The following is a 56727-nucleotide window of genomic DNA, read 5'->3' on the forward strand; positions in this document are numbered from 1 at the left end:
TGCCGTCGGGCTGGGGCAGGAAGGCGTCTGGGCCGGCGCGCTCTACTACCTGCTCGGATCCACGCTGGCGGCCAGCGCCCTCTTCCTGCTGATCGACATGATCGAGCGCTGGCGCAACGCCGGCCACAGCATCGCGCCCCACGAATCGGCCGCGACCACGCCCTTCCTGACCGAGGACCTGCAGGCCCTGGACGACGTCAACCTGGACGACGAGGCGCAGGCGCTGTATGGCCGCGCCATCCCGGCCGGCGTCGCCTTCCTGGGCCTGGCCTTCGTGTGCTGCGTGCTGCTGCTGGCCGGGCTGCCGCCGCTGCCCGGCTTCATCGGCAAGTTCGCCATGCTGTCGGGCCTGCTGGACGCCCAGCAGGTCAGCCGCTGGGGCTGGGCCTTCATGGGCCTGCTGCTGGTCTCGGGCTTCATGACGCTGGTCGCGTTCTCGCGCAGCGGCATCCGGCATTTCTGGACCCACACACAGGGCTCGCTGCCGGCGCTGCGTGCACTGGAGGTGCTGCCGGTGGCGGGCCTGCTGGCCGCGTGCATCGCCCTGGCGGTCGGTGCCGGCCCGGTGCTCCTGCACGCCCAGGCCACCGCCGCCAACCTGGCCGACACCCGCGACTACCGTGCCGCCGTGTTCGCGGCCACCCAGAAGGCCGGTCCGACGACCACCGGGCGGGCGGAGGTCCGGCCATGATGCGACGCCTGATTCCCTCGCCCCCGCTCACCATGGCACTGTGGGTGGTATGGCTGCTGCTGAACCAGTCGCTGCATCCGGCCACCATGCTGCTGGGTGCGGTGCTCGCGGTGGCGGTGCCGCTGCTCACCAAGGGCCTGCGGCCGGCGACAGTGCGCATGCGCCGCCCGCTGGCGGCGCTGCGGCTCCTGCGCCTGGTGATGGCCGACCTGCTGGTGTCGGCGCTGGGCGTGGCGCGCGCCCTGCTCACCCGCCGGACGCCGCAGATCCATTCGGCCTTCGTGCGCGTGCCGCTGGACCTGCGCGACCCCAACGGCCTGGCCGTGCTGGCGATGATCCTGTGCCTGACGCCCGGCACGGCCTGGGCCGAGCTGGCGGTCGACCGCAGCCAGCTGCTGCTGCACGTCTTCGACGTGGACGACGAAAGCGACCTGATCGAGCGCATCAAGCTGCGCTACGAGACCGTGCTGATGGAGATCTTCGAGTCATGACGCCACTCTTGTTCTGGGCGCTCAAGGGCGCGTTGTTCCTCCTGGCCGTCGCCATGCTGTGCGCGCTGGCGCGGCTGCTGATGGGCCCGACGGCGCAGGACCGGGTGATGGCGCTCGACTGCCTCTACATCAACGGCATGCTGATGATGCTGACGCTGGGCATCGTCTACTCCAGCGCCGTCTACTTCGAAGCGGCGATGCTGATCGCGCTGTTCGGCTTCGTGGGCACGACGGCGCTGGCCAAGTTCCTGTTGCGCGGCGAGGTGATCGAATGAGCGGACCGCTGCCTTTGTGGGCCGAGGCACTCACGGCCCTCCTGGTGGTGGTGGGCGCCGGCTTTGCCGCCATCGGCTCCTTCGGTCTGGTGCGCATGCCCAGCTTCTTCCGCCGCATCCACACGCCCACGCTGGGCGCGACCGCCGGGGTGTGGTCGATCTCCCTGGCCACGGCGGTGTACTTCTCGGCGCAGGGCTCGCACCTGTTCCTGCACGCGGCGCTGATCGCGATGTTCGTGGCGCTGACGGCGCCGATCACCACCATCTTCCTGACGCGGGCTGCGCTGTTCCGCGAACGCCAGAAGGGCGGCGACGTGCCGCCACCAGCCGCCACGCGCAGCGAAGACGGCGCCCCGGTCACGGTCCAGCTCGACAAGACGCCGGATTGACCCCGTCAGCGGGCGCGCGGCACTGCGCGTTGTGCAGACGCCTCGCCACCCGCAGCACGTCGATACCAGCCCGGCAAGCCCGCCTTGCGCGGCGGCAGCGAGTCCGTTAACGTCTTGTAACTTTAGTCAATCTCGGACACGTTCATGGTCGACAAGCGCCGCCTGCTCCATTCCTGTGCCGCCCTGGCGGCCAGCGCTTGCCTGCCGGCCTGGGCGCAATCCGGCACCAAGTCGCCCCGACCCGCCATAGCGCCGGATGGCGGCGCCAGCTGGCCCACCCGGCCCGTGAAGCTGCTGGTGGGATTTCCGCCCAATTCCTCGCCCGACATCGCGGCACGCATCGTGGCCGATCCGCTGGCGCGGCTGCTCGGCCAGACCGTGGGTGTCGAGAACAAGCCCGGTGCCAGCGGCAACATCGCCGCCAACGCGGTGGCCAAGGCCCGCGACGACCACACCCTCGGCGCGCTGATCAACGGCAACCTCACCATCGCCCGGCTGCTGGACGCTGCCGTGCCCTTCGACCCCGAGACCGACTTCGCCCCGGTCGGCCTGATCGGCACCGCACCGCTGGTGCTGGCGGTCACGGCGCAGGCCCAGGGCACCCGGCCGGACGAGCTGCTGCTGTGGGCCCGCAACCTGGGCACCGATGCCCGCTACGGCACGCCCGGCAACGGCACCGTCGGCCACCTGGGTATGGAGCTGCTGAAGATGCGCACCAGCATCCGCGCGCAGTACCAGGGCTTTGCCGGCAATCCGCAGGTGATCGAGGCCATGCTGGCCAACCAGATCCAGCTGGCCCTGCTGCCGCCGGGGCTGGCGCTGCCGCACATCCGCCAGGGGCGGCTCAAGGCCATCGGCATCACCGCGCCCGAGCGCAGCCCCCTGACGGGCGAGATGCCCACGCTGCGCGAGGCCGACGTGCGCGGCGCGGACCTGGAGATCTGGACGGCCCTGGCCGCGCCGGCCGGGCAGTCGCCAACGGCCATCGCACGGCTCAATGGCGCGCTGCAGACGGTGCTGCGCACCCCCGAGGTGAGCGAGGCCCTGCTCAAGGCCGGCTGGCAGGCCCGCGGCGGCACGCCCGAGGCGCTCGCGCGACGCATCCGCAGCGACACCACCACGCTCGGCGGCGTCATCCTGATGCGCGGGATCAAGGCCGCCTGACGGCGGTGGACGTGTCCGGTGGCGGACTGCCCGCTGGCGGGCGCCTTTCTATGATCGCCGCCCATGTACGCTCCCCGCCGCCTGCCGCAGTCCGACTTCGTTCCCGTGCGCAACCTGCGCTACCACGTGCTCACCTGGGGCACGCCCTCGCTGACGCGTCCGCCCCTGGTGCTGCTGCACGGCTGGATGGATGTGGCGGCCTCCTGGCAGTTCGTCATCGATGCCCTGGCGCAGGAGCGCTTCGTCATCGCGCCCGACTGGCGCGGCTTCGGCCAGACCGGCGGCGGCGACGTCGACAACTACTGGATGCCCGACTACCTGGCCGACCTCGACTGGCTGCTCGACCACTACGCCGCCGACCGCGCCGTCGACCTGGTCGGCCACAGCATGGGCGGCAACGTCGCGATGCACTATGCGGGCGTGCGACCGGGCCGCATCCGGCGGCTGGTCAATCTCGAGGGATTCGGCATGCCCGCCTATGCGCCCGACGAGGCGCCCAGGCGCTACGCGCGCTGGATCGACGAGAACAGGCAGTTGCATGAAGGCGGCATGCGCCTGTCGGGCTACAGCACGCCCGATGGCGTAGCGCGCCGCCTGATGAAGACCAACCCCCGGCTGTCGCAGGACAAGGCCGACTGGCTGGCCCGGCAGTGGGCCCGGCCGGTGCGCCAGGAGGATGGCAGCGAGCGCTGGGAGATCCAGGGCGATGCCGCGCACAAGGTGATCAACGCCAACATCTTCCGCGTGGACGAGACGCTGGCCCTCTATGCCGCCATCACCGCGCCGGTGCTGGCCGTGGTGGCCAGCGACGACAGCCTGCACGGCTGGTGGAACGGCCGCTACACCCTCGACGAATTCCACCGGCGCCTGGAGGTGCTGCGCGAACTGCGCACCGCCCGGGTGGAGGACGCGGGCCACATGCTGCATCACGACCAGCCGGACCAGGTGGCGGCGCTGATCGAAGACTTCTTCCAGCCGTCATGAACGCGGGCGGCGCCAAGGTGGTCGGCCAGCGCCCGCCGGTCTTGGCATAAGCGGCGTTTTCCGACACCCCCCGGGCACGTCCTCGGGCAGACTCGGTCGGTTTTGCTCCGACCAAGCCCCACCCATGGACCGACGCCCTGCCATCGCCAACGATGAGTTCCGCCGCCTGCTCAGCCGCAACGTCAAGCTGCCCCTGCTGCTGGGTGCCCTGGGGGCGGTCGTCTTCGTGGCGCTCATCGGCTACCTGTTGTCGGTCATCAGCTGGGTGGAGCACACGGACCGGGTCACCCGCACCGCCACCGAGACCCAGCTGCTGCAGGCCGACATGCAGGCCGCCGTGCGCGGCTACCTGCTGACGGGCAACGGCGCCTTCCTCCAGCCCACCGACGCGGCGCGCACCCGCGCCCACGCCCTGCTGGGCGAGCTGCGCGTGCTGGTGGCCGACAACCCTCAGCAGGTCGGCCGTGCCACCAAGCTCGACGAGCTGCAGCGGGCGTGGGAGAGCTATGCCGACGACGTGGTGGAGTCCAAACAGCGCGGCGAGGACATCGGCGAGCGCCTGCAGTCCGGCCGCGGCAAGCGCATCGCCGACGAATCGCGCTCCACGTTGGATGCCTTCCTCGCCACCGAACAGGCCCTTCGCGCCGAGCGCAACCGCAGCGCCAACCGCGCCGCCGTGGGCGTGGTGGCCGGCTACCTGCTGCTGAGCGTCCTGATCAGCGTGGTGCTGTCCATCCTCGGCCGCCGGCAGATGCTGCATCTGTCCGACCGCTATGGCCAGGCACTGGCCGAGCAGGCCGATCATTCCGAACGCATGGAGGCGCAGGCCTGGTTGCGCGGCGCCCAGAACGAACTGGCCAGCCGCACCGTGGGCCAGTTGACGGCGCAGAACCTGGGCCGCCAGGTGCTGGAGTTCTGCGCCCAGCACCTGCGCAGCGCCGTGGGCGCCGTCTACGTACACGACACCGACGGCAGCCTTCGCCGTGTGGCCAGCTATGGCTTCTCACGCGAGTCCGAGGCCGCCTCGCAGAGCTTCCTGCCCGGCGAAGGCCTGGTGGGCCAGGCCGCCGCGCGCGGCGAGTTGATGGACATCACGCCAGTGCCGCCCGGCTACCTGCGCGTGAGCTCGGGCCTGGGCGAAGCCCCGCCGCACACCGTGCTGCTGCTGCCGATCTCGCACGAGGGCCAGGTCAACGGGGTCGTCGAACTGGGCCTGCTCGCCTCGCCCTCCCCGCGCGAGCTGGAACTGCTGCGCGGCGTGGCCGACGACGCCGGCAGTTCCATGGCGGCCGCGCGCTACCGCGAGCGCCTGCAGCAGGTGCTGGCCGAGACGCAGCAGCTCAACGAGGAACTGCAGGTGCAGCAGGAAGAGCTGCGCACCGCCAACGAGGAGCTGGAGGAGCAGTCCCGCGCGCTCACCGAAAGCCAGGTCAACCTCGAGAACCAGCAGGCCGAGCTGGAGCAGATCAACAGCCAGTTGGCCGAGCGCACCGAGCAGCTCGACCAGCGCAATGCCGCGCTGCGCCGCGCCCAGTCCGACCTGGAGGAACGTGCCGACGCCCTCGCCCGCGCCAGCCGCTACAAGTCCGAGTTCCTGGCCAACATGTCGCACGAGCTGCGCACCCCGCTCAACAGTGCGCTGATCCTGTCGAAGCTGCTGGCCGACAACAGCCTGGGCAATCTGAGCGAGGAGCAGGTGCGCTTCGCACGGTCGATCCATGACTCGGGCAACGACCTGCTCACGCTGATCAACGACGTGCTGGACATCGCCAAGGTCGAGGCCGGCCGGCTTGACATCCATGCCGAATACCTGCCGGTGGCGCGCCTGGTGGAATCGCTGCAGTCCACCTTCACGCCGCTGGCGCAGAACAAGTCGCTCGCGCTGCGCATCGAGCTCTCGCCCGACGCGCCGACGCACCTCATCTCGGACCGTCAGCGCGTGGAGCAGATCCTCAAGAACCTGCTGTCCAACGCCATCAAGTTCACCGACCGGGGCGAGGTGCTGCTGAGCGTGCAGCCAGGCCCGCAGGGCGGCGTGCGCTTCGACGTGCGCGACTCGGGCATCGGCATCGCCCCGGACCAGCAGGCGCTGATCTTCGAGGCCTTCCACCAGGCCGACGGCACCACCAGCCGCAAATACGGCGGCACGGGGCTGGGGCTCTCGATCTCGCGCGACCTGACGCGCCTGATGGGCGGCACCCTCACCGTGAGCAGCGAACTGGGCCAGGGCAGCACCTTCACGCTGAGCCTGCCCGCCGACATCGCGCAGCGCCTGGAGGGCGACGACGCCGCGCCGCTGCCGCGCAGCAGCACGGCCGCAGCGCCCGTCGCGCTGGCCCCGCTGGCCGCCCCGGCGCAGGCCGCGCCGCCGGCACCCCAGCCAGCGCCCGCCCCCACCTTCGCGGACGACCGCGACCAGCTGGCGGAGGACGTCCGGCGCGTGCTGGTGATCGAGGACGAGCCGCAGTTCGCCCGCATCCTGTACGACCTGGCGCACGAATACGGCTGGCGCTGCCTGGTGGCCCACGGGGCCGCCGACGGGTTCGCGCTGGCGCAGGAGCTGCAGCCGCACGCCATCCTGCTGGACATGCGCCTGCCCGACAGCTCCGGCCTGGCCGTGCTGCAGCAGCTCAAGGACGATGCGGGCACCCGCCACATCCCGGTGCACGTGGTCTCGGCGCAGGACCAGGCCGAGGCGGCGCTGCACATGGGCGCCGTAGGCTATGCACTCAAGCCCACCACGCGCGAGCAGCTGCAGGCCGTGTTCTCGCGGCTGGAGGCGCGCCTGGCCCAGAAGGTCAAGCAGGTGCTGCTGGTGGAGGACGACGATGTGCAGCGCGAGAGCGTGGTGCACCTGATCGGCGACGACGACGTGGCCATCACCGCCGTCGGCACCGGCGAGGAAGCCCTCGCGCTGCTGCGCGAGCGCGTCTTCGACTGCATGATCACCGACCTGCGCCTGCCCGACATGCAGGGCGGCGAACTGCTGCAGCGCATGTCGTCGGAAGAGATCTGCTCCTTCCCGCCCGTCATCGTCTACACCGGCCGCAACCTTACGCGCGACGAGGAGGCCGAGCTGCTGCGCTATTCGCGCTCGATCATCATCAAGGGCGCGCGCTCGCCCGAGCGGCTGCTGGACGAAGTGACGCTGTTCCTGCACAAGGTGGAGTCGCAGCTGTCGGCCGAGCGGCAGAGCATGCTGCGCACGGCCCGCGAGCGCGACCGCGTGTTCGAAGGCCGGCGCATCCTGCTGGTGGACGACGACGTGCGCAACATCTTCGCCCTCACCAGCGCGCTGGAGCAGCGCGGCGCCAAGATCGAGGTGGCCCGCAACGGCCGCGAGGCGCTGCACAAGCTCGACGCGGTGCCCGACATCGACCTGGTGCTGATGGATGTCATGATGCCGGAGATGGATGGCCTGGAGGCCACGCGCCGCCTGCGCAGCGACCCGCGCTTTCGCAAGCTGCCGGTCATCACCGTCACCGCCAAGGCCATGAAGGACGACCAGGAACAGTGCCTGGCCGCCGGCGCCAGCGACTACCTGGCCAAGCCCATCGACCTGGACCGGCTGTTCTCGCTGCTGCGGGTGTGGATGCCGCACATGGAGCGCCTGTGAGCGCCCGCCCCGCCAGCCCGGACGCCGAGGAAGCCGGGGGCCGCCTCGAGACGCCGCGCCCGCCGGGCCTTGCCCCGTCGGGCACGGACGCCGACCGCCCCGCGCCACCGCCGCCCAGCGCCTCCGACATCGAGCTGCGCCTGCTGATGGAGGCCATCTATCTGCGCTACAGCCACGACTTCCGCGACTACACCGGCGCCTCGCAGAAGCGCCGGGTGAACTATGCGCTGGAGCAGATGGGCTACCGCAGCATCTCCGCACTGCAGGAGCAGGTGCTGCGCGACGACCAGGTCTTCGGCCGGCTGCTGCAGTACCTCACCGTGCCGGTCAGCGAGATGTTCCGCGACCCGGACTACTTCCTCGCGCTGCGCCAGCAGGTGGTGCCGGTGCTGCACACCTATCCGTCGATCAAGGTCTGGGTGGCGGGCTGCAGCACGGGCGAAGAGGTCTATTCCCTGGCCATCCTGCTGCGCGAGGAGGGACTGCTGGAGCGGGCGCTGATCTACGCCACCGACATCAATCCGCAATCGCTGGAGAAGGCACGGCAGGGCATCTTCCCGGCCGACGCGGTGCGCGAGTACACGGCCAACTACCAGCGCGCCGGCGGTCGCAAGTCCTTTTCCGACTACTACACCGCGGCCTACGGCGGTGCGCGCTTCGACCCCGCGCTGCGGACCAACGTGATCTTTGCCGACCACAGCCTGGCCACCGACAGCGTGTTCGCCGAGACGCACCTCGTCTCCTGCCGCAACGTGCTGATCTACTTCAACCGCCGGCTGCAGGACCGGGCGCTGGGCCTGTTCCACGACTCGCTGTGCCACCGCGGCTTCCTGGGGCTGGGCGCGAAGGAGAGCGTGGATTTCTCGGCCTATGCCGAGCGGTTCGAGCCGGTGGCGCGGGCGGAACGCATCTTCCGCAAGGCGGCCTGATGTCGGCGATCCGCTCCCCCTACACCGCCGGTCACGCCGCGCCGCCGTCGGCGCCGGACGATGGCGACTTCGACCCCGGCCCGCTGCCGCAGGTGGATGCAGTGGTGGTCGGCGCCTCCGCCGGTGGCGTCGACGCCCTGCTGCGCCTGACGGCGGCCCTGCCCACGCCGTGGCACCTGCCGCTGATCGCGGTGCTCCACCTGCCGCAGGACCGGGAGAGCCGCCTGGCGGACATCTTCTCGCACCGGTTGCCGATCCCGGCCTGCGAGGCGCGCGACAAGGCCGCCGTCGAGGCGGCCACGCTGCACTTTGCACCGCCGGGCTACCACCTCTTCATCGAGGCGGACCGCCACTTCTCGCTGAGCTGCGAGCCGCCGGTGCACTTTTCGCGGCCCTCCATCGACCTGCTGATGAGTTCCGCCGCCGACGCCTACGGGCCCCGCCTGGCCGGCCTGCTGCTGACCGGCGCCAACGAGGACGGTGCGCAGGGGCTGGCCGATATCGCCGCCGCGGGCGGCCTCACTGCCGTACAGTCGCCGGGCGAAGCCATGGCGCCCCAGATGCCCCAGTCCGCCCTGGCCCTGCGCCAGCCCGATTACGTCCTGCCCCTGGCCCAACTGCGCCGGCTGCTGATCCTGCTCGACGCCCAGCACCATGCCCATTGACCCGTCCGAGATCGAAACCAAGCTCCTGATCGTCGACGACCTGGAAGAGAACCTGATCGCGCTCGAAGCGCTGATCCGCGACCCGGGTCGGCGCGTGTTCCAGGCGCGCTCGGGCGACGAGGCGCTGGCGCTGATGCTGGAGCACGAGTTCGCGCTGGCCGTGCTGGATGTGCAGATGCCCGGCATGAACGGCTTCGAGCTGGCCGAGCTGATGCGCGGCACCGAGCGCACGCGCACCATCCCGATCATCTTCGTCAGCGCCGCGGGCCGCGAGCTCAACTACGCTTTCCAGGGCTACGAAAGCGGCGCGGTCGACTTCCTGCACAAGCCGCTGGACGCGCACATGGTGCGCAGCAAGGTCAGCGTCTTCGTCGAGCTTTACCACAGCCGCATGGCGCTCCAGCGCGAGATGGACGCCCTGGCCACCCTCCACCGCGAGCAGCAGGCGCTGGTGGCCGAACTGCGCGAGGCGCGTGCCGACCTGGAGCGCGCCGTTCGCATGCGCGACGACTTCATGTCCATGGTCTCGCACGAGCTGCGCACGCCGCTCAACACGCTCTACCTGGAGACCCAGGTGCGCAAGATGCACCTGGCGCGGGGCCACATGTTCTTCTTCACGCCCGAGCGGCTGAAGGAAACGGCCGAGCGCGACCAGCGCCAGATCCAGGCCATGGTGCGGCTCATCGACGACCTGCTGGACGTCACCCGCATGCGCAATGGCCGGCTGTCGATGAGCCCGCAGGCCTTCGACCTGAGCGCCATGGCGGCGCGCGTGGTCGCCGCGCTGGCGCAGCAGGCAGAGGCCGCCGGGGCCGCCATCCATCTGGAGGCGCCCGAGCCACTCACCGGCGTCTGGGACGAGTTCCGACTGGAGCAGGTGCTGACCAACTTGCTGACCAACGCCCTGCGCTATGGCGGCGGCAAGCCGGTGGACGTACACGTCGGCTTGCGCGGCGAGGAGGCCGTGATGAGCGTGCGCGACCGCGGCATCGGCATCGCGCCGGAGGACCAGGCCCGCATCTTCCAGCAGTTCGAGCGCGCCGAATCGGGCCGCCGCGAGGTGGCCAGCGGCCTGGGGCTGGGCCTGTTCATCACCCAGCAGATCGTCCAGGGCCACGGCGGGCGCATCGAACTGGAGAGCACGCCGGGCGAAGGGTCCACTTTCCGCGTGGTGCTGCCCTTCGAGCCGCCCTCGGCCGAAGACGCCGCGTGAGAAAATCTCGCGTTTCCCCGAACACCCGCAAGAACAGGATCGCACCATGGACGCAGAACAGATCAACCTCATTGGCACCACCCTGGCCGACCTGAGCACCCGGACGGCCGACTTGCGGAGGTATCTTTGACTTCGATGCCAAAGCCGAACGCCTGAGGACGGTCAACGCCTCGCTGGAAGACCCGACGGTCTGGAACGACCCCAAGAAGGCCCAGGAACTGGGCAAGGAAAAGAAGGCGCTGGACGGCGTGGTGCTGGCCATCCAGCGCCTGGAGCGTGACCTGGCCGACAACACCGAGCTCTACGAGATGAGCAAGGAAGAAGGCGACGAGGCGGGCCTGAAGGCCATCGCCGACGACGCCGAGGAACTGCGCAAGGAGATCGAGCAGCTCGAGTTCCGCCGGATGTTCAACAACCCGGCCGACCCCAACAACTGCTTCGTCGACATCCAGGCCGGCGCAGGCGGTACCGAGGCGCAGGACTGGGCCAGCATGCTGCTGCGCCAGTACCTCAAGTACGCCGAACGCAAGGGCTTCAAGACCACGGTCGAGGACGAATCCCCCGGTGAAACCGCGGGCATCAAGAGCGCCACGATCAAGGTCGAGGGCGAATACGCCTTCGGCCTGCTGCGCACCGAGACCGGCGTCCACCGCCTGGTGCGCAAGTCGCCCTTCGACTCCTCGGGCGGCCGCCACACCAGCTTCGCCTCGCTCTTCGTCTATCCGGAGATCGACGACTCCATCGAGATCGAGATCAACCCCTCGGACGTGCGCGTGGACACCTACCGCGCCAGCGGCGCCGGTGGCCAGCACATCAACAAGACGGACTCGGCGGTGCGACTGACGCACATCCCGACCGGCATCGTGGTGCAGTGTCAGGACGGCCGCAGCCAGCACAGCAACCGCGACGTGGCCTGGAAGCGCCTGCGCTCGCGCCTGTACGACTTCGAGATGCGCAAGCGCATGGAAGAACAGCAGAAGCTGGAGGACAGCAAGACCGACGTCGGCTGGGGCCACCAGATCCGCAGCTACGTGCTGGACAACAGCCGCATCAAGGACCTGCGCACCGGCGTCGAGATCTCGGCCACGCAGAAGGTGCTTGACGGCGACCTCGATCCCTTCATCGAAGCCTCGCTGAAGCAGGGCGTCTGATGCCCGACCGCAGCCCGCGCCCCGAGGGCGCCGCCCTGCCCGTGCAGGCCCTGATCTTCGACATGGACGGCACCATGATCGACTCCATGCCCTGGCATGCGAAGTCGTGGGTGGCTTTCGCGCAGCGGCATGGCATCACGATGCCGGCGGAGGAGATCCTGCGCCGCACCACGGGCCGCACCGGCACCGAATGCATGCGCGAGGTCTTCGAGCGCGAGCTGCCGCCGGACGAATGCCTCGCGTTGGTGAACGAAAAGGAAGCGATCTACCGCGAACTCTTCGACGCGCCCTTTGCCGAGGTGGCGGGCTTCGCCGCCTTCGCGCGGCAAGCCGCCGCGCGCGGCCTGAAGGTTGCCGTCGGCACCGCGGGCGACCGGCACAACGTGGCCTTCGCCCTTGAACGCCTGAAGATGGACCCGCCGCCGCTGACCATCGTCGGCGGCGACGAGGGCCTGCGTGGCAAACCCGAGCCCGACATCTTTCTCGAAGCGGCCCGCCGCATCGACGCCGATCCCGCGCGCTGCATCGTGTTCGAGGACGCGCCCTTCGGCATCGAGGCCGCGCGCCGCGCCGGCATGTATGCGGTGGCCGTGTGCAGCACCCATGGCGCCGACGAACTCGCCGGTCCGCATGTGATCGCGGCCGTGCCCGACTACCACTCCCTCCTCCGCTCTCATTTTCTGGAGACGCTCGATGTTGCTCTCTCGTGACGCCCAATCGGCCCAGCCCGTCGCCATCCAGCGCGAGGACTATTCGCCGCCGGCCTACTGGATCGACACCGTCGACCTGTGTTTCGACCTCGACCCGGCCAAGACGCGCGTGCTCAACCGCATGAAGCTGCGGCGCAACCCGGACGTGGCGGCCCAGCCGCTGCGCCTGGACGGCGACGAGCTCAACCTGGCCCGCGTGCTGGTCAACGGCCAGGGCGCCGCCTTCCGCATGGAAGGCAGCCAGTTGGTGATGGACGGCCTGCCCGATGAGTTCGAGCTGGAGATCTTCACCACCTGCTGCCCGGCGAAGAACACCAAGCTGATGGGCCTGTTCGTCAGCCAGAACACCTTCTTCACCCAGTGCGAGGCCGAGGGCTTCCGCCGCATCACCTACTTCCTGGACCGTCCGGACGTGATGGCCAGCTACACCGTCACGCTGCGCGCCGACAAGACGGCCTACCCGGTGTTGCTGTCCAACGGCAACCTGGTCGAACAGGGCGAGCTCCCGGAAGGCCGCCATTTCGCCAAGTGGGTCGACCCCTTCAAGAAGCCCGCCTACCTGTTCGCCCTGGTGGCGGGCAAGCTGGTGGCGCGCGAGCAGCGCATCAAGGCGCGCAACGGCCGCGAGCACCTGCTGCAGGTCTACGTGCGCGCCGGCGACCTGGACAAGACCGAGCATGCGATGAACTCGCTGATCCACTCGGTGCTGTGGGATGAGGCCCGCTTCGGCCTGCCGCTGGACCTGGACCGCTTCATGATCGTCGCCACCAGCGACTTCAACATGGGCGCGATGGAGAACAAGGGCCTGAACATCTTCAACACGAAGTACGTCCTCGCCAGCCAAGCCACCGCGACGGATGCCGACTACGCCAACATCGAGAGCGTGGTGGGCCACGAGTACTTCCACAACTGGAGCGGCGACCGCGTCACCTGCCGCGACTGGTTCCAGCTCTCGCTCAAGGAGGGCCTGACGGTCTTCCGCGACCAGGAGTTCAGCATGGACCTGTGCGCCGAACCGTCCGCGCGCGCGGTCAAGCGCATCGAGGACGTGCGGGTGCTGCGCACCGCCCAGTTCCCCGAGGACGCGGGCCCGATGGCCCATCCGGTGCGGCCCGACAGCTACATCGAGATCAGCAACTTCTACACCGTCACCATCTACGAGAAGGGCGCCGAAGTCGTCCGCATGATGCAGACGCTGGTGGGCCGCGACGGCTTCGCCCGCGGCATGACGCTGTACTTCGAACGCCACGACGGCCAGGCCGTGACCTGCGACGACTTCGCCCAGGCCATCGCCGATGCCAACCCCGACAGCGAGCTGGCCCGCCGCCTGCCGCAGTTCAAGCGCTGGTACAGCCAGGCCGGTACGCCACGTCTGGCCGCCACGGGGCACTACGACGCCGAGGCCCGCACGTACACGCTGGCCTTCACGCAGAGCTGCCCACCGACGCCGGGTCAACCGGTGAAGGAGCCGTTCGTCATTCCGGTGGCCGTGGGGCTGCTGGGTGCGGATGGCCGCGCGCTCCCGTTGCAGCTGGAAGGCGAGCCGCAGCCCGCCGGCGAATCGCTCACGCTGGTGCTGCACGAAGCCGAGCAGCGCTTCACCTTCACCGGCCTGGACGAGGCGCCGGTGCCCTCCATCCTGCGCGGCTTCAGCGCGCCGGTGGTGCTGCAGTTCGACTACACGCGCGAACAGCTGCTGGCCCTGCTGGCGCACGACAGCGACCCCTTCAACCGCTGGGAGGCCGGACAGCGCCTGGCGCTCGGTGCCGCGCTCGCTGCCATCGGCGATGACAGCCGCCAGCCCGACGCACCGGTGCTGGACGAGGCCTTCGTCGGCGCCATGCGCGAGGTGCTGCGCAATGGAACGCTGGATGCCGCCTTCAAGGAACTGGTGCTGACGCTGCCCTCGGAGGTCTACATCTCCGAGCAGCTGGACGTGGTCGATCCGCAGCGCGTGCACCGCGTGCGCGAGGCCATGCGCATCCAGCTGGCGACGGCTCTGTACGCCGAATGGCAGCAGGCCTACGAGGACAACAAGGACACCGGCGCGTACCGGCCCGAGCCGGTCTCGGCCGGCCGCCGTGCGCTGGCCGGCATGGCGCTGGCGCACCTGTGCATCGCCGCACGCGAGTCGGGCGACGCCGTCTGGCCCGGCAAGACGCTGCAGCGCTTCAAGGACGCTTCGAACATGACCGACCGCTTCAACGCGCTGACGGCGCTGGTCGTGTCGGGCCACCCGCTGGCGGCGCAGGCGCTTGCGCGCTTCCATGCGATGTTCAAGGACGAGGCCCTGGTCATCGACAAGTGGTTCAGCCTGCAGGCCGGCGCGCCCGACCGCGGCGGCGACGTGCTGCCGCTGGTCAAGCAGCTGACGCGCCATCCGGACTTCTCCCTCAAGAACCCGAACCGCGCCCGCAGCGTGATCTTCAGCTACTGCAGCGCCAACCCCGGCGCCTTCCATCGCCTGGACGCCGCCGGCTACGTGTGGTGGAGCGATCGGGTGATCGAGCTCGACGAGATCAACCCGCAGGTCGCCGCCCGGCTGGCGCGCGCGCTGGACCGCTGGAACAAGCTGGCCGAGCCCTACCGGGGCGCCGCACGCGAGGCCATCGCCCGCGTGGCGGCCCGCCCGGGCCTGAGCAAGGACACGCTCGAGGTCGTCAGCCGCGCCCTCGCCCCCTGATTTTTGAAACCCTCCCAGGAGTCCCCATGGCCTCTCAGAACATTTCACTCACCCGCTACCTCGTCGAGCAGCAACGCGTCGACGGCCTCATCCCTGGCCAGCTGCGCCTGCTGCTGGAGGTGGTGGCCCGCGCCTGCAAGCGCATCAGCCTCTCGGTCAACAAGGGCGCCCTGGGTGGCGTGCTGGGCACCGCCGGCAGCGAGAACGTGCAGGGCGAGGTGCAGAAGAAGCTGGACATCATCGCCAACGAGGTGCTGATCGAGGCCAACGAATGGGGCGGCCACCTCGCCGCCATGGCCAGCGAGGAGATGGACAGCATCTACGTGGTGCCCAACCGCTATCCGCAAGGCGAATACCTGCTGATGTTCGACCCGCTCGACGGCTCCAGCAACATCGACGTCAACGTCAGCATCGGCACCATCTTCAGCGTGCTCAAGAAGCCGGACGATCACCCGGGCGTGCAGGAAGGCGATTTCCTGCAGGCGGGCTGCAAGCAGGTGGCCGCCGGCTACTGCCTCTATGGCCCGCAGACGGTGCTGGTGCTCACCGTGGGCGATGGCGTGGCCATGTTCACGCTCGACCGCGAGCAGGGCAGCTTCATCCTCACGCAGGACAAGATGGAGATCCCGGCCGACACCAAGGAATTCGCGATCAACATGAGCAACATGCGCCACTGGGACGCTCCGGTGAAGCGCTACATCGACGAATGCCTGGCCGGCAAGGACGGCCCGCGCGGCAAGGACTTCAACATGCGCTGGATCGCCAGCATGGTGACCGACGTGCACCGCATCCTCACGCGCGGCGGCGTGTTCATGTACCCCTGGGACAAGCGTGAACCCGAGAAGCCGGGCAAGCTGCGCCTGATGTACGAGGCCAACCCGATGGCCTGGCTGGTGGAGCAGGCGGGCGGTGCGGCCACCAACGGCCGCGAGCGCATCCTCGACATCCAGCCCCAGAAGCTGCACGAACGCGTGTCGGTGATCCTCGGCTCCAGGAACGAGGTCGAGCGCGCGACGAAGTACCATTTGGAGGCGTGAGCTTTTTCGCGCTATACTCCTGGGCTGCTTACGAAGGCGCTCACCACAGTGCCTTCTTGCCCTAGAATAAGTTTTTCGCCGGCGTAGCTCAGTTGGTAGAGCAACGCACTCGTAACGCGTAGGTCACCAGTTCGATTCCGGTCGCCGGCACCATCTCCAAAGCCCGCAAGCTGACGCTTGCGGGCTTTTTTGTTGGCCCCTCGCGCGCAGGCCGCAGCACCCCCGGTCCGCGGCAAGCGCAGCCCGCGCGTTGTAGGACCCTGTAAGCTCTTCCCCTCCCCAGACTCTCCACATGCCTACGCAGACCGACTGGCTCGGCATCCTTGCGCCCCTGCAATCGGCCGCGGGCGTGTGGCTGGCCGCTGCCGCCGCCGTGCTGTGCGGCTGGCAAGTGCTGCAGGCCGGCCTTCAGGCCGGGACGTCCGCCGATCGCAGCGCGGCCGCGCTGCTGGCCACGCTGCTGTGGACGATGGCCCTGGCGCTTTCCATCCACGCCGGCCTTGGCTTCGGCCTGCACGGCACCGGGGCGGACGAGGTCGCCTGGGGCTGGCCCTTGCTGCCCGGGGCAGCCGCCGCGGCGGCGCTGGCCGCCAGTTGGAGCGGGGCCACACGCTGGCGGGCCGGGGCTGCCGGCCTGGCAGGCTTGGCGGGCACGGCGCTTTTCATCGGCCGCACCGCGACGCCACTGGGCTTCATGAGCGTGCTTCTGGCCGCCGCCGCGCTGATCATGCTGCTGGCCTATGCGCTGCTGCGAGCACCGCGCTCGCCGGCGGCCACGATGCGCTGGCAGCCCGGGCTCTGGGCCCTGGCAGCGCCGCTGGTCGTCGCCGTCGTGGCCGCTGTGGGCGCCCTGCCGGGACCAATCGCGGCGCCGGCGCTGCCCCACTGGAACGAACTGCCGTGGCCGCAGCAATGGTTCGGCCTGTGCGCCCTGACTCTTCTGTACATCGGTGTGTGTGGCATCCGGCGGACGCAGGCACAGGCGGCGACGCTCGACGCCTTGCAGCAACGCTTCGACCTCGCGCCGGACGGCCTGCTCGTGCTCGACGCCGAGCACCGGATCACGGCCGCCAATGCCGCGGCACTGCGGCTGCTGGCGCTGCGCCCGGAAGAGGCCACCGGCAAGACACTCCCGACCCTGCTCGACGCGGCAGACACCGACCTCGGGGAATGGCTCAGGGATCCGGCCAGCAGCCCGGCCGGGCCCGGCGAACGCCGCGCGCTGCGCCCGCTGGCCGGCGGCGGCGCGCTGGCGCTGCGCCTCGCGCGCGCGGGCCTGGGCGTCGACCGCCAGGGTCGCGACGCCGCCTGCATCGTCACCCTGGCAGACATCAGCGCGCAGCATGCCGAGGAAGAAGCGATCCGCCAGCGCGAGCGCCGCTACCGCGGGCTGATCGACAACATCCCGGGCGTGTCCTTCAGCACCCTGCTCGACGAGCCCCACACGACGCTCTTCGCCAGCCCCAGCGTGGACGCGCTGACGGGCTGGCCCGCCTCCGACTTCACCTCGGGGCGGCGCACCCTGGCGCACCTCATCCATCCCTCCGACCGGCAGCGCATCCAGCAGGCCCTGATCCTGGCGGCCGGCCTGCCCGAGGGCGGGCCGGTGACGGCGGAGTTCCGGCTGCTGCACCGCAGCGAGTCCGAACGCTGGGTCTGGTTCACCGGCCAGGTGACCCATCCGCGCGAGGGTGGCCCGCCGCGCCTGGATGGCGTGCTGCTCGACATCACGGAAACCCGCCGCCACCACTGGATGCAGGGCGGCACCGCCGAGGCGGTGCAGCGGGTGATGGGGGTCGCGGTGTTTGCCATGGACGGCCGCATCGAGTGGGCCAACGACCGCATGCTCGGCTGGATGGGCTACACGCTCGAGGAGTTCACCGCCCGCCACCACCACGACCTCGTGGATGCCGCCGCCGGCCGCCAGACCGCCTTCGATGCCCTGTGGCAGCGCCTGCGCCGCGGCGAATTCGAGGTGGGCGAATACCGCCGCGTGACCCGGCAGGGCCAGGAGTTCTGGCTCCAGGGCTCGTACAACCCCATCTTCGACGCCGACGGCATCGTGGTGCGCGTGGTGCTCCTGGCGCAGGACATCAACCCCCGCCGCCAGATGGAAGGCGCCCTGCGCGAAGCCAAGGCCCGCGCCGAGCAGGCCGCCGCGGCGCGCACCATGTTCCTGGCCAACATGAGCCACGAGATCCGCACACCGATGAACGCCATCCTCGGCTTCACCGAACTGCTGCTCGAAGGCCCATTGGCGGTGGAGCAACGGCGCCACCTGCAGACCGTGCGCCAGTCGGCCCAGAGCCTGCTCGGCCTGCTCAACGGCATCCTGGACACCGCCAAGCTCGACCGCGGCGCGCTGGAACTGGAACTCGCCGACTTCTCCCTCCGGGAATTGTTGGAGCAGACCGCCACCTCGCTGCGACTGGAGGCCGAGCGCAAGGGCCTGGCGCTGCAGGTGCTGTGGGACGACGCGCTGGACATGCATTTCCGCGCCGATGCCGTGCGCATCCGCCAGGTGCTGACCAACCTTCTGGGCAATGCCATCAAGTTCACCGAGCGCGGCGAGGTGCGGCTTGCGGCGCGCCGCGCGGGCGATCTGGTCGAGTTGTCGGTGCAGGACACGGGCATCGGCATCCCCGCGGACCGGCTGGCCGCCATCTTCGACCCCTTCGCGCAGGCCGATGCCTCCACCAGCCGGCGCTTCGGCGGGACGGGCCTGGGCACCACCATCGCCCGCCAGCTCACCGAGCTGATGGGCGGGCGCATCGAGGTCCAGAGCACGCCGGGCCAGGGCAGCGTCTTCCGGGTGCTGCTGCCGCTGAAGACCGCGCTGGCACCGGCTCCCCTGCCGCGCCTGCCGGAGCCGCCCGTCGAGCCGCCGCCGCTGTCCGTGCTGGCCGTGGACGATGTGCCCGAGAACCGCGACCTGGTGCGCCTGGCGCTCGGGCAGCGCGGCCATCAGGTGAGCACCGCGGCCGACGCGCCGAAGGCGCTGGACCTGCTGATGAAGCACCGCTTCCACGTGGTGCTGCTGGACGTCCACATGCCCGGCATCGACGGCCTGGAGGCCGCCCGGCGCATCCGCGCCTACGAGGCCTCGCGCAGCCTGCCGCCCACCCCGCTGATCGCGCTGAGTGCGAGCGTCTTGCCCGCCGACCGGCAGGCCGCGCGCACGGCCGGCATGGAAGGCTTCGTGCCCAAGCCCTTCGAGGCCGCCCAGCTCCTGGCGGAGATGGCGCGCGTCACCGGCCTGCAGCGCGGCGGCGACCTCGCCCTGCCGATGCCAGCGGCGGCGCCCGCCGGCACGATGCTGCCGGCGGGCGTCGACTGGGCCCGCGGCATCCGCAACTGGACCCATGAAGCCGCGCTGCGCCGGGCCCTGGACAAGATGCTGGCGCAGCATGGCGGGGCCGCTGCCGCCATCGCCGAACAGGTCGAGCGCGGCCAGTTGGACGAAGCGCGCCAGATCGCCCATCGCCTGCGCGGCCTGGCCGGCAACCTGGCCTGCGACGAGCTCTTCGCCGCCGCGACGAACGTCGAGCTGGCCCTGGCGCAAGGCGAGCCGGACGCCGCGCGGCAGGGCATCCCGGCACTCAGCGCCGCGTTCGACGCCGTGCAGGCTGCGCTCGACAGCCGGCCCTTGCCGCCCTCCACGCCGGACGGCGAACGCGTGATGCTGGACGGCGCGCGGCTGCGCACGGCGCTGGCGGAACTGCTGCGGGCGATACACCGCAACGAGATGGCCGGCGACGAGGACTGGCCCGACGTCGCCGCCACGCTGGCGTTCATGGGCGAGGGCCCGACCGCCGATGCGCTGCGGCAGGCGCTGGACGGCTTCGAGTTCGGCGCCGCGGCCCGGCTCCTAGAATCGCTGATCGACCGGCTGCCCCCCGACGCGGCCCTGGCAGGCGAGAAGGCTTCCCATCCATGACCGACCTCTCCGCGATCCAGCGGCCCACCGTCCTCGTCGTCGACGACGAACCCCTGAACCTGCAGGTGGTGCGCAGCATGCTGCACACGGACTACCGCCTGGTCTTCGCCAAGGACGGGCGAAGCGCGCTCGCGCTGGCCTCGGCCGCGGCGCCCGATCTGGTGCTGCTGGACGTGATGATGCCGGGCATGACCGGCTACGAGGTCTGCCGCGAGCTCAAGAGCCAAGAACTCACCCGCTACGTGCCGGTGATCTTCGCCACCGCGCTGGCCGACGAGGCCAACGAGGAGCTGGGCCTGGCCTGCGGCGCCGTCGACTACGTCGCCAAGCCGCTCAACGCCGGCATCCTGCGCGCCCGCATCCGCACCCACCTGTCGCTGGTGCGCATGGAGGAACTGCAGGCCACCCGGCTGCAGGCCATCCGCTGCCTGGGTGCCGCCGCGGAGTACAAGGACAACGAGACGGGCATGCACGTGGTGCGCATGAGCCACTACGCGCACCTGCTGGCGCTGGCCTCGGGCTACGGGCCCGCCGAAGCCGACGACCTGCTGCATGCCGCGCCCATGCACGACATCGGCAAGATCGGCATCCCGGATGCCATCCTGCAGAAGCCCGGTTCCCTCACCCCCGACGAGCGGACCGTGATGATGGCGCATCCGGTCATCGGCGCCGACATCCTCGGCAACCATCCCTCGCGGCTCTTCCAACTGGCCCGCACCATCGCCCTGACCCACCACGAGAAGTGGGATGGCAGCGGCTACCCACACGGGCTGGCGGGCGCGGACATCCCGCTCGTGGGCCGCATCGTGGCGCTCGCCGACGTCTTCGACGCCTTGACCAGCGTGCGCCCGTACAAGCCGGCCTGGCCCGTGGAAGAAGCCATGGCCTGGATCCAGAGCCAGAGTGGCAGCCACTTCGATCCCACCCTCGTGGAGCTGCTGCAGCAGAACCTGCCGCGCGTGCTGGAGATCAAGGCCCAGTTCGGCGACGACGCGGCCGACATCGTGGTGCTCGACTCGGAAGACCACTGACGGTGGCCCTGGCTGCAGCCCTGCTGCTGTGCCTCGTCACCGCAGTGAGCGACGGCGACACCCTCCACGCCGACTGCGACGGTGGCGAGGCGCTGACGGTGCGCGTGCATGCCATCGACGCCCCCGAATCAGGGCAGCCCCAGGGCCGCAACGCGCGGCGCCTGTTGGCGCGGCTGGCGCTGCACCGCGAGGTCGAGCTGCGCTGCGTGGACCGCGACCGCTATGGCCGGGCCGTCTGCGCCGTGCAGGTGCCGCCGCCCGAAGATCCGGATGCAGCGCCCAGCCTGGATGCCGGAGAAGCCATGCTGGAGGCGGGCTTGGCCTGGTGGTACCGCCAGTACGCCGAGGCGCAGACGGCCGCCGCCCAACGCCGCTATGCCGCCGCCGAAGCGCGGGCACGCCGGGCGCGTGTCGGCCTGTGGAAGGCGGCGAACCCGACGCCGCCCTGGCAATGGCGCCGCGAGCAACGCGAACGCGAACTCGACACGGATCGCGCAGAACAGGCACATTGAACGCACAGGCGACGCGGGCCGCGCGCCCGGTCGGGCATCGATCCTGCGAAGCAGCCGGTGGCCTCGTCGGCCGACCGGAACCGGGGCGCCGGACTCAGCGGGCGTCCGCCGGGACCAGCGGACGCGCCTGCACGCGGTCGATGCGGCGGCCTTCCAGCGCGAGCACCTCGAAGCCCCAGCCCGCGCATTCGATCTGCTCGCCCACCGCCGGCAGGTGGCCCGACACGGACATCAGCAACCCGGCCACGGTGTTGTAGCGGCCGCGCTCCTCGTCCGGCAACTCGCGGATGGCCAGCCGCGCCCGCAGTTCCGACACGGGCATCAGGCCGTCGAGCGCCCAACTGCCGTCGGGCTGCGGCATGGCCCAGGCGTCCGCCGGCACGTGGGGGTGCAGCTCGCCAGTGATGGCCTCCAGCAGGTCGCGGGGCGTGAGCAGGCCCTGCACCACGCCATATTCATCCACCACCATCACCATGCGGCCCGCCTGTGCCCGGAACTGCTCCAGCAACTCCAGGCCGGTCAGCGTCTCAGGCACGAAGGACGCCGGCTGCGCCAGCGTGCCCAGCGCCCCCTCGTGCGCCGGCCCCAGCTTGAGCAACTGCGCCACGCTCACCACGCCCACCACGTCGTCCAGCGAGTTGCGGCAGACGGGATACCAGGAATGCATCAGGTTGATGGCGCCGGCCGCGGCCACCTTCTGCAGGGCCTCGGCCACCGTCAGGTTGGCGGGCATCCACTCGATGTCGCTGCGCGGCACCATCAGCGAGGACAGTCGGCGGTCGTCCAGATGGAACACGTTGCGCACCATCTGGTGCTCGTGGCGCTCGATGACGCCGGACTCCACACCCTCCTCCAGGCTGGCGGATATCTCTTCCTCGGTCACCGCGCGCGCGCCCGTGGCATCGATGCGCAGCAGCCGCAGCGTGGCCGCCGTGGTGCCGGAGAGCAGGTAGACGAAGGGCTTGGTGCCCTTGGCCAGCGCGCGCATCGGGCGCGACACCCAGCGCGCCACCGGCTCGGGATAGAGCTGGCCGATGCGCTTGGGCACCAGCTCGCCGAAGATGATGGTGAAGAAGGTGATGCAGGTCACCACCAGCGCGGTGGACAGGATGCTGGCCGGCCCCTCGCCCAGGCCCCATTCCTGCATCCGGATGGCCAACGGCCCGGCAAAGGCCGATTCGCCCACGATGCCGCTGAGCATGCCGATGGACGTGATGCCGATCTGCACGGTGGACAGGAACTGCGTCGGCATGTCCATCAGCTTGAGCGCCGCCGCGGCCCCCGGGTCGCCCGTCTCCGCCAATGCCGCCAAGCGGGCGCGGCGGGAGGTGGCCAGAGCCATTTCGGACATCGCGAACAACGCATTGCACGTCGTCAGCAAGGCCAACAGAAGGATATCCATCGAGGGGTCAAGGGGAGAATGAGGGCATGGCACTCTATCTCATCGGTGATGTGCAGGGCTGCGACGAGGCGCTGGGCCGCCTGCTCGACACCCTGGACTTCTCGCCCAGCCGCGACCGGCTGGTGCTGCTCGGCGACCTGATCAACCGGGGGCCTGACTCGCTGGCTGTGCTGCGCCGGGTGCGGGCGCTGGGCGATTCGGCCCGCAGCCTGCTGGGCAACCACGACCTTCACCTGCTCGGCGTGGCGCAGGGCGTGCGCAAGCCCGGAAGGCGCGACACGCTCGCACCCATCCTGGACGCACCCGACCGGGAGCCTTTGCTGGACTGGCTGCGCCACCGCGCGATGGCGCTGCACGAGCGCATCGGCGGGCGCGACCTGCTCATGGTGCACGCGGGCGTGCTGCCCGCCTGGACGGTGGAAGACACGATGGCACGCGCCCGCGAACTCGAAGCCGTATTGCGCAGCCCGAACCTGGGCAATTTCCTGCAGGAGATGTACGGCAACGAGCCCGCCGCCTGGTCCGACGATCTTGCGGGCAGCGCGCGCCTGCGGGTGATCGTCAACACACTCACCCGCCTGCGCTTCTGCAGCGCCCACGGGGTGATGGAGTTCGAGGCCAAGGACAGCGCCGCGGAGGCCCCGGCGGGCTACATGCCTTGGTTCGACGTGCCCGGTCGGCGCACTGCCGAGGCAGTGGTCGCCTTCGGCCACTGGTCCACGCTGGGCTGGCTGTCGCGGCCGGATCTGCTGTCGACCGACACCGGCTGCGTCTGGGGCGGCTGCCTCACGGCCGTGCGCATCGGCGCCACGCTGGACGAGCGGGAGCGCATCGACGTGCGCTGCACCCAGGCGCAGGCGCCGGGCTGAGCGCGCGCCCTCACGCAGCGGCAGCGGCGGCTCAGGCCGTGCCGAGCACCTTGTCCAGGCCGGCCTTCAGGTGGCCCACGCTGCGGTCCACGTTGCGCCACTTCTCCAGGCCAAACAGCCCGATGCGGAAGGTCATGAAGTCCGGCCCCTCGCCGCACTGCAGCGGCACGCCGGAGGCGGTCTGCAGGCCGGCCTCGATGAACTTCTTGGCGCTCTGGATGCCGGGGTCGGTGGTGTAGCTCACCACCACGCCCGGCGCCTTGAAGCCTTCGGCCGCCACGCTGGGCAGGCCGCGCGATTCGAGCAGCGCGCGCACCTTGTCGCCCAGTTCGAACTGCGCCTGGCGCGCCGCCTCGAAGCCCCAGTCGCGGGTTTCCTTCATCACGTCGCGCAGCAGCACCAGCGCGTCGGTGGGCATGGTGGTGTGATACGCATGCTGGCCGCGCTCGTAGCCCTCGGCGATCTGCATCCACTTCTTGAGGTCGCAGGAGAAGCTGCTGCTGGTGGTGCCCTCGATGGCCTCGCGCGCGCGTTCGCCCAGCATCACCATCGCGCAGCAGGGCGAGCCGCTCCAGCCCTTTTGGGGCGCACTGATCAGCACGTCCACGCCGGTGGCCTGCATGTCCACCCACACGGCGCCGGAGGCCACGCAGTCCAGCACGAACAGGGCGCCCACCTCGCGGGCAGCGGCGCTCACGGTGCGCAGGTAATCGTCGGGCAGCAGGATGCCGCTGGCCGTTTCCACATGCGGCGCGAAGATGACCTTGGGCTTCTCGGCACGGATGGTGGCGGCGATCTCCTCCGCAGGGCATGGCGCCCAGGGCGCCTGGGAACCCTCGCCCTGCTGGCGGGCCTGGCAGACGATGGCGCCGCCACCCAAGGAAGCGCCGGGCCGCCCCAAGCTTCCTTGTCCCCCTTGGGGGGCGGGCTGGGCATCGCCCGGCCCTGGGGGCAAACCGAATCCACCGGCGTCGAAGATCTGGCTCCAGCGGTAGCTGAACCAGCCGTTGCGGATGATCAGCACCTTCTCGCGATTGGCGAACTGGCGCGCGACGGCTTCCATGCCGAAGGTGCCACTGCCCGGCACCAGCACCGCGGTGCGCGCGTGATAGACCTCCTTCAGCGTCGCCAGGATGTCCTGCATCACGCCGGTGAAGCGCTTGGACATGTGGTTGAGGGCGCGGTCGGTGTAGACGACCGAGAACTCGAGCAGGCCGTCGGGATCGACGTGGGGCAACAGGCCGGGCATGGGAGTCTCCTTTTTGTGGATGCAGGGTACCGGCCAGCGACCGGCAGAAAGACAAAGGCTGGCACGCGTGCCAGCCCTGGGGACCATCGCAGCGGCCCGACCCGCGAGGCCGGTCGCGCAGCGGCACTCAATTCTGCTGCTGCGGCTCCGCCGACTTGAACAGCGCGGCCACCTTGCGCTTGGTACGGATGTTGCCCGATCCCGGCTGCTTGGGCGCGGGCGCCTTGGCGGTCTGCTCCCAGGCGGGTGCCTCGTCACCGCCAGCGGCCTCGTAGGGCTTGTCGAAGAAAGGATCGCGCGGTGCGTGGGTGCGCTGCGGGCGCGGGGCGCGGTAGCCCTCGGCCGCCGCGGGGGCGCTGCTGCGGGGTCGGTCGAGCGCGTCGCGGGCATCGCCCGTCTCGCCGTCCTCGCGCCAGCGGCGGCGACCGTCGTTCATGCGGCCGCGCGGACGCTCGTCGTCCATCTCCAGCGGCTGCAGCTCGATCTTCTTCTTGATCAGCTTCTCGATGTCGGCCACCAGACGGGCGTCATTGCCGCCGCCGGCAAAGCTCACGGCCAGGCCCGAGGCGCCTGCACGGCCGGTGCGACCGATGCGGTGCACGTAGTCCTCGGCGTTGAAAGGCACGTCGTAGTTGAAGACGGCGGGCACGTCCTTGATGTCCAGGCCACGGGCCGCGACGTCGGTGCACACCAGCAGGTCCACCTCGCCGGCCTTGAAGGCGGCCAGCGCCTTCAGGCGCTCGTCCTGGCTCTTGTCGCCGTGCAACGCCGTGCAGCGCAGGCCCTCGCGCTCCAGCGAACGGGCCAGCCGGGCGCAGCCCAGCTTGCTGTTGACGAAGACGAAGGCCTGCGTGATGCCGCGCTGGCGCACGATCTGCTTGAGCGCACGGCGCTTGTCGTCCTCGTGCACGCCGTAGAACACCTGCTCGACGGTGGAGGCGGTCTCGTTGGGCCGGGCCACCTCGATGGTGATCGGGTCCTGCAGGTAGCTGGAGGCCAGGCGTTTGATCTCGGGCGAGAAGGTCGCCGAGAACAGCAGCGTGGTGCGCTGCTTGGGCAGGTACGACAGGATGCGTTGCAGGTCGGGCAGGAAGCCGATGTCCAGCATGCGGTCGGCCTCGTCGAGCACGACGTATTCGACCTGGTTCAGCACCGCGTTTTTGGCCTCGATGTGGTCGAGCAGCCGGCCGGGCGTGGCCACCAGCACCTCCACGCCCTTCTTGAGCTCGGCGGTCTGCGGCTTCATGTCGATGCCGCCAAAGACCACGGTGCTGCGCAGCTGCGTGTACTTGGCATACATCTTCACCTGCTGGGCGACCTGGTCGGCCAGTTCGCGCGTGGGCAGCAGCACCAGCGCGCGCACCGGATGCCGGGCGGGCGAAGTCGAGGCGTTCTCGTGTTTGAGCAGGCGATGCAGCAGCGGCAGGGAGAAGGCGGCGGTCTTGCCGGTGCCGGTCTGGGCGGCGCCCATCACGTCCTGGCCGGACAGCACCACCGGAATCGCCTGCGCCTGGATCGGCGTCATATGTTCGTAGCCCATGTCGGCCACGGCGCGCTTCAACGGGTCCGCCAGCGCGAGGTCGGAATAGAGAGTACTCATAGGAAGTCCGCGATTGTCGCATTGCCGCAAAAAACGGCAGTGACAGCGGGGTGACGGGCGTTCTGGTGCCGTCAGGCCGACCGTGCAAGGCTCAGAGCGTGGAGGCGTTGAAGGTGTCGCAGGCCTTCACATGGCCGCTCTTGTAGCCGTTCATGAACCAGCGCTGGCGCTGGGCGCTGCTGCCGTGGGTGAAGCTGTCGGGCACCACCGCCCGGCCCGCGGAACGTTGCAAGGCGTCGTCGCCGATCTTCTCGGCCGCATTCATGGCGGCGGCGATGTCGGACGGGTCAAGCCATTGCTTCGACTCCTGCGAGCGCTGGGCCCATACGCCCGCGAAGCAGTCCGCCTGCAGTTCGACCCGCACGCTCGTCGCATTGACCTGGGTCTCGTTCTGCCGCCGGCGCATGGCGTCGACCTTGTCGGTGATACCCAGCAAGTGCTGAACGTGATGGCCCACCTCATGCGCGATGACATAGGCCTGCGCGAATTCCCCAGGCGCTCCGAGCCGGTCGCGCAGGGTGTCGTAGAAGCGCAGGTCGATGTAGACCTTGCTGTCGCCCGGGCAGTAGAAGGGGCCCATGGCACTCTGCCCGGTGCCGCAGGCCGTGGGCGTGCTGTTGTCGAAGAGCACCAGCGTGGGCGCACGGTACTGGGCGCCGCCTTCTCGGAACACCTCGCCCCACACCACCTCGGTGTTGCGCAGCACCGTGCGTACGAATGCGGTCTCGCGGTCGTTACGCGGCGCATGAGCGGGGGCTTGCTGCTGCTGGACGACGGGGCCGCCGCCTCCGCTGAGCAGGCCCAGCAAGGTCAGGGGATTGATCCCGAACAGCCAGCCCGCCACCACCGCCACGGCCACCGTGCCGAGGCCGATGCTGCGGCCGCCGATGGGGAAGCCGCCACCGCCGCCGCCCATGCCGCGGCGGTCTTCGACGTTGTCCGATTGGTCGTTGCCTTCCCAGCGCATTGCTTTCCTTTCGAATCGGCCCGGCCGGCCAATGGCGCAACGATGCGCCGCGTTTGTTTCAACGGGCCAGGGTGTAGCTCACGGACTGTACGCCCGCGGGCTGCTCGAAGGCAGCCGTCAGCCGGGCGCGCTGGGCTCGGACCTCCTCGGCCGTCTGGACGGCGATGCGCGCCTGGGCGTCACGCAGTTGGGCGGCCTGGACCTGTCCGCGCGCCACCTGGTAGATCGCAGCAAGAAGGAACAGCGCCACCACGGCGAGCGAGCCGATCAGCAGCCACTGAGAGGGCGAAAGGAAGGAAGGGCGTGCGGCAGGGTGTTGGGACATCGGCGGCTCCTGCACGGCCCATCCGTGCGGGTGGCCGAAGACTCGTGGGCAACCGGGCCGAGGCGTGGCGGCCCGCTGCGCGAATCCTTGTAGGCGCCGCCAAGCAGCGGCTGTCAGCCGCGCCGGGCACCCTCCCTGGCATCCGCCGGCGGCAAGGCTTCAGGCCTTGGGCAGCGTCACGCCGCTCTGCCCCTGGTACTTGCCGCCGCGGTCCTTGTAGCTCACCTCGCAGACCTCGTCGCTCTCGAAGAACAGCACCTGCGCACAGCCCTCGCCCGCGTAAATCTTCGCGGGCAGCGGCGTGGTGTTGGAGAACTCCAGCGTCACGTAGCCTTCCCACTCCGGCTCGAAAGGCGTGACGTTGACGATGATGCCGCAGCGCGCGTAGGTGCTCTTGCCCAGGCAGATGGTCAGCACATTGCGGGGAATGCGGAAGTACTCCACCGTCCGCGCCAGCGCAAAGCTGTTGGGCGGGATGATGCAGACGTCGGCATGGATGTCGACGAAGCTCTTCTCGTCGAAGTTCTTCGGGTCCACCACCGTGCTGTGGATGTTGGTGAAGACCTTGAATTCGGGCGCGCAGCGGATGTCGTAGCCATAGCTGCTGGTGCCGTAGCTGATGAGCTTGCGACCGTCCTGCTGGCGCACCTGACCCGGCTCGAAAGGCTCGATCATGCCGTGCTGCTCGGCCATGCGCCGGATCCATTGGTCGCTCTTGATGCTCATGGGAAGACTCGCGCTGGGCGTGCCGGGGCACGCGTCGGAAAAGAGGGCCCGCATTGTGGCACGCGGGGCCCGGGCGGCGGCTCAGCCGGCACGGGCGATCACCGTGCGCGCGATGACACGGTCGTCGCCCAGCACGATGAGGGCGAACAGCAGTTCCTCCAGAGAGGCTGCGTTGGCCGACTTGCGCGCCAGCAAGGGCGTCGCCGCCGGGTCCAGCACCAGGAAGTCCGCCTCGCAGCCCGGTTGCAGGTTGCCGATGGTGCCGGACAGCCCCAGGGCCTGCGCGGCGCCCGCCGTGTGCAGCCACCACAGGCGCGAGGGGGCAAGACTCAGGCCCGGCTTGGTCTGCCCTTCACGTCCCGCGTAATAGGCGGCCAGCATGGTGTGGAAGGGGCTGAAGCTGGTGCCGCCGCCCACGTCGCTCGCCAGTCCATGCAGGTAGTCGACGCGCTGGGCGCCCTCGAAGTCGAAGAAACCGCTGCCCAGGAACAGGTTGCTGGTGGGGCTGACGGCCGCCGCGGTGCGGGTGGCACGCATCAGGTGACGGTCGTCGTCGTCGAAATGGATGCAGTGGGCGTACACCGCGCGCTCGCGCATCAGGCCGAAGTCGTCGTAGACGCCCAGGTAGGAGCGCGATGCGGGAAACAGCTCGCGCGCCCACTTCACCTCGTCCTTGTTCTCGGCCACGTGCGACTGGATCCAGGTATCGGCGTAGCGCGCCGCCAGTTCGCCGGCCCCCCTCAGTTGCGCTTCGGTGCTGGTCGGTGCAAAGCGGGGCGTGATGGCGTAGCCGAGCCGGTCCACGCCGTGCCATCGGCGGATCAGGTCTTCGGTGTCGGCCAGGCTGCGTTCGGTCTCGTCACGGACCCCGTCGGGCGAATGGCGGTCCTGCAGCACCTTGCCGGTGATCAGGCGCATCTGCCGGTGCCGGGCGGCCGAGAACAGCGCATCCACCGAGGCCGGATGCGAGGTCGCGAAGGTCAGCGAGGTGGTTACGCCATGGCGCAGCAGCTCGTCCAGGAAGACCTCGGCCACCTCGGCCGAATGCGCGGCTTCGGCGAAGCGGGTCTCGGCCGGGAAGGTGTAGTTCTCCAGCCAGGGCAGCAGGCCGTCGGCGGGCGCGCCGATGATGTCCGTCTGGGGAAAGTGGATGTGCATGTCCACGAAGCCCGGCGCCAGGATGCGGCCCGGCAGGTGTTCGGGCTCCACGTCGGGATGGCGAGGCTGCACCGCGCCGTGGCTGCCAGCGTCGACCACGCGCTCGCGGCCCTGGGCATCGGGCGCGACGACCAGCAGGCCGTCGGTGTCGAACAGGGGTCGGCCGGCGTCGTCGAAACGCAGCAGCGAGGCGCGGTAGGCTTTTTTCATCGGTCGGAATCGGGGGGAAGGATGCAGCGGCCCAAGGCCGCGGCAGGTACTTCGGCGGAGCGTACTGGAAGCCGCGGTGCCCCGGCTGCCGCTCGGCTTATAGCGGCTATATGCCGCGCGGCAGTGCAGGGTCAGAAGGTGTGAATGAATCCGCCGTGGCCGATCGGGCCGCCAAAACGCGCCCAATCAAGGCGCGCAGCGCAGCCATAGCTCGGGCTATGGCGAGCATTTGCAACGCGGAGTGGGCGCGTTTTGGCAGGACGAGCGGGCATGACGCGTTCGTTCACACCCTTTCAGGGCTCGACGCGGCCCTGCACGCCCTCGACCAGCCAGTTCATCTTGAGGATCTGTCCGTCGTCCAGCGCCTGGCCGCGTGCGATCACGACACGGCCTTGGTTGTCGCGCACATCGGCGGCCACAGCACGGAAGGGCTGCAGCCGGCCGGCCGCGATGTCCTGCTGGCGCGCCATCACCTCGTCCTGCACCGCCTTGGGCACCTTGGGGCCGAAGTCGCCGACACGGATCATCCCTTCCTTGACGCCGCCCCAGGTGTCGGTGCTCTTCCAGCTGCCGTCGAGCACGGCCTTGGCGCGCTGGACGTAGTAGTCGCCCCAGCGGTGCGTGACCGCGACGATCTGCGCATCGGGCGCCACCTGGCGCATGTCGGAGTGATAGGCCACGGCCATCCGGCCACGCTCCTGCGCCGCCTTCATCACGGCGGAGGAGCCGGTGTGGAAGGCCAGCACGTCCGCGCCCTGGTCCATCAGCCGCATGGCGGCATCGCGCTCCAGCGCCGGGTCGAACCACTGGTTGAGCCACACGATCTTGACCTGCGCGGTGGGGTCGACCGAGCGCATGCCGAGCGTGAAGGCATTGATGCCCTGCAGCACCTCGGGAATCGGGAAGCCCGCCACATAGCCGGCGACATGCGACTTGCTCATGCGCCCCGCCGCCACGCCCGCCAGGTAGCGGCCTTCGTAGTAGCGCGCATTGGCCGTGGCTACGTTGTCGGCCCGCTGGTAGCCGGTGATCGATTCGAAGCGCACCTGCGGAAATTCGCGCGCCACGCGCATCGTCGGCGCCATGTAGCCGAAGCTGGGCGTGATGATGAGCTGGTTGCCCTGGCGTGCCAGGTCGCGGATGACGCGCTCGGCGTCGGGCCCTTCGGCCACGTTCTCGACATAGGTGGTCTTCACCTTGCCGGGCAGCGCCGCCTCGATGGCCTGGCGGCCCAGCTCATGCTGGTGCACCCACCCGGCGTCGCCCAGCGGTGCGACGTAGACGATGCCGATCTTCAGCGGCGCCTGCGACGGCGTCGGCTGGGCATGGGTGAAGGGGGAAGACAGAAAACAGCAGGCGGCCGCGAGCGCGGCTGCGAGGTTTTTGTACATGGTGTTCCTCTACATGGCCCCAAAAACGAAAACGCCGCGCAGCGGGGCGGCTGCGCGGCGGGCGAATTGTAATGAGTGGACCGATTCCGGCCCCGGCGGGCGGGCTCTGCAGCGCCCGCCTCGGGCCCGCCGCCTGCGCTCAGGCAGCCACGGGCGCGCTGGTGCGGATCAGGTGGTCGAAGGCGCTGAGTGCCGCCTTCGCGCCCTCCCCCGCGGCAATGATGATCTGCTTGTACGGCACCGTGGTGCAGTCACCCGCAGCGAACACACCCGGCACCGAGGTCTGGCCCTTGGCGTCCACGATGATCTCGCCGTGGCGAGACAGCTCGACCGTGCCCTTGAGCCAGTCGGTGTTCGGCACCAGGCCGATCTGGATGAACACGCCTTCCAGGTCCACACGCTGCTCCTGGCCGGTCGCGCGATCCTTGTAGGTCAGGCCGTTCACCTTGTCGGTGCCGGTGATGGATGTGGTCTGCGCGTTGGTCAGCACCGTCACGTTGGGCAAGCTGGCGAGCTTGCGCTGCAACACCGCATCGGCGCGCAACTGGGTGTCGAACTCGATCAGCGTCACATGGCCCACGATGCCGGCCAGGTCGATGGCCGCCTCGACGCCGGAGTTGCCGCCGCCGATCACCGCCACGCGCTTGCCCTTGAACAGCGGGCCGTCGCAGTGCGGGCAGTAGGCCACGCCCTTGTTCTTGAACTCCTGCTCGCCCGGCACGTTGATGTTGCGCCAGCGGGCACCGGTCGACAGGATCACGGTCTTGGCCTTGAGCGTGGCGCCGCTTTCCATGCGCACTTCGATCAGGTCATTGCCCGGCACCAGCGCCGATGCACGCTGCAGGTTCATCACGTCCACGTCGTAATGGCGAACGTGCTCGTCCAGCGCCAGCGCGAAGTGCGGGCCTTGCGTCTCCTTGACGGAGATGAAGTTCTCGATGCCCAGCGTGTCCAGCACTTGGCCGCCGAAGCGCTCTGCCGCCACGCCGGTGCGGATGCCCTTGCGGGCCGCGTACACCGCTGCCGCAGCGCCTGCCGGGCCGCCGCCGACGATCAGCACGTCGAAGGCTTCCTTTGCGCTGAGCTTCTTGGCCTCGCGCTCGACGCCGCTGGTGTCGATCTTGGCCAGGATCTCTTCCAGACTCATGCGCCCCGAGCCGAACATCTGGCCGTTCATGAACACGGTGGGCACGCCCATGATCTGGCGGTCCTCGATCTCCTTCTGGAAGGTGCCGCCTTCGATCATGGTGGTCTTGATGCGCGGGTTCTGCACGGCCATCAGGTTCAGGGCCTGCACCACGTCCGGGCAGTTGTGGCAGGTAAGCGAAACGTAGACCTCGAATTCGAAGTCGCCGTCGAGTTGCTTGATCTGGTCGAGGATGGCCTGCTCCACCTTGGGCGGATAGCCGCCCTGCTGCAGCATCGCCAGGATCAGCGAGGTGAATTCATGACCCATGGGCAGGCCGGCAAAGCGCGGGCCGTCGGTCTGGCCAGGCTTGTTGATCGAGAACGAGGGCTTGCGGTCATTGCTCTCGGCGTGGTCGATCACGGTGACCAGCTTCGACGTGCTGGCGATGTCCTGGAGCAACTCGCGCGTCTGTGCCGACGCCGGCGAGTCGTCCAGCGCAGCCACGATCTCGATGGGCTGGGAAATGCGCTCCAGGTAGCTGGAAAGCTGGGCTTTGGTGGCGGCGTCAAGCATGGCGGTGTCTTTCTGGCGTTCGGGTCTTCAATGGGAGATGGGCCTCGGGGCGTTGGCCCGACGGCGGGGCTCGTCTCCAGCATCTAGGGACGGGCCGGCAATAAAAAAGCCCGAGTCACAAGGGTGCCCCGGGCTCGGGGGCAGCTGCTGCGCAGCCGCCCGGCAGGCAGGTTCAGGCGTGCGCCGTCCATCCCTCCACAGCGGAGAGCATCTGGTACGGGAAGCCTGACGCCAGCCGGGCGAAGGGCATGCTCAGATCTTGCCGACCAGGTCGAAGGAAGGCTTCAGGGTGGCGGCGCCTTCTTCCCACTTGGCGGGGCAGACTTCGCCGGGGTGGGCAGCGACGTACTGCGCGGCCTTGACCTTGCGCAGCAGGTCCTTGGCGTCACGGCCGATGCCTTCGGCGGTGATTTCCAGCGCCTGGATCACGCCTTGCGGGTCGACGATGAAGGTGCCGCGGTTGGCCAGGCCCTGGTCTTCACGCAGCACTTCGAAGTTGCGGCTGATGGCCAGCGTGGGGTCGCCGATCATCGTGTACTTGATCTTGCCGATGGTCTCGGACGAGTCGTGCCAGGCCTTGTGGGTGAAGTGGGTGTCGGTCGAGACCGAGTAGATCTCCACGCCCATCTTCTGGAACTCGGCGTAGTGGTCGGCCACGTCGCCCAGCTCGGTCGGGCACACGAAGGTGAAGTCGGCCGGGTAGAAGAAGAAGACGGACCACTTGCCCTTGACGTCGTCGCTGGAGACGTCGACGAACTTGCCGTCCTTGTAAGCGGTGGCCTTGAAGGGCTTGATTTCGGTGTTGATCACGGACATGTGCGGTTCCTCTTGAGGTCGAAAAAACTTGCGAGGCTCTAGTATATGCATGAGCTAAAGGAAATTGATAGATAAACACTATCGATCGGGATCCCTGTAGCTATGACGAAGTCGGTGTGCGCGGCCCGACCGATACGAACGCCTCTCACGATCAAACGCATGCAGACCAGACCGGCCGGGTCTTGCCTTGTGGGCACTGGAGAGCGCCCGCACAATCCGCCACTTCGGGACCCTCCGGTCCGAGGACGAGAACATGCAAGGCGATCTCCAGGTCATCGATCATCTCCAGGCCCAGCTCAAGATCGAGTTGACGGCCATCAACCAGTACTTCCTTCATTACCGGATGCTCAAGCATTGGGGCTTCGACAAGCTGGCGAAGAAGGAATATTCCGAATCCATCGAAGCCATGAAGCACGCGGACAAGTTGATGGACCGCATCTTCATGCTGGACGGCCTGCCGAACCTGCAGGACCTGGGCAAGCTCAACGTGGGCGAGGACGTGCCCGAGATCCTCGACTGCGATCTGCGCACCGAGCAGGGCTCGCAGGCCACGCTCAAGGCTGGCATCGCCTACTGCGAGTCGGTCCGCGACTTCGTCTCTCGCGACCTGCTGGAGGACATCCTGGAAGACGCCGAAGAGCAGATCGACTTCCTGGAAACGCAGATCGATCTGGTCGGCAAGGTGGGCCTGCAGAACTATCTGCAGTCGCAGATGGGCGACGCCGGCTGAGATTACCGTTCTTACGGCGACACGATTCGCCGATCTTTTCATCAAGGGCCCCGCGTGGGCCCTTTCTGCTTCATGAAACTTTACCTGCTCCGGATGCTTTCTATTTGATAGCAACAGGCGGCCGCGGGGCGAGCGATATACCTCAAGATCGGTATCCAGCGCAAAAATTCAAATAACATCGATTCTCATTTGCGCCCATAGAATCCGCGGCGCCGATGACACCTCCCGCCTCTTCCGCCCGCCGCGCCTGCTGGCTCAAGACCCTGCATGAATGGCACTGGGTGAGTTCGGCCTTGTGCCTGGTGGGCATGCTGCTGTTCAGCCTCACGGGCATCACGCTCAACCATGCGGCGGACATCGAAGCCAGGCCGAACGTCGTCCATCGGACAGCCACCTTGCCGCCGACGCTGCGCGGCGCCTTGCGGCAGCAGCAGGCTGAAGTCGACGGCCAGCACCACGGCCGCGCCCCCGCGCCAGCCGCCCTGGCGGCATGGCTGAAGTCGCAGTGGGCCATCGACGCCGGCGGGCACGAGGCCGAATGGTCGGCCGACGAGTTCTACCTGTCCCTGCCCCGACCGGGCGGCGATGCGTGGGTGCGCATCGCGCTGGACGACGGCAGCGCCGAATACGAACGGACCGATCGCGGCTGGATCGCCTACCTCAACGACCTGCACAAGGGGCGCCACACCGGGCCGGCGTGGCAGTGGTTCATCGACGTGTTCGCTGGCGCGGCCCTCCTCTTCTCGCTGACGGGCCTGCTCATCCTGAAGATGCATGCGGGCCGCCGCCCCTTCACGTGGCCGATGGTCGGTCTGGGTCTGCTCGCGCCTCTGCTGCTGGCATTGCTGCTCATCCATTGACCGACTCGCCACCGCCTTTTCCTCGCTTCTCTTTCAAAGGACGCTCCGTGCAGCTTCGCTATCCCCTTGCGCCTCTCACCTTGTCGATGCTGTTCGCCGGCCCGGCCGCAGCTGCCGGGCTCGGTGTCAACATCGAGATCCCGCGCCTTTCCGTGTCCGAGTACCACCGGCCCTATGTGGCGGCGTGGATCGAGCGGCCCGACAACACCGTGGCCACGACGCTGGCCGTCTGGTACGACGTGCGCACCCGCGCCAACAACCCCGAGGGCGAAGGCACCAAGTGGCTCAAGGATCTGCGCCAATGGTGGCGGCGCACGGGCCGCGAGCTGTCGGTGCCCATCGATGGCGTGACCGGCGCCACCAAGCCGGCAGGGCGCCATGCGCTCGCCTTCACCGAAGGCAGCAAGCCGCTTGGCCAACTGGCGCCCGGCAGCTACAGGCTTGTCGTCGAGGCTGCCCGCGAGGTCGGCGGCCGCGAGGTGGTGACCGTCCCCTTCCAGTGGCCGCCCGCGAAGGCCGAGCAGGCGGGCGCCGCCGGCAAGGAAGAGTTGGGCGAGATCAGGCTCGAGCTCAAGCCCTGACCGATTGCCAACTGATCCCTGCCCTTCTCTGGAGCCCTTTCATGCGAATTCCCTTCCGCCTTGCGACCCTTGCCCTGGGCCTCTGCGCCGCCGTCGCCGCCCAGGCCCACAACCTCTGGCTGCTGCCCTCCACCACCGTCCTGTCCAAGCCCGACTGGGTGACAGTGGACGGTGCCGTCTCCAACGACCTGTTCGTCGCCAACCATTTCCCGCTCAACCTCGACAACCTGCAGGTCACGGGCCCCGACGGCGCAGCCGTCAAGCCCGAGAACCTGGCCAGGCTCAAGTACCGCAGCGTGTTCGACCTGAACCTCGCGCAGTCGGGCACCTACCGTATTGCCGTGATCAACAGCGGCGTCTTCGCCAGCTGGAAGGACAAGGCCACCGGCCAGCCCCGCCGTGCGCGCGGCACGGCCGAGACCATCGGCCGCGAGATCCCCGCGGATGCGCAGGACGTCGCAGTCACGCAGTCGCTGGGCCGCGTGGAAACCTTCGTCTCGGTGGGCAAGCCGACGGCACTCAAGCCGGCGGGCCAGGGACTCGAACTCGTGGCAACGGGCAGCGCCACCGACCACGCCAAGGGCGAAAAATCCGCGTTCACGCTGCTGCTCGACGGCCAGCCAGCGGCGGGACTGGAGGTGACAGTCACGCAAGGCAACACCGTCTACCGCGACAAGCTGAATGAAACGACCGTCAAGACCGATGCGCAGGGGCGGTTCGACGTCACCTGGCCCGCGGCCGGCATGTACTGGCTGGAAGCGAGCACGCGCGATACCAAGACCTCGCTGCCGCAGGCCAAGGAACGGCGGCTGAGCTACGCGGCCACGCTCGAAGTCCTGCCCTGAGCGTGAGCAGCCCATCATCCACCGAGCGCAACCGCATGGCCGGGATGCCTGCGCTGTCCTTCGCCCGCTGGCAGGCCGGCGGCTACGCGCAGGTGCGCATGCCCCGAGCGGCCGACCCTGCGCGACTGCAGGCGCTGTCGGGCCAGACCATGGGCACCCACTGGTCGCTCCGGCTGGACAACCCGCGGATGCTGCCGCGGGGCGACGTGTGTGCGGCGGTCGAGGCGGTGCTGGCGGATGTCGTTGCGCAGATGAGCCATTGGGTGAGGGATTCCGCACTCGGCCGCTTCAATGACGCACCACCCGGCAGCTGGCACGCGCTGCCGGAAGGGCTCGCCCAGGTGCTCGGTCGTGCCCTCCAATGGGCGAAGGCAAGCGGTGGCGCCTTCGATCCGACGCTGGGCGCGTTGGTCGCGGCCTGGGGTTTCGGGCCGGACGCCAGCGCCTCGCCCGCATGGCCGGACCCGCACACACTGGCGACGGCCCGCGAACGCTGCGGCTGGCACCGGCTCGATCTGCGGAGCGACGAGGGTGGCAGATCGGCCAGACAGCCCGGCAGCCTGAGACTGGACCTGTCCGGCATCGCCAAGGGCCATGCCGTGGACCGCGTCGCCGAGGCGCTCGCGGCCATGGGACTGCGGGACTTCCTCTTCGAGATCGGCGGCGAGCTGATCGCCCGCGGTCAACGCCCGGACGGACAGCCGTGGCGGGTGCAGGTCGCCGCCGCTGCCACGGATGCCCAGGCGCCGCTGCTGCTGCCATTGCGCGACGAAGCCGTGGCCACCTCGGGCGATCACTGGCATGTGCGGGAGCACGCGGGGCGGCACTGGTCGCACACGCTCGATCCCCGCACGGGCAAGCCGGTCGGCCACGCCCTGGCCGCGGTGACCGTGGTGCACCCCGCCTGCATGGATGCGGATGCGCTGGCCACGCTGCTCACGGTCATGGGCCCCGAGGAGGGGTTGGCCTTCGCCGACCTGCATCAGGTGGCCGCGCTCTTCACCGAGCGCAAGCCGGATGGCACGCTGCGCCGGCTGGCCAGCCGGTGCTGGCGCTTCGGCATCGGCGCAGCTTCGTGAGCGAAGCGCTGCGTCACTGGTCGGCTGGCGGCGCCATGCTGGCCTATGCCGCGCTGTGCGCCGCCATCTACGCCAGACAACGGCGGCAGGCGAGGACGCGGGCTGCGGCGGCTGCGGGCCTGGCTGGCACAGCCGCCTCCCCGGTGCTGGTCGTGCATGCCACGCAGACGGGCCTGGCCGAGCAGTGGGCCTGGGTCACTGCAGAAGCCCTTCACCGCGGCGGCACGCCCGCGCGCGTGCTGCCCCTCAACGCATTGGACGCCGACCTGCTGGCCGGCACGTCCCGCGCCTTGTTCATCGCCAGCACCTACGGCGAAGGCGACGCACCCGATGGCGCCAGCGCGTTCGCCGATGCGGTGATGCGCGAACCGGCCGCGCTGGCCCGCTTGCGCTATGCCGTGCTGGCGCTGGGGGACCGGCAGTACGCGCAGTTCTGCGGCTTCGGCCGGCGGCTGGATGCCTGGCTCCAGGCAGCGGGCGCCACGCCCGAGTTCGCCCGCATCGACGTGGATCGCGGCGATCCCGATGCGCTGCAGCGCTGGCACCAGCACCTCGGCCTGATCGCGCCTGCCGCCAGCGCTGGCGCCGAAGCCGCCTTCCACCCCTGGACCCTGCGCCAGCGCGAGCACCTGAATCCGGGCAGTCTGGGCGGGCCGATCCATCGCCTGCACCTTCAGGCACCTGCCGGCATGACCCCGCGCTGGGAGGCGGGCGACCTGGTCGACCTCCACCTGGACAGCGACCCCACGCGGCCCCGCGCCTACTCGATCTGCTCCATTCCCGAGGAAGGCGATCTGCAGCTGATGGTGCGGCAGACCCGGCATCCGGACGGCCGGCCTGGTGCCGCGTCGGGGCTGCTGACAGAGACGCTGCAGCCAGGCCAGTCGGTGCCGCTGCGGCTGCGCCCCCATCCCGGCTCCCGCCTGCACCCCGACGCGCAACGACCTCTGCTGCTGATCGGCAATGGCACCGGCCTGGCCGGCCTGCGGGCGCTGCTGCGCGAGCGCATCCGGCGCGGGCAGCATGAGAACTGGCTGGTCTTCGGCGAGCGGCAACGCGCGCACGACCGACTGCTCGACGACGAATTGACCGCGTGGCAGGCCGAGGGCCGTCTGGCGCGGCTGGACCGGGTCTTCTCCCGCGACGACGACGATGGCGCCTATGTCCAGCACCGCCTGCTGCGCGAAGCGGCACAGGTGAGCGCCTGGTGCGAGCGTGGCGCGGTCATCCACGTCTGCGGCAGCCTGCAGGGCATGGCCTCGGCGGTGGACCTCGCGCTGCGCCAGATCCTGGGCGAGCCGGCGATGCAGTTGCTCCACCGCGAAGGCCGTTACCGGCGCGACGTGTACTGAGGCGCGGAAACACCGTCACGGCATCACGCGCGTGGGGCAGCGTTGCCGCAGGGCCACACCGGTGCGATTTCGATGCGCCGAGACCGCCTCGATCCCTCCAATCTTGTTGCGAGTCGTTATCATTCACGGTGCTGCAGCATCGACTGCTGTGGCTCCTGCCAGCCACGCGCCCTCCCCGTTGCGCCAGCCAAGCGAAACACGCAACGCAATCAGCTTCCGGAGGGAATCCCATGGCACAACACATCAAGAGCCGCAAACACGCGGTGCCGCGCAAAGCTGCGGGCTGGACCGGCGCCGCCGCCGCCACGCTCGTGGCCATCGCCGCGCCTGCGGGCGCGCAGACCGCCTCGTCCACCACCGATACCACCGCCAGCACCAGCACGCTGCGCGAAGTCCGCGTGGAGGGCGCCCGCGAGTCGTTCAAGGCCGACACCGTCTCCTCGCCCAAGTTCACGCAGCCGCTGGTCGACACGCCGCAGACCATCACTGTCATCAAGAAGGAAGTGCTGCAGGAGCAGGGTGCCAACACCCTGACCGAGGCGCTGCGCAACACGCCCGGCATCACCTTCCAGATGGGCGAGAACGGCAACACCTCGACCGGCGACGCCGTCTTCCTGCGCGGCTTCGACAGCTCCGGCAGCATCTTCGTGGACGGCGCGCGCGACGTCGGCACCGTCACGCGCGACATGTTCAACGTCGAGCAGGTCGAGGTGGTCAAGGGCCCGGCCAGCGCCGACATCGGCCGCACCGCGCCCACCGGCTACATCAACCTGGTGAGCAAGGTGCCGCAGGCCTCCAATTTCTTCGCTGGCAGCGTGAGCCTGGGTTCGGGCGACCAGAAGCGCGCGACCGCCGACATCAACCGCGTGCTCAACGCCGAGGGCACGATGGCCCTGCGCCTGAACGTGATGACGCAGGACAGCGGCGTGCCGGGCAGGGACGATGTCAAGAACAAGGGCTGGGCCATTGCGCCGTCCATCGCCTTCGGGCTGAACACGCCGACGCGGGTGATCCTGCAGTACCAGCACGTCAACCAGCGCAACAGGCCGGACGGCGGCATTCCCACCGTCGGCCTGAAGGGCTACTACCTGGACCAGTTGAAAGGCATCGGCGGCAATGGCCCGCAGCCCGACACCAGCAACTACTACGGCTGGCTGTCCGACCACGACAACGTGGACGCCGACATGTTCACGGCCCGGATCGAGCACGACTTCGACTCCGGCGTGAAGCTGCGCAACCTCACGCGCTGGGGCCGCACCGACCAGGACCTGGTTCTCACCGCCCCCTTCAGCAACGGGCTGCTGACGCCCTCGGTCACCAACCCGCTGACCTGGTCGACGCGGGTGCTGCCGCAGGGCAAGGGCCAGCGCAACGAGATCCTGACCAACCAGACCAACGTGACGGCCGAGGCCACCACGGGCAGCATCAGGCATTCGATCAGCGCTGGCCTGGAACTGGCGCGCGAGCAGCAGGACAACACCACGATGGCCGCCACCATCAATGCGGCCAACGGCGTGCGCACGGTGTCGGCCGGGACGGTGTCCTACCAGGCCTACAACAGCCTGTACATGCCGAACCCGTACCGCGCCTTCGTGCCCGTGCTGCCCACCGGCGCCACCACCGAAGGCACGACCAGCACGGCCGCGCTGTATGCCTTCGACACGCTCAAGTTCAACGAACAGTGGCAGCTCACGGGCGGCCTGCGCTGGGAGCATTACCGCACCCGCTTCACCAGCCTGGCCGCGCCGGTGAATGGTGTGCAGACGGCGCTCACGCAGGAGGGCTCGGACAACCTTCTGACCGGCAAGCTCGGCGTCGTCTACAAGCCGGCGGACAACGGCAGCGTCTACGCCGCCTATGCGACCGGCGCGCAGCCGCCGGGCGGCAACTTCAGCTTCCCCACGTCGCTGACCACCGCCAACGTCAACAACCTGAGCCTCGATCCGCAGAAATCCAAGACCTTCGAGCTCGGCACCAAATGGGATGTGCTGGACAGGCGCCTCGCACTGTCGGCCGCCGCCTTCCGCACCACGAACGAGAACGAACAGGTGCAGGTCGACACTTTCGGCAACTTCGAGCAGTACGGCAAGACGCGCGTGCAGGGCCTGGAGCTGAGCGCGGTCGGCCAGATCACGCCGGCCTGGCAGGTCATCGGCGGTCTGGCGCGCATCGACACCAAGATCCTCGAAGGCTCGCGTACCAGCACCACGCAGAACGGCGCACAGATCCGCTATTCGCCCAAGCTCACGGCCACGCTGTGGACGAGCTACAAGTTCCCCTTCGGCCTGACGGTCGGCGGCGGTGTGCGCTACGTGTCGACCCAGCAACGCTCCACCTCCACGGCGGCGATCACGCCCACCAGCTTCTTCCCCGAGGTGCCGAGCTACACCGTGTGGGATGCGATGGTGGGTTATGAGATCAACCGCAACGTCAGCATCCAGCTGAACCTGTACAACCTGGCCGACAAGTTCTACCTGGCGCGGGTGAACAACGGCGGCAACCGGCTGGTCATGGGTACGCCGCGCTCGGCACTGCTGAGCGCCAACTTCCGCTTCTGATCGCCTGCCGCCGCCTCAGGCGCGCAGTCCCCATCCACCCGGCCGCCTGGCCGGGTTTTTCGCTTGTCGAGGAGAACGACACCATGATGGTCCATGTCCCCGAAGTCCTGAACCCCGAGCAGGTGCGGCAGCTGCGTGCGGCGCTGGACGCCGCCGAGTGGATCGACGGCCGCGACTCGGCGGGCCCGCAGGGCGCGCGGGTCAAGAACAACCGGCAGCTCTCGGAGCAGTCGCCCGTCGCCCAGGAACTGGGCGGCGTGATCCGCGAGGCGCTGGCCCGGCATCCGCAATTCTTCTCGGCGGCCCTGCCTCTGCGGGTGGTGCCGCCGATGTTCAACCGCTACGAGGGCGGCGAGACCTATGGCCTGCATGTTGACGGCTCGGTGCGCTCCCTGCCGGGCGGCGGCGGACAGCTGCGCACGGACCTGTCGTGCACGCTCTTCCTGTGCGACCCACAGGACTACGACGGCGGCGAACTGGAGGTGGTCGACACCTACGGCACGCACGAGGTCAAGCTGCCCGCGGGAGACCTGGTGCTGTATCCGTCGAGCAGCCTGCACCGCGTGCAGCCGGTGACGCGCGGCGCGCGGGTGTGCTCCTTCTTCTGGCTGCAGAGCATGGTCCGCGACGACGCCCGCCGCGGACTGCTGTTCGAGCTGGACCAGAACATCCAGAGCCTGCGCGCCCGCCTCGGCGAGACCGACGAGACGGTGGCGCTGACCGGCACATACCACAACCTGCTGCGGATGTGGGCCGAGGTGTAGCTCACGCCCCATCGAAGACACCCTTCTTTGCAGTGAGGATAGAGATTGCGAATGCGAGAAATTCGTATTTATAATCGTCCAACTTCTTCCTCACAGCCAGCCAACTGCAGCCACCGCCATGATCGTCTGTGTATGCCGCCGAGTGTCGGACCGCGAGATCGTGCGGCATGCCCGTGCAGGCATGAGTTTCGACGAGATCCAATTCGAGCTCGGTGTGGCCACCCAGTGCGGCCGCTGCGAAACCTGTGCCCGCGACGTGGTGGCCCAATGCAGTGCGTCGCATCCGGTTGCCGCCCTTCACAGCGACATCGAACCCCGCGCGATCCAGCTTGCCACTGCCATCACGGAGAGCAAAGCATGGAATTCGTCGCAGCCCTCGTCGGCGGCCTGATCTTCGCCGGCTCGGTCTGGTGGGTACTGCGCCGCTAGATCCTCTTTTCTGATCTACGCTCACCGGCTCTGCATGCATGGCCGGGCTGTGTTTCTGGGTTGACCGTGTCGAGCCGCTTTTCCTCTCCCCCCTCTTCTCCCCTCGGCGTCTCCCGCACGACCTTGATCGTCGGCGGCGTGGTGCTCTTCCATGCCGCAGCGCTCTGGGCGCTGCAGAGCGGGCTCATCCGCAAGGCCGCCGAAGTGATCGTGCCGGTGGAGATCCTGGCGCAGATCATCGAGCCGCCCCGGCCGGCACCACCGCCGCCGCCCCCACCGCCGCCGCCCGCTCCACCGCAGAAGCAGGCACCCAAGCCTCCGCCCCGGCCGATTGCGATCCGGGAGCCCAAGCCGGTGCCGGCTCCCAACGCGCCCACCGGCGTGGTGGAGCCGCCGCCCGTCACCGCGCCGGCGCCCATGCCACCCGCGCCGCCGGCGCCTGCCGCCCCCGTCGCGCCACCTGCACCGGTCGCGCCGCCGGCACCGCGGCTGGTGGAGGTCACGCAGGGACAGACCACCTACGTGCGCGAACCACGCGCGACCTACCCGACCATGAGCCGCAAGCTCGGCGAGACGGGCACCGTGGTGGTGGCCGTCTATTTCAATGCCGACGGTATGGCCAAGCGGGCCGAGATCGCCAAGTCCAGCGGCTACGAGCGGCTGGACCAGGCCGCGCTGAGCGCGGCCATGACTGCGCAGGTGACGCCCTTCCGCCAGTTGGGCGGCGGCGACGCCCAGACGGTGTACCTGCTGCGCGCCCCCTTCAACTTCGTCCTGAACTGATCTTTTCGCTGGAGTATTTATGGATTCCCAATTTGGCCTGATGCACGTCTGGACGCAGGGCGACTTCGTCACCAAGGCCGTGGCCCTGCTGCTGCTGGGCATGTCCCTCGCATCGTGGATCGTCATCCTCGTCAAGGCGATCGACATCGTGCGCTACAAGCGCATGGCACGGCAGTCCGGCAACTTCTGGCACAGCGAGGATTTCGCCGCGGCGCTGGACAAGCTGGGCAAGGACGACAGCAACCCCTTTCGCGTACTCGCGCTCGAAGGCCGCGAGGCCGCCGCCCACCATCGCAACACCAAGGCGCACCTTCACGACGCGCTCGACGTGAGCGACTGGATCACTCGCTGCCTGCGCAATGCCATCGACGAATTCACGGCGCGCCTGCAGGGCGGCCTGGCCATCCTGGCGTCGGTGGGCTCGACGGCGCCCTTCATCGGCCTGTTCGGCACCGTCTGGGGCATCTACCACGCGCTGCTGGGCATCGGCACCGCGGGCCAGGCCACCATCGACAAGGTGGCCGGCCCGATCGGCGAAGCGCTGATCATGACGGCGCTGGGCCTGGCCGTGGCCATTCCTGCCGTGCTGGGCTACAACGCGCTGGTGCGCGGCAACAAGTTCGTGCTGAACAAGCTCAACAGCTTCGCCCACGACCTGCACGCCTACTTCGTCACAGGTGGCCGGGTGCAGGCCAGTGGCGAGGCGGCCACCATCCTGCCGCTCAAGAAGGGCTGATGCCATGGCCTTCGGAACCCAGGACGAAGCCGACGACGTGATGAACGAGATCAACATGACGCCCCTGGTGGACGTCATGCTGGTGTTGCTCATCATCTTCATCATCACCGTACCGGTGATGAAGCATGCGGTGAACATCGACCTGCCGCGCGCCACCAACGAGCGCGAGGAGACCAAGCCGCAGACCATCCAGCTGAGCGTGGCCGCCGATGGCAGCTACTTCTGGAACCAGGAAAAGATCGACGACGCGACGATGGTGTCGCGCCTGGCGGCCGAAGGCGCGCGCGATCCGCAGCCTGAACTGCACATCCGCGGCGACAAGGACGTGCGCTACGAACGCGTCGCCACGGCCATGGCCGCCGCCCAGAAGGCCGGCGTGCACAAGATCGGTTTCATCACCGATCCGACGCCGCAGTAACTTCCTGAGACCCGTGCGGAAGGCGGGCGCATCCTGAACGAGCCGGCAGCAGCCGGCTTTTTCTTTGGCACGCCTCCAAGAGCGACCCCTGCGGGCGGCCGCGCCGGGCCGAATCGAGCCGGCCGGACCCGCTGGCGGTTTGCCTTCAAAAAAACTCATGACGACGATTGCTTTTATAAGTGCGAATCGTTATCATTTGCTCATCCGCTTCACCGATCCGATTCGAAAGGTCCATCCCGTGCAAGCCCAGTCCTCGCATTCCCAGAAAGTGCTCAGCCATCCTTCGCTCGACCAGGGCGGCAGTGGCGCATCGGCACACATCACCCCCTCCCCGGCCCAACTGCTGCAAAGCAGCGAGCTGCTCAAGGGCCAGAAGACCATCGGTATCCTGCACAACGGCTCGCTCTATCGCCTACAGGCCACCAAACTCGGCAAGCTCATCCTGACCAAGTGATGCAGCGTCTGCCCCGACCGTTCATCGTGGGGCGACTCGAGGAGATCTGACTCTCCAAGGGTCGTTTTTGGCCAGCCAGTGTTCGACCAGCCACGCCTTTTTTTGCGCTGAACGCGTCTTGATGTCCAAACGAAAGCGCCCCGCCGGCATTGCCCGGCGGGGCGCTTTTCATGGGCGCGGCGGCCAAGGCCGCCGGCAGTCCTGTTAAAGGCCGATGGCCGCGATGCCCGCCTTGGCGATCTGCGCGTCCTCGTTGGACTTCACGCCGCTGACGCCCACCGCGCCAATCACCTGGCCGTCCTTGACGATCGGCACGCCACCTTCGAGCAGGCCGTCCACCGTGGGGGCCGACAGGAAGGCGGTGCGGCCGCCATTGATGATGTCTTCATAGACCTTGCTCTCACGACGACCGAGGGCGGCCGTGCGGGCCTTGGCCGGGCCGATGTGGGCCGACACGGGCGCGGCACCATCCAGGCGCTGCAGCCACAGCAGGTGGCCGCCGTCGTCGCAGATGGCAATGGTCACGGCCCATTGGTTCTTGACGGCTTCCGCTTCGGCAGCGGCGGCGATCTTCTTGACGTCTTCGAGTTCGAGAAAGTGCTTGGTCTTCATGGGGCCGAAGAATACAGGATGCGTCCCCTGCGCCCCGCACCCCCGTGCGCCTGCAAGACCCCATGGTTCCAAAGGGCGACGCGCCGTCCGGATATGCCGGCGCTGCCCTTGATCTTTCCTAGAATGACCTGCAACTGCCCGTCAAGCAGTCCCCTCAACCCTTTCAGGAGTTTTGCCATGAACGACAGAGCCCCCACCTTCGACACACCGGCCGGCTACGGCCAGGTGCTGCCCCAGGCAGAGCGCCACCGCGTTCTGCGCAATACCTACTGGCTGCTCGCGCTGAGCATGATTCCCACCGTACTGGGCGCTTGGCTCGGCGTGGCCACCGGCATCACAGCCGCGCTCACGGGCGGGCTCGGCCTGGTGGTCTTCCTGGCCGGTGCCTTCGGCTTCATGTTCGCCATCGAGAAGACCAAGAACTCGGCCGCTGGCGTGCCCGTGCTGCTGGGCTTCACCTTCTTCATGGGACTGATGCTGTCGCGGCTGATCGCGATGGTGCTGGGCTTCAAGAACGGCTCCGAGCTGGTGATGACCGCCTTCGCGGGCACGGCTGGCGTGTTCTTCGTGATGGCATCGCTGGCCACGGTGATCAAGCGGGACCTGAGCGGCATGGGCAAGTTCCTGTTCGTGGGCGTGCTGGTGCTCTTCGTCGGCTCGATCATCAATGTCTTCATCGGCTCCAGCGCCGGCATGATGGCGATCTCGGTCGCGGCCATCGGCATCTTCTCGGCCTACATGCTGTACGACCTGAAGCAGATCATCGACGGCGGCGAGACCAACTACATCAGCGCCACGCTCGCGCTCTATCTGGACGTGTTCAACGTCTTCCAGAGCCTGCTGGCCCTGCTGGGCATCTTCGGAGGCGAGCGCGACTGACGCCCGTCCGAGCGCACTGAAACGGAAAAAGGGGCCCACGCGGGCCCCTTTGCTTTTGGACGATCCGCCCCTCTCAATCTGCCAGGTCGAAGACGGCGATGGACTCGACGTGTGCGGTGTGCGGGAACATGTTCACCGCGCCGGCAAAGGTGCAGCGGTAGCCGCCCTGATGGACCAGCAGGCCCGCGTCGCGCGCCAGCGTGGCCGGGTTGCAGCTGACGTAGACGATGCGCCGGGGCGGCGTCCAGCCCCCGGTGCGCAGTTCAGGCTGCTGATGCAGGTCGGCCAGCGCCCTCACCAGCGCGAAGGCGCCCTCGCGCGGCGGATCGACCAGCCAGCGATCGGCATACCCGTCCGCCACCAACATCTCGGGCGTCATCTCGAACAGGTTGCGGGCGACGAAATCCGCCTTGCCCCAGGGCCGCTGCGCGGCCTGCCTGTTTTCGGCCGCGTTGTGACGGGCACGGGCCACCAGCGTCTCGCTGCCCTCGATGCCCAGGACTTCGCGTGCCTGGGTGGCCAGCGGCAGGGTGAAGTTGCCCAGGCCGCAGAACCAGTCGATCACGCGCTCCTCCGGCTTCACGTCGAGCAGGCGCAGGGCGCGGGAGACGAGCACCCGGTTGATGTGCGGATTGACCTGGGTGAAGTCGGTGGGCCGGAAGGGCATGGTGATGCCGAATTCAGGCAGTTCATAAGCCAGGTCAGGCACGGCCTCGTCGAGCAGGTGGACGGTGTCCGGCCCCTTGGGCTGCAGCCACCACTGCACACCGGGATGCGCCGCGGCAAAGGCGCGCAGGCGGTCCCCGTCGGTTCCACCCAGCGGCTCCAGGTGGCGCAGTACCAGGGCGATGACGCCAAGTCGGGTGGTGCCCGCGGCATCGCCGCAGGCCACCTCGATCTGGGGGCAGGTCAGCCGCGCGTCCATGGAATCGATCAGCCTGCGCAACGGCACGAGCATGTCGCTGACCGGCTTCGGCAGCACGGGGCAGATTTCCATGTCGGCCACGTAACGACTCTTGCGCTCATGGAAACCGATCAGGGTGGTGCCCTTCTTCTGCACGTAGCGCACCGACAGGCGGGCGCGGTAGCGGTAGTGCCAGGCCGGGCCCTCGATGGGCCGCAGCAGCGTGTCTGGCCGCACCTTGCCCAGGTGCCACAGGTTGTCTTCGAGGGCCCGCTGCTTCACAGCCACCTGGGCCGAGGCGTGCAGGTGCTGCATCTTGCAGCCACCGCAGGCGCCGGCGTGCAGGCCGAAATGCGGACAGCCCGGCCGCACGCGCAACGGCGACTCGCGCCGGATGTCGGTGAGCTGGCCCTGCTCCCAGTTGTTCTTCTTGCGGTGCACATTGGCCCGGACGATCTCGCCGGGCAGCGCGCCATCGATGAAGACGACCTTGCCGTCTTCCCGTCGGGCGACGCCCTGGGCCTCCAGGTCGAGCGATTCGACGGCGAGCCAGCCCGGCTCGAGCGCTGCACTGGCCGCCCGGTCGGGAGGCACGGGAAGGTCGAGGAGAGAGGAAGAAGCGACCGAGACGCCAGCGGGCACAGCGGCGTCGGCAGAAGCGGGGGACGTGGGGAGCGTGTCCTTGTTGTCGAGGGAATCCGTCATCCCCCGATTGTCGCCGGCCGCCCTGATGGGGACGGCCGGCGCATGCTCAAGGCCGCGCCGGCAGGTAGCGCGAGGGATCCACCGGCTTGCCCTGACGGCGGATCTCGAAGTGCAGCTTCACGCGGTCGGCGTCGCTGCTGCCCATCTCGGCGATCTTCTGGCCCTTCTGCACCGACTGGTCTTCCTTGACCAGCAATGCCTGGTTGTGCGCGTAGGCCGTGAGGAAGGTGTTGTTGTGCTTGAGGATGATCAGGTTGCCGTAGCCGCGCAGGCCGGCGCCGGCGTACACCACCTTGCCATCGGCCGCCGCCAGCACCGGATCGCCGGCGCGGCCGGCGATGTCCAAGCCCTTGTTCTTGGCATCGTCGAAGCCGGCGATCAAGGCGCCCTGGGCGGGCCAGATCCACCCCAGGTCATCCTCGCCGCCCGCGGCGGGCGGATTGCCCGCCGGCTTGGCAGGAGGCGTCGCGCCGGCCACCACCGGTGGGGGCACCGGAGTGGTCGTCGCCGGCGGCACGGCGCCTGCGCCCGAACCCGCGACGGCAGGCGGCGGCACCAGGGGCGCGCCCGCGACGGGAGGCACCACGCGCAGCACCTGACCCACTTCGATGCGGTCGGGGTTGTCAAGGTTGTTCCAGCGGACGATGTCCCGCCAGCTGTGTCCGGTATCCAGCGCGATGCGCCGCACGGTGTCGCCCGGGCGAACGGCGTAGTAACCCGGCTTGCCCAGGTTCTCGATGCCGGGCAGCGGCTTGCCGCTGGCGTCCGTGGTCGGCAGTCCCGACGCCGCCGGGCTCGCGGCGCCCACCCCACTCACGGGCGCGCGATCTTCCACCGGGGCCGGTCCACGCGAAGAGGCGCAACCCGCCAGCACGACGCAGGCCGCCGCAGCGCCCATCCAAGCCAGCCTGTGCCAGCGACCAGAACCCTGCATATGTCTTTCCTTCATGCAATTCCCGATTTTAGAGGCACGAAGTTGACGGCCTCAAGAAACCGGCGCTCAACCCCCCTGTTCGTTTTGTCAATGATGACAAGTGCTTGGCCCGCATTTCCAGACTGTACTGGAGCAACGATGCGCCCGCCCGGTGCCAGTTGGTCCAGCCAGGCCGCCGGCAGGTCGGCCCCACCCGCGGCCGCAATGATGCCCGCGTAGGGTGCGCCCGCCGGGTAGCCCTGCATGCCATCGCCCAGCAGCAGATGCACGGTGGCCAGCCGCAGGGGCCGCAGGTTGGCCCGCGCCTTCTCATGCAGGCCGCGCAGCCGCTCGATGCTGTAGACCTCGCGGGCCACGTGGCTGAGCACAGCGGCTTGGTAGCCGCAGCCGGTGCCGATCTCCAGCACCCGGCCCAGCCGTGCCTGCGGCTGGTCGGCCAGCGCCGGGGCCGCCAGCAACAGTTCGACCATCCGCGCCACGACGCTCGGCTTGGAGATGGTCTGTCCCAGGCCGATGGGCAGGCTGGTGTCCTCGTAGGCCTGCGCGGCCAGGGCGCCATCGACGAAGGCATGCCGCGCCACCGCGCCCATGGCCTGCAGCACGCGCTCGTCGGCGATGCCCTGCGCGGCCAGCCGACGCACCATGCGCTGACGGACCGCATCGGAGGCCATGGCCGGGGTGGCACTGAGTGGCGGCGGCGGAACCGCGGGCAGCTTGGCCCGCAGAGGTGTCGGCGCCGCTGGCGCGGGCGCGCGGTCGAGGGTGACGGGAAAGGTGGGACGGGAACGTGGAGGCTGCGGCACCGGGACTCCTGCGTCGGTCCGGCTCAGTCGCTGGCGTCGAGCCGGCGCACGGCCTCGCGCCACTCGCCCAGGCTGGCGTGGTCGGTCAGATCGATCTGCAGCGGCGTGACCGCCACATGGCCAGCGGCGGTGGCGTGGAAATCGGTCCCTTCACCGCTGTCCTTGGCGCCGCCCGCGCCGGCGATCCAGTACATGGTCTCGCCGCGGGGGCTCTGCTGGGTGATCACCTTCTCGGCCGCATGGCGGCGGCCCAAACGGCAGACCTTGATCGGCTTGAGGGACTCGGCCGGCAGGTTGGGAATGTTGACGTTCAGCAGCCACGCCGGCTGCTCGTGCATGCGCTCGCGCTGGATGCGCTCCACCAGCCGCCGGGCAGCCTGGGCGGCTGCGTCGACGTGGGCCCAGCCCTTCTCGGTCTGCGAGAAGGCGATTGCCGGGATGCCGAACAGGTAGGCCTCCATGGCCGCGCCGACGGTGCCCGAATAGATGGTGTCGTCCCCCATGTTGGCGCCGTTGTTGATGCCGGAGACGACCAGGTCGGGCCGGTAGTCCAGCAGGCCCTTGAGCGCGATGTGCACGCAGTCGGCCGGCGTGCCGGTGACGTAGCGGAAGCCATTGTGCGCACGGTGCACGTACAACGGCGCCGCCAGGGTCAGGGCGTTGGACTTGGCACTGTTGTTGTGCTCGGGGGCGATGACCTCGACATCGGCCACCTCGCGCAGCGCGTCGTGCAGGGCCACGATGCCGGGGGCCTGGTAGCCATCGTCGTTGGAGATGAGGATCTTCATGGGCGGCGGGATTTTAGGAGGCGAAGCCCCACGGGCACGGGGTCGCCGCAGAGACAAGAACGCCGCGAGGCGGCCCCCTATCATGCCTGCGCCTCAATGAAGACGGAGACTGATTCCATGCACGCATGGCTTTGCGAAAACCCGGTCGGCGTCGACGCGCTGACCTGGAAGGAATTGCCCACGCCGCAGCCCGGTCCGGGCGAAGTGCTGGTGGAAATCAAGGCGGCCAGCCTGAACTTTCCCGATCTGCTGATCGTGCAGAACAAATACCAGATGAAGCCGAAGCTGCCCTTCGTGCCCGGCTCCGAATATGCGGGCATCGTGAAGGCCGTCGGCGAAGGCGTCACCCACCTGAAGGTCGGCCAGCCCATTGCCTGCCTTTCCGGAACGGGCGGCTTCGGTACGCACACGCTGGCGCCGGCAGCCATGTGCATGCCGCTGCCGCCGCAATTCGACATGGTGGACGCGGCCGCCTTCATCATGATCTATGCGACTTCCTGGCACGCACTGATGGATCGCGCCGCGCTCAAGGCGGGTGAAACCGTGCTAGTGCTCGGCGCCGCAGGCGGCGTCGGCACCTCCGCCATCCAGATCGCCAAGGCGGCGGGCGCACGCGTCATTGCAGCGGCTTCCACCGACGAAAAATGCGCGCTGTGCAAAAGCATCGGTGCGGATGCGACCATCAATTACAGCCAGCATGCGCTGCCCCAGGGCTTCCGCGACGCCATCAAGGACGCCACCGATGGCAAGGGACCCGACGTGATTTACGACCCGGTGGGCGGCGATTTCGCCGAACCGGCATTTCGCTCCATCGCCTGGCGCGGACGCTATCTGGTGGTGGGATTTGCTTCGGGGCCCATTCCTTCGCTGCCGCTGAATCTCACGCTGCTCAAGGGCGCATCGCTGGTCGGTGTGTTCTGGGGCGATTTCGCGCGGCGCGAGCCCAAGGCCAATGCCCGAATGATGGGAGAACTGGCCGGCTGGTACGCCCAGGGCAAGATCAAGCCGGTGATCGACCGCACGATGCCGATGAACGAGTTGAAGGCGGCCTACGCCCACATGGGCTCGCGTGGGGTCAAGGGAAAGCTGGTGATGGTGAACCCATAGATCGGCGCCCCGTCAACAAAAATCCCGCGCAGCGCGCGGGATTTTTGTTTGTTCACGCTGCAGCAAGTGCAGCGGTGTATTGCTTACTTGACTTCGAACTCGTCCAGCGATTTGCCAGCGGCCAGCGCCTCGGTCACCCAGCGGGGCTTGCGACCGCGGCCACCCGACCAGGTTTCGCCGGTGGGGCTGCGGTATTTGACGACCGCGGCCGCCTTGGCCGGAGCGGCCGAAACGCTGCGCTTGGCGCCCGTAGCGGCGCCGCGGCCATTCAGCTTGAGGTCAGCAGCGGTAATGCCGTATTCGGCGATCTTCTTGCGAAGTTCTTCGATCACGCCAGCGCGCTCGTGGCTACGCAGTTCCTCGGCCTGACGGCGCAATTCCGCGATTTCCTGGTCCCGCTGCTGGATCTGCGCGGTGATCTCTGCCAAAGTTGCCATTGCTCGAATCCTTTGTATTGAGAAAGCAGTTCGCGAATTCTAATTCAAGAATTGAACGCCACAAGCCACGGCGGGCGCGCACGAATTGAATACCCCCGGACTACAAGGGTATTCGCATCCCAATAACGGCGTCGGTGCCGGGCACCCGCCCGGGCCCTCTCAGCGGGCCAGCCCCAACAGGCGATCCAGCAGAACAGGCTGCGCCAGCAATTCGGCCGCAGCGCCACGATGGACCACCGAACCATGGTCCAGCACCGCCGCCCGGTCCGAAATCGCGAGAATGGCTTGCGGATGCTGTTCCACGATGATGGCCGTCAGGCCTTCGTCGCGGGTCAGCCGGCGAATGGCGCGCAGCAATTCCTCCACGATGATTGGCGCCAGGCCTTCCAGCGGCTCATCCAGCAGCACCAGCCGCGGATTGAGCACCAGGGCGCGGCCCACGGCCAGCATCTGCTGCTCGCCGCCCGACAGCTGCGTGCCCAGGTTGCCCTTGCGCTCCGCCAGGCGCGGGAACATCTCGTAGACGCGCGCCGGCGTCCAGCGGCCGGGGCGCGCCACCGCCGTGAGGTTCTCGTGCACGGTGAGCGACTTGAAGATGTTGCGCTCCTGCGGCACCCAGCCGACGCCCGCCGCCGCACGGCGGTAGGCCGGCAGCGTGTGCAGCGGCTGGCCGCCCAGCAGGATGCGTCCGCCATGCTGGCGCGTGGCGCCGGCCAGGGTGTTGATCAGCGTGGTCTTGCCCGTGCCGTTGCGGCCGAGCAGCGCCAGCGTCTCGCCCTCCCCCAGCGACAGTGAGACATCGTTGAGAACCACGGCCTCGCCATAGCCGGCACTGAGGCCCTCGATCTGCAACAGCGCATTCGTCGGGCCGCTCATGCGTGCACCTCCGTCTGGCCCAGATAGACCTCGCGCACCCGCGGGTCGCCCGCGATCTCCTCGGGCGTGCCCTCGGTGAGCAGGGCGCCATTGACCAGCACGGTCATGCGTTTGGCAAAGCTGAAGACGAGATCCATGTCGTGTTCGATCAGCAGGACGGAGACATCGGCCGGCAGCGCGGCCACCGTCTGCAGCAGTTCCTCTCGCTCGCCGGCAGGCACGCCGGCCACCGGCTCGTCCAGCAGCAGCACACGCGGCTCGCAGGCCAGGGCGATGGCGATCTCCAGCAGGCGGCGCTTGCCGTAGGCCAGGTGACGCACTTCCGTGTGCGCCACATCGGCCAGGTGGAACTGGCTCAGCAGCTCACCGGCCCGCTCGGCCACCGCCGCATCGCGGCCCAGCGGCTGCCACCAGCGGGCGCCCTGCCCCCGGTGCTGCGCCACCACCAGGGCCAGCGTCTGCAGCGGCGTCATGCTGTCGAAGAGCTGATTGATCTGGAAGGTGCGCACCAATCCGCGCGTCACGCGCCGGTGCGGCGCCAGGCGGGTGATGTCCTCGCCCAGCAGCCGGATGCGCCCTTCGCTGGGCGTGAGCACGCCGGTGAGCTGGTTGATGAGCGTGGTCTTGCCGGCCCCATTGGGGCCGATGAGCGCATGGCGCGCGCCCTTGGCCAGGCGCATCGACACATGGTCGGTGGCGGTGATGCCGCCGAAGCGCATCACCAGCGACTCGGCCTCGAGCACGATCTCGGGAGTCTCGGGAGAGGTCGCCGTCATGCCGCACCTCCCTTCCGGAACCAGGTCCGCGGACGCAGCAGGCGCTCGCGCCCCACCAGCATCAGCAGCACCAGCAGCAGGCCGATCCAGAACATCCAGTACTGCGGCGTGACGCTGGAGAGCGTGTCCTGCAGCAGCTTGAAGACGATGGCGCCCGCCACCCCGCCATAGAGCCAGCCCACGCCGCCGATGACCAGCATCAGCAGCACGTCGGCCGAGCGGTCGAAGGCCAGCACATCGAGCGAGGCGAAGCCCGTGGTCTGTGCCAGCAGTGCGCCCGCAGCGCCAGCGACGGCAGCGGCGATGGTGTAGATCACCGACATGCGCGAGGTGACCGGAATGCCGATGGCCATGGCCCGCAGCCGGTTGTCGCGGATGGCCATCAGCGTGGCGCCGAAGGGCGAATGCACCAGCCGCCGCATGAGCAGGAAGAGCACCAGCGCCACCGCCAGCGAATACCAGGCCGCCACGCGGCCGTAGAGGTCGAAGTCGAACAGCCCGAGCACCGGGCCCATGACCACGCCCTGCAGGCCGTCGGCGCCCCCGGTCAGCCAGTCGAGCTTGTTGGCGAGTTCGAGCAGCAGCAGCGCCGTGCCGAGGGTCACCATCAGCCGCGTGAGGTCGCTGCCGCGCAGGATGGTCACGCTGGCGGCCAGGCCCAGCAGCGCGGCCAGGACGGTGGCGACCACCAGGCCCACGGTCGGGTCGGGCATGACCAGCTTGGCGAACAGCGCCGCGGCATAGGCGCCGAAGCCGAAGAAGGCCGCATGGCCCAGCGACACGATGCCGGTGTAGCCCAGCACCAGGTCCAGCGACATGGCGAACAGCGCCACGATCGCGATCTCGTTGACCATCAGCGCATGCTGCGGCAGCACCAGCGGCGCGGCGAAGGCCAGCGCCCAGAGCAGGAATTCCCACCAGCGCCAGCGTGCCTGGCCGAGCAGCGGAGCGCGCCAGTCGGCGCCAGTGTTGAGCGGGCCGGCCATCACTTGCCTCCTTTACGCGTGAACAGGCCTTGCGGGCGCCACATCAGGATCAGGATCATCAGCAGGTACACCGTGAAGGCGCCCATCTTGGGAATGAAGTACTTGCCCGCCACGTCGGCGATGCCCAGCAGCAGCGCCGCCGCCAGCGGGCCGGTGATGGACGAGGTGCCGCCCACGGCCACCACGATCAGGAAATAGATCATGTACTTGAGAGGGAAGGTTGGGTCCATGCCGAGCACCTCGGCGCCCAGCGCGCCGCCCAGGCCCGCCAGCCCCGAGCCGACCGCGAAGGTGGCCAGGAAGACCTGGTTCACGTTGATGCCCAGGCCGGCGGCCACGGTGGGATCGTCCACCGCTGCACGCAGGCGGCTGCCGAAGCGCGTGCGCGTGAGCACCAACTGCAGCACCACCGCCAGCACTGCGCACACCGCAATGATGAAGAGGCGGTAATGGCCCATGCCCAGCAGCAGGGCGCCATCGCCGACCTCCGTGCGGCCGCGCAGCCACTCGGGCAGCTGCAGGTTCTGCTGCGAGGAGCCCACGAAGTAGTCCAGGCCCGCGACCGCCATGAAGGCCAGGCCGATGGAGAACAACACCTGGTCCAGGTGCGGCTTGCCATACATCGGCCGGTAGAGGGTGCGCTCCAGCAGCGCGCCGATCAGCGCCGTCAGCACGAAGGCCAGCGGCAGGCACAGCAGAAAGGGCAGTCCCAGCTTCTGCATCGCATAGACCGTGATGTAGCCGCCCGCCATGGCGAAGGCGCCGTGCGCCAGGTTGATGAAGTTCATCAACCCCAGCGTCACCGCCAGCCCCACGGCGAGCACGAATAGCAGCATGCCGTAGGCAATGCCGTCGAACAGGATAGTCAGCATGAGCGCCGCATCGAGAGAGGAATGAGAGGGCGAGGCTGGGTGTACGGGAGGCGCCAAGCCGGCCAAGCCACAAGGAACAACATGGCCGAACACACGCGCTCGGCCTGCGGGAAAGCGGTCAATGGAAAGCGCAATCGCCGCGCACCCTAGAGTTCAAAAGAACCCGGTACCCCGCAAGACACCGTGGAACCGGCTTTGCCGGGCCACCGGTGTCGCCCCCGGCAGGGGGTTGGCGGAGCGGCCCTCAGGGCCGCGCAGCCTGGGGGCGAGCCAAGTTACTTGGCCTTGCCCGGGTCCTTGACGGCCTTGATGACGTCGAACTCCACGTTGTAAAGCGCCCCGTCCTTCTTCTCGACCTTGCGCAGGTACACGTCCTGCACGATGTCGCGGGTCTGCGCATCGATCAGCACCTGGCCCCGCGGGCTTTCGAAGATCTGGCCCTTCATCTTGTCCAGCAGCGCCGGGCCGTCGCCCTTGCCGCCGGTGGCCTTCAGGGCTTCATAGATCACGCGCATGCCGTCATAGCCGCCCACGGCCATGAAGTTGGGGCGCATGCCCTTGTTGGC

Annotated in this window: 54 protein-coding genes and 1 tRNA gene (2 of these 55 cut by a window edge); 34 read left to right on the forward strand and 21 right to left on the reverse strand. The window is 68.8% G+C overall.

Annotation, left to right across the window (positions count from 1 at the left end):
* From ACT54X_RS17705 to ACT54X_RS17790, 18 genes are all read left to right on the forward strand, one after another.
* Positions 1-691 carry the 3' portion of a monovalent cation/H+ antiporter subunit D gene (locus ACT54X_RS17705; protein ID WP_294372458.1) on the forward strand. 1019 nt of this gene lie to the left of the window's left edge, so the window shows 691 of its 1710 coding nt (coding positions 1020-1710); its start codon lies beyond the left edge, outside the window; its stop codon occupies positions 689-691.
* Entirely contained in the window at positions 691-1182 is a 492-nt protein-coding gene (locus tag ACT54X_RS17710) for a Na+/H+ antiporter subunit E (RefSeq protein WP_294372912.1), read from the forward strand. Before ACT54X_RS17705 ends, ACT54X_RS17710 begins: the two co-directional genes overlap by 1 nt.
* Positions 1179-1457, forward strand: coding sequence for a K+/H+ antiporter subunit F (locus tag ACT54X_RS17715; protein WP_294372460.1), 279 nt, complete (start codon positions 1179-1181; stop codon positions 1455-1457). The genes ACT54X_RS17710 and ACT54X_RS17715 overlap by 4 nt, the downstream gene beginning before the upstream one ends.
* Positions 1454-1846, forward strand: a complete 393-nt coding sequence (mnhG, locus tag ACT54X_RS17720; RefSeq protein ID WP_294372462.1) for a monovalent cation/H(+) antiporter subunit G — start codon at positions 1454-1456, stop codon at positions 1844-1846. The genes ACT54X_RS17715 and mnhG overlap by 4 nt, the downstream gene beginning before the upstream one ends.
* A 144-nt stretch (positions 1847-1990) precedes the next feature.
* Positions 1991-3010, forward strand: coding sequence for a Bug family tripartite tricarboxylate transporter substrate binding protein (locus tag ACT54X_RS17725; protein WP_294372464.1), 1020 nt, complete (start codon positions 1991-1993; stop codon positions 3008-3010).
* A 63-nt stretch (positions 3011-3073) separates the two neighbouring features.
* Complete coding sequence (locus ACT54X_RS17730) at positions 3074-3994, forward strand: alpha/beta fold hydrolase (RefSeq protein ID WP_294372465.1); 921 nt, start codon at positions 3074-3076, stop codon at positions 3992-3994.
* 124 nt (positions 3995-4118) lie between these two features.
* The gene (locus tag ACT54X_RS17735; protein ID WP_294372470.1) at positions 4119-7610 is read left to right on the forward strand and encodes a response regulator; all 3492 of its coding nucleotides are present in this window, start codon (positions 4119-4121) and stop codon (positions 7608-7610) included.
* Between the two features lie 146 nt (positions 7611-7756).
* Positions 7757-8539, forward strand: coding sequence for a CheR family methyltransferase (locus ACT54X_RS17740; RefSeq protein WP_294372913.1), 783 nt, complete (start codon positions 7757-7759; stop codon positions 8537-8539).
* The gene (locus ACT54X_RS17745) at positions 8539-9204 is read left to right on the forward strand and encodes a chemotaxis protein CheB (RefSeq protein WP_294372473.1); all 666 of its coding nucleotides are present in this window, start codon (positions 8539-8541) and stop codon (positions 9202-9204) included. Before ACT54X_RS17740 ends, ACT54X_RS17745 begins: the two co-directional genes overlap by 1 nt.
* On the forward strand, positions 9194-10417 hold the full coding sequence (locus ACT54X_RS17750; protein WP_294372476.1) for a hybrid sensor histidine kinase/response regulator: 1224 nt from the start codon (positions 9194-9196) through the stop codon (positions 10415-10417). Before ACT54X_RS17745 ends, ACT54X_RS17750 begins: the two co-directional genes overlap by 11 nt.
* A 46-nt stretch (positions 10418-10463) precedes the next feature.
* Positions 10464-11568, forward strand: a protein-coding gene (gene prfB / locus ACT54X_RS17755) for a peptide chain release factor 2 (protein ID WP_143476316.1) whose coding sequence is annotated in 2 segments (ribosomal slippage) — positions 10464-10544 and positions 10546-11568 — 1104 coding nt in all. Because the reading frame shifts where the segments join, the coding sequence is not laid out codon by codon here.
* A complete protein-coding gene (locus ACT54X_RS17760) occupies positions 11568-12278 on the forward strand; it encodes an HAD family hydrolase (RefSeq protein ID WP_294372494.1) in 711 nt (236 codons plus the stop codon). Before prfB ends, ACT54X_RS17760 begins: the two co-directional genes overlap by 1 nt.
* Positions 12262-14961, forward strand: a complete 2700-nt coding sequence (pepN, locus tag ACT54X_RS17765) for an aminopeptidase N (protein WP_294372498.1) — start codon at positions 12262-12264, stop codon at positions 14959-14961. Before ACT54X_RS17760 ends, pepN begins: the two co-directional genes overlap by 17 nt.
* Before the next feature lie 26 nt (positions 14962-14987).
* Entirely contained in the window at positions 14988-15998 is a 1011-nt protein-coding gene (locus ACT54X_RS17770; protein WP_294372501.1) for a class 1 fructose-bisphosphatase, read from the forward strand.
* Positions 15999-16075: 77 nt separating this feature from the next.
* Positions 16076-16151: transfer RNA gene (locus tag ACT54X_RS17775), tRNA-Thr, on the forward strand.
* 139 nt (positions 16152-16290) lie between these two features.
* Complete coding sequence (locus tag ACT54X_RS17780) at positions 16291-19935, forward strand: hybrid sensor histidine kinase/response regulator (protein ID WP_294372504.1); 3645 nt, start codon at positions 16291-16293, stop codon at positions 19933-19935.
* Positions 19932-20966: an HD-GYP domain-containing protein gene (locus ACT54X_RS17785; RefSeq protein ID WP_294372506.1), complete on the forward strand. Its 1035-nt coding sequence runs from the start codon at positions 19932-19934 to the stop codon at positions 20964-20966. The genes ACT54X_RS17780 and ACT54X_RS17785 overlap by 4 nt, the downstream gene beginning before the upstream one ends.
* Positions 20967-20968: 2 nt before the next feature.
* Entirely contained in the window at positions 20969-21478 is a 510-nt protein-coding gene (locus ACT54X_RS17790; RefSeq protein ID WP_294372509.1) for a thermonuclease family protein, read from the forward strand.
* A 94-nt stretch (positions 21479-21572) separates the two neighbouring features.
* Here the strand turns inward: ACT54X_RS17790 and ACT54X_RS17795 are convergent, their stop codons facing one another.
* Positions 21573-22880, reverse strand: a complete 1308-nt coding sequence (locus ACT54X_RS17795; protein ID WP_294372512.1) for a hemolysin family protein — start codon at positions 22878-22880, stop codon at positions 21573-21575.
* A 26-nt stretch (positions 22881-22906) separates the two neighbouring features.
* Here ACT54X_RS17795 and ACT54X_RS17800 point away from each other — a divergent pair, with 26 nt between their 5' ends.
* Positions 22907-23749, forward strand: coding sequence for a symmetrical bis(5'-nucleosyl)-tetraphosphatase (locus tag ACT54X_RS17800; protein WP_294372516.1), 843 nt, complete (start codon positions 22907-22909; stop codon positions 23747-23749).
* 31 nt (positions 23750-23780) lie between these two features.
* On the opposite strand, the gene ACT54X_RS17805 is transcribed toward ACT54X_RS17800, so the two are convergent.
* From ACT54X_RS17805 to ahpC, 9 genes are all read right to left on the reverse strand, one after another.
* A complete protein-coding gene (locus ACT54X_RS17805) occupies positions 23781-24998 on the reverse strand; it encodes an aminotransferase class V-fold PLP-dependent enzyme (protein ID WP_354321795.1) in 1218 nt (405 codons plus the stop codon).
* A gap of 127 nt (positions 24999-25125) precedes the next feature.
* Positions 25126-26598: a DEAD/DEAH box helicase gene (locus ACT54X_RS17810; RefSeq protein ID WP_294372524.1), complete on the reverse strand. Its 1473-nt coding sequence runs from the start codon at positions 26596-26598 to the stop codon at positions 25126-25128.
* 91 nt (positions 26599-26689) lie between these two features.
* On the reverse strand, positions 26690-27565 hold the full coding sequence (gene ypfJ, locus ACT54X_RS17815; RefSeq protein WP_294372527.1) for a KPN_02809 family neutral zinc metallopeptidase: 876 nt from the start codon (positions 27563-27565) through the stop codon (positions 26690-26692).
* Positions 27566-27623: 58 nt separating this feature from the next.
* Positions 27624-27890, reverse strand: a complete 267-nt coding sequence (locus tag ACT54X_RS17820; RefSeq protein WP_114802409.1) for a hypothetical protein — start codon at positions 27888-27890, stop codon at positions 27624-27626.
* 159 nt (positions 27891-28049) lie between these two features.
* Positions 28050-28616 carry a dCTP deaminase gene (gene dcd / locus ACT54X_RS17825; protein WP_058641997.1) on the reverse strand — a complete coding sequence of 189 codons (567 nt, stop codon included), beginning with the start codon at positions 28614-28616 and terminating at the stop codon, positions 28050-28052.
* Positions 28617-28697: 81 nt separating this feature from the next.
* Entirely contained in the window at positions 28698-29984 is a 1287-nt protein-coding gene (gene guaD, locus ACT54X_RS17830) for a guanine deaminase (RefSeq protein ID WP_294372533.1), read from the reverse strand.
* A gap of 293 nt (positions 29985-30277) precedes the next feature.
* Positions 30278-31375: a BMP family ABC transporter substrate-binding protein gene (locus tag ACT54X_RS17835; protein ID WP_294372536.1), complete on the reverse strand. Its 1098-nt coding sequence runs from the start codon at positions 31373-31375 to the stop codon at positions 30278-30280.
* Positions 31376-31514: 139 nt separating this feature from the next.
* Positions 31515-33077, reverse strand: a complete 1563-nt coding sequence (gene ahpF / locus ACT54X_RS17840) for an alkyl hydroperoxide reductase subunit F (RefSeq protein WP_294372539.1) — start codon at positions 33075-33077, stop codon at positions 31515-31517.
* Positions 33078-33329: 252 nt separating this feature from the next.
* Positions 33330-33893 carry an alkyl hydroperoxide reductase subunit C gene (gene ahpC, locus ACT54X_RS17845; RefSeq protein ID WP_058642001.1) on the reverse strand — a complete coding sequence of 188 codons (564 nt, stop codon included), beginning with the start codon at positions 33891-33893 and terminating at the stop codon, positions 33330-33332.
* A gap of 253 nt (positions 33894-34146) precedes the next feature.
* On the opposite strand from ahpC, the gene bfr reads away from it, so the two are divergent.
* The 13 genes from bfr (at position 34147) to hemP (ending at position 45482) form a co-directional block, all read left to right on the forward strand.
* Positions 34147-34623: a bacterioferritin gene (gene bfr, locus ACT54X_RS17850; protein WP_294372546.1), complete on the forward strand. Its 477-nt coding sequence runs from the start codon at positions 34147-34149 to the stop codon at positions 34621-34623.
* A gap of 215 nt (positions 34624-34838) precedes the next feature.
* The gene (locus ACT54X_RS17855) at positions 34839-35483 is read left to right on the forward strand and encodes a PepSY-associated TM helix domain-containing protein (RefSeq protein ID WP_294372547.1); all 645 of its coding nucleotides are present in this window, start codon (positions 34839-34841) and stop codon (positions 35481-35483) included.
* Between the two features lie 86 nt (positions 35484-35569).
* A complete protein-coding gene (locus ACT54X_RS17860) occupies positions 35570-36064 on the forward strand; it encodes a DUF2271 domain-containing protein (RefSeq protein ID WP_294372915.1) in 495 nt (164 codons plus the stop codon).
* A gap of 41 nt (positions 36065-36105) precedes the next feature.
* Entirely contained in the window at positions 36106-36909 is an 804-nt protein-coding gene (locus tag ACT54X_RS17865) for a DUF4198 domain-containing protein (RefSeq protein ID WP_294372550.1), read from the forward strand.
* 2 nt (positions 36910-36911) lie between these two features.
* Complete coding sequence (locus ACT54X_RS17870) at positions 36912-37988, forward strand: FAD:protein FMN transferase (protein ID WP_476347661.1); 1077 nt, start codon at positions 36912-36914, stop codon at positions 37986-37988.
* Entirely contained in the window at positions 37985-39340 is a 1356-nt protein-coding gene (locus tag ACT54X_RS17875; protein ID WP_294372554.1) for a sulfite reductase subunit alpha, read from the forward strand. The genes ACT54X_RS17870 and ACT54X_RS17875 overlap by 4 nt, the downstream gene beginning before the upstream one ends.
* Positions 39341-39570: 230 nt before the next feature.
* Entirely contained in the window at positions 39571-41898 is a 2328-nt protein-coding gene (locus tag ACT54X_RS17880; RefSeq protein WP_294372557.1) for a catecholate siderophore receptor Fiu, read from the forward strand.
* A gap of 83 nt (positions 41899-41981) precedes the next feature.
* Entirely contained in the window at positions 41982-42662 is a 681-nt protein-coding gene (locus tag ACT54X_RS17885; protein WP_294372559.1) for a Fe2+-dependent dioxygenase, read from the forward strand.
* A 118-nt stretch (positions 42663-42780) separates the two neighbouring features.
* Positions 42781-43053 (forward strand): (2Fe-2S)-binding protein, encoded by a 273-nt coding sequence (locus tag ACT54X_RS17890; protein WP_043112580.1) that lies wholly within the window; start codon positions 42781-42783, stop codon positions 43051-43053.
* Positions 43054-43157: 104 nt separating this feature from the next.
* Positions 43158-43874, forward strand: coding sequence for an energy transducer TonB (locus tag ACT54X_RS17895; protein ID WP_304306862.1), 717 nt, complete (start codon positions 43158-43160; stop codon positions 43872-43874).
* Between the two features lie 19 nt (positions 43875-43893).
* Positions 43894-44610: a MotA/TolQ/ExbB proton channel family protein gene (locus ACT54X_RS17900; protein WP_294372567.1), complete on the forward strand. Its 717-nt coding sequence runs from the start codon at positions 43894-43896 to the stop codon at positions 44608-44610.
* Positions 44611-44614: 4 nt separating this feature from the next.
* Positions 44615-45028, forward strand: coding sequence for an ExbD/TolR family protein (locus ACT54X_RS17905; RefSeq protein ID WP_294372571.1), 414 nt, complete (start codon positions 44615-44617; stop codon positions 45026-45028).
* Between the two features lie 268 nt (positions 45029-45296).
* Complete coding sequence (hemP, locus tag ACT54X_RS17910) at positions 45297-45482, forward strand: hemin uptake protein HemP (RefSeq protein ID WP_294372917.1); 186 nt, start codon at positions 45297-45299, stop codon at positions 45480-45482.
* 204 nt (positions 45483-45686) lie between these two features.
* Here the strand turns inward: hemP and ACT54X_RS17915 are convergent, their stop codons facing one another.
* On the reverse strand, positions 45687-46094 hold the full coding sequence (locus ACT54X_RS17915; protein ID WP_114802402.1) for a GlcG/HbpS family heme-binding protein: 408 nt from the start codon (positions 46092-46094) through the stop codon (positions 45687-45689).
* 177 nt (positions 46095-46271) lie between these two features.
* On the opposite strand from ACT54X_RS17915, the gene ACT54X_RS17920 reads away from it, so the two are divergent.
* A complete protein-coding gene (locus ACT54X_RS17920; protein ID WP_017758510.1) occupies positions 46272-46973 on the forward strand; it encodes a Bax inhibitor-1/YccA family protein in 702 nt (233 codons plus the stop codon).
* Positions 46974-47046: 73 nt separating this feature from the next.
* Here the strand turns inward: ACT54X_RS17920 and rlmD are convergent, their stop codons facing one another.
* The 4 genes from rlmD to surE are packed head-to-tail and all read right to left on the reverse strand — an operon-like array spanning position 47047 to position 51107.
* The gene (rlmD, locus tag ACT54X_RS17925) at positions 47047-48582 is read right to left on the reverse strand and encodes a 23S rRNA (uracil(1939)-C(5))-methyltransferase RlmD (RefSeq protein ID WP_294372578.1); all 1536 of its coding nucleotides are present in this window, start codon (positions 48580-48582) and stop codon (positions 47047-47049) included.
* Between the two features lie 46 nt (positions 48583-48628).
* Positions 48629-49516 carry a peptidoglycan DD-metalloendopeptidase family protein gene (locus ACT54X_RS17930; RefSeq protein WP_294372584.1) on the reverse strand — a complete coding sequence of 296 codons (888 nt, stop codon included), beginning with the start codon at positions 49514-49516 and terminating at the stop codon, positions 48629-48631.
* 11 nt (positions 49517-49527) lie between these two features.
* Entirely contained in the window at positions 49528-50346 is an 819-nt protein-coding gene (locus tag ACT54X_RS17935; RefSeq protein WP_476347799.1) for a protein-L-isoaspartate(D-aspartate) O-methyltransferase, read from the reverse strand.
* Positions 50343-51107, reverse strand: a complete 765-nt coding sequence (gene surE / locus ACT54X_RS17940) for a 5'/3'-nucleotidase SurE (RefSeq protein ID WP_017758506.1) — start codon at positions 51105-51107, stop codon at positions 50343-50345. The genes ACT54X_RS17935 and surE overlap by 4 nt, the downstream gene beginning before the upstream one ends.
* Before the next feature lie 117 nt (positions 51108-51224).
* Between surE and ACT54X_RS17945 the strand changes: the two genes are divergently transcribed.
* Positions 51225-52214, forward strand: coding sequence for an NADPH:quinone oxidoreductase family protein (locus ACT54X_RS17945; RefSeq protein ID WP_294372588.1), 990 nt, complete (start codon positions 51225-51227; stop codon positions 52212-52214).
* 83 nt (positions 52215-52297) lie between these two features.
* Here ACT54X_RS17945 and ACT54X_RS17950 read toward each other — a convergent pair whose 3' ends face one another.
* From ACT54X_RS17950 to ACT54X_RS17975, 6 genes are all read right to left on the reverse strand, one after another.
* Complete coding sequence (locus ACT54X_RS17950) at positions 52298-52651, reverse strand: H-NS histone family protein (RefSeq protein WP_017758504.1); 354 nt, start codon at positions 52649-52651, stop codon at positions 52298-52300.
* A gap of 159 nt (positions 52652-52810) precedes the next feature.
* The gene (locus ACT54X_RS17955) at positions 52811-53527 is read right to left on the reverse strand and encodes an ABC transporter ATP-binding protein (protein ID WP_294372592.1); all 717 of its coding nucleotides are present in this window, start codon (positions 53525-53527) and stop codon (positions 52811-52813) included.
* Positions 53524-54303, reverse strand: coding sequence for an ABC transporter ATP-binding protein (locus ACT54X_RS17960; protein ID WP_294372595.1), 780 nt, complete (start codon positions 54301-54303; stop codon positions 53524-53526). The genes ACT54X_RS17955 and ACT54X_RS17960 overlap by 4 nt, the downstream gene beginning before the upstream one ends.
* Positions 54300-55289: a branched-chain amino acid ABC transporter permease gene (locus ACT54X_RS17965; RefSeq protein ID WP_294372598.1), complete on the reverse strand. Its 990-nt coding sequence runs from the start codon at positions 55287-55289 to the stop codon at positions 54300-54302. The genes ACT54X_RS17960 and ACT54X_RS17965 overlap by 4 nt, the downstream gene beginning before the upstream one ends.
* Positions 55289-56161, reverse strand: a complete 873-nt coding sequence (locus tag ACT54X_RS17970) for a branched-chain amino acid ABC transporter permease (RefSeq protein WP_294372601.1) — start codon at positions 56159-56161, stop codon at positions 55289-55291. Before ACT54X_RS17970 ends, ACT54X_RS17965 begins: the two co-directional genes overlap by 1 nt.
* A gap of 275 nt (positions 56162-56436) precedes the next feature.
* Positions 56437-56727, reverse strand: partial view of an ABC transporter substrate-binding protein gene (locus tag ACT54X_RS17975; RefSeq protein WP_294372604.1) — the end only. Its footprint extends 879 nt past the window's final position; only the last 291 of its 1170 coding nucleotides appear in the window; the start codon falls outside the window, past its right edge — the gene reads right to left on this strand; its stop codon occupies positions 56437-56439.

This window comes from Pseudacidovorax sp. DMC4, from assembly GCF_056314265.1.

What these genes read in the sequence shown, in the direction of transcription:
- ACT54X_RS17725 (WP_294372464.1), top strand. Translation starts at nt 1,991, where the DNA reads ATGGTCGACAAGCGCCGCCTGCTCCATTCCTGTGCCGCCCTGGCGGCC.
- ACT54X_RS17890 (WP_043112580.1), top strand. Translation starts at nt 42,781, where the DNA reads ATGATCGTCTGTGTATGCCGCCGAGTGTCGGACCGCGAGATCGTGCGG.
- ACT54X_RS17865 (WP_294372550.1), top strand. Translation starts at nt 36,106, where the DNA reads ATGCGAATTCCCTTCCGCCTTGCGACCCTTGCCCTGGGCCTCTGCGCC.
- ACT54X_RS17710 (WP_294372912.1), top strand. Translation starts at nt 691, where the DNA reads ATGCGACGCCTGATTCCCTCGCCCCCGCTCACCATGGCACTGTGGGTG.
- ahpF (WP_294372539.1), bottom strand. Translation starts at nt 33,077, where the DNA reads ATGCTTGACGCCGCCACCAAAGCCCAGCTTTCCAGCTACCTGGAGCGC.
- ACT54X_RS17770 (WP_294372501.1), top strand. Translation starts at nt 14,988, where the DNA reads ATGGCCTCTCAGAACATTTCACTCACCCGCTACCTCGTCGAGCAGCAA.
- ACT54X_RS17740 (WP_294372913.1), top strand. Translation starts at nt 7,757, where the DNA reads ATGGAGGCCATCTATCTGCGCTACAGCCACGACTTCCGCGACTACACC.
- mnhG (WP_294372462.1), top strand. Translation starts at nt 1,454, where the DNA reads ATGAGCGGACCGCTGCCTTTGTGGGCCGAGGCACTCACGGCCCTCCTG.
- bfr (WP_294372546.1), top strand. Translation starts at nt 34,147, where the DNA reads ATGCAAGGCGATCTCCAGGTCATCGATCATCTCCAGGCCCAGCTCAAG.
- ACT54X_RS17735 (WP_294372470.1), top strand. Translation starts at nt 4,119, where the DNA reads ATGGACCGACGCCCTGCCATCGCCAACGATGAGTTCCGCCGCCTGCTC.
- ypfJ (WP_294372527.1), bottom strand. Translation starts at nt 27,565, where the DNA reads ATGCGCTGGGAAGGCAACGACCAATCGGACAACGTCGAAGACCGCCGC.
- ACT54X_RS17810 (WP_294372524.1), bottom strand. Translation starts at nt 26,598, where the DNA reads ATGAGTACTCTCTATTCCGACCTCGCGCTGGCGGACCCGTTGAAGCGC.
- ACT54X_RS17905 (WP_294372571.1), top strand. Translation starts at nt 44,615, where the DNA reads ATGGCCTTCGGAACCCAGGACGAAGCCGACGACGTGATGAACGAGATC.
- surE (WP_017758506.1), bottom strand. Translation starts at nt 51,107, where the DNA reads ATGAAGATCCTCATCTCCAACGACGATGGCTACCAGGCCCCCGGCATC.
- ACT54X_RS17920 (WP_017758510.1), top strand. Translation starts at nt 46,272, where the DNA reads ATGAACGACAGAGCCCCCACCTTCGACACACCGGCCGGCTACGGCCAG.
- ACT54X_RS17805 (WP_354321795.1), bottom strand. Translation starts at nt 24,998, where the DNA reads ATGCCCGGCCTGTTGCCCCACGTCGATCCCGACGGCCTGCTCGAGTTC.
- ACT54X_RS17930 (WP_294372584.1), bottom strand. Translation starts at nt 49,516, where the DNA reads ATGCAGGGTTCTGGTCGCTGGCACAGGCTGGCTTGGATGGGCGCTGCG.
- guaD (WP_294372533.1), bottom strand. Translation starts at nt 29,984, where the DNA reads ATGAAAAAAGCCTACCGCGCCTCGCTGCTGCGTTTCGACGACGCCGGC.
- ACT54X_RS17955 (WP_294372592.1), bottom strand. Translation starts at nt 53,527, where the DNA reads ATGAGCGGCCCGACGAATGCGCTGTTGCAGATCGAGGGCCTCAGTGCC.
- ACT54X_RS17915 (WP_114802402.1), bottom strand. Translation starts at nt 46,094, where the DNA reads ATGAAGACCAAGCACTTTCTCGAACTCGAAGACGTCAAGAAGATCGCC.
- ACT54X_RS17950 (WP_017758504.1), bottom strand. Translation starts at nt 52,651, where the DNA reads ATGGCAACTTTGGCAGAGATCACCGCGCAGATCCAGCAGCGGGACCAG.
- ACT54X_RS17715 (WP_294372460.1), top strand. Translation starts at nt 1,179, where the DNA reads ATGACGCCACTCTTGTTCTGGGCGCTCAAGGGCGCGTTGTTCCTCCTG.
- ACT54X_RS17780 (WP_294372504.1), top strand. Translation starts at nt 16,291, where the DNA reads ATGCCTACGCAGACCGACTGGCTCGGCATCCTTGCGCCCCTGCAATCG.
- dcd (WP_058641997.1), bottom strand. Translation starts at nt 28,616, where the DNA reads ATGAGCATCAAGAGCGACCAATGGATCCGGCGCATGGCCGAGCAGCAC.
- ACT54X_RS17855 (WP_294372547.1), top strand. Translation starts at nt 34,839, where the DNA reads ATGACACCTCCCGCCTCTTCCGCCCGCCGCGCCTGCTGGCTCAAGACC.
- ACT54X_RS17885 (WP_294372559.1), top strand. Translation starts at nt 41,982, where the DNA reads ATGATGGTCCATGTCCCCGAAGTCCTGAACCCCGAGCAGGTGCGGCAG.
- ahpC (WP_058642001.1), bottom strand. Translation starts at nt 33,893, where the DNA reads ATGTCCGTGATCAACACCGAAATCAAGCCCTTCAAGGCCACCGCTTAC.
- ACT54X_RS17970 (WP_294372601.1), bottom strand. Translation starts at nt 56,161, where the DNA reads ATGCTGACTATCCTGTTCGACGGCATTGCCTACGGCATGCTGCTATTC.
- ACT54X_RS17795 (WP_294372512.1), bottom strand. Translation starts at nt 22,880, where the DNA reads ATGGATATCCTTCTGTTGGCCTTGCTGACGACGTGCAATGCGTTGTTC.
- ACT54X_RS17835 (WP_294372536.1), bottom strand. Translation starts at nt 31,375, where the DNA reads ATGTACAAAAACCTCGCAGCCGCGCTCGCGGCCGCCTGCTGTTTTCTG.
- ACT54X_RS17900 (WP_294372567.1), top strand. Translation starts at nt 43,894, where the DNA reads ATGGATTCCCAATTTGGCCTGATGCACGTCTGGACGCAGGGCGACTTC.
- ACT54X_RS17730 (WP_294372465.1), top strand. Translation starts at nt 3,074, where the DNA reads ATGTACGCTCCCCGCCGCCTGCCGCAGTCCGACTTCGTTCCCGTGCGC.
- ACT54X_RS17945 (WP_294372588.1), top strand. Translation starts at nt 51,225, where the DNA reads ATGCACGCATGGCTTTGCGAAAACCCGGTCGGCGTCGACGCGCTGACC.
- ACT54X_RS17800 (WP_294372516.1), top strand. Translation starts at nt 22,907, where the DNA reads ATGGCACTCTATCTCATCGGTGATGTGCAGGGCTGCGACGAGGCGCTG.
- ACT54X_RS17760 (WP_294372494.1), top strand. Translation starts at nt 11,568, where the DNA reads ATGCCCGACCGCAGCCCGCGCCCCGAGGGCGCCGCCCTGCCCGTGCAG.
- pepN (WP_294372498.1), top strand. Translation starts at nt 12,262, where the DNA reads ATGTTGCTCTCTCGTGACGCCCAATCGGCCCAGCCCGTCGCCATCCAG.
- ACT54X_RS17860 (WP_294372915.1), top strand. Translation starts at nt 35,570, where the DNA reads ATGCTGTTCGCCGGCCCGGCCGCAGCTGCCGGGCTCGGTGTCAACATC.
- rlmD (WP_294372578.1), bottom strand. Translation starts at nt 48,582, where the DNA reads ATGACGGATTCCCTCGACAACAAGGACACGCTCCCCACGTCCCCCGCT.
- ACT54X_RS17785 (WP_294372506.1), top strand. Translation starts at nt 19,932, where the DNA reads ATGACCGACCTCTCCGCGATCCAGCGGCCCACCGTCCTCGTCGTCGAC.
- ACT54X_RS17880 (WP_294372557.1), top strand. Translation starts at nt 39,571, where the DNA reads ATGGCACAACACATCAAGAGCCGCAAACACGCGGTGCCGCGCAAAGCT.
- ACT54X_RS17820 (WP_114802409.1), bottom strand. Translation starts at nt 27,890, where the DNA reads ATGTCCCAACACCCTGCCGCACGCCCTTCCTTCCTTTCGCCCTCTCAG.
- ACT54X_RS17960 (WP_294372595.1), bottom strand. Translation starts at nt 54,303, where the DNA reads ATGACGGCGACCTCTCCCGAGACTCCCGAGATCGTGCTCGAGGCCGAG.
- ACT54X_RS17965 (WP_294372598.1), bottom strand. Translation starts at nt 55,289, where the DNA reads ATGGCCGGCCCGCTCAACACTGGCGCCGACTGGCGCGCTCCGCTGCTC.
- ACT54X_RS17745 (WP_294372473.1), top strand. Translation starts at nt 8,539, where the DNA reads ATGTCGGCGATCCGCTCCCCCTACACCGCCGGTCACGCCGCGCCGCCG.
- ACT54X_RS17750 (WP_294372476.1), top strand. Translation starts at nt 9,194, where the DNA reads ATGCCCATTGACCCGTCCGAGATCGAAACCAAGCTCCTGATCGTCGAC.